At 48.6% G+C, this 55133-nt stretch carries 65 protein-coding genes and 1 tRNA gene (1 of these 66 running past the window's edge); 29 read left to right on the top strand and 37 right to left on the bottom strand.

All coding sequences use genetic code 11. From position 1 onward, the window contains the following. From ACN0IC_RS06285 to ACN0IC_RS06265, 5 genes are all read right to left on the bottom strand, one after another. Positions 1–297, bottom strand: the 5' portion of a protein-coding gene (locus ACN0IC_RS06285; RefSeq protein WP_416877918.1) for a MerR family transcriptional regulator. The gene continues 276 nt to the left of window position 1, outside the view; only the first 297 of its 573 coding nucleotides appear in the window; its start codon is at positions 295–297; the stop codon falls past the left edge of the window. 38 nt (positions 298–335) lie between these two features. Then, positions 336–653 carry an integration host factor subunit alpha gene (locus tag ACN0IC_RS06280; RefSeq protein WP_416877917.1) on the bottom strand — a complete coding sequence of 106 codons (318 nt, stop codon included), beginning with the start codon at positions 651–653 and terminating at the stop codon, positions 336–338. Positions 654–759: 106 nt separating this feature from the next. Then, positions 760–1722 carry a beta-ketoacyl-ACP synthase III gene (locus ACN0IC_RS06275; RefSeq protein ID WP_416877916.1) on the bottom strand — a complete coding sequence of 321 codons (963 nt, stop codon included), beginning with the start codon at positions 1720–1722 and terminating at the stop codon, positions 760–762. Continuing rightward, positions 1719–2771, bottom strand: coding sequence for a phosphate acyltransferase PlsX (gene plsX / locus ACN0IC_RS06270; RefSeq protein WP_416877915.1), 1053 nt, complete (start codon positions 2769–2771; stop codon positions 1719–1721). The genes ACN0IC_RS06275 and plsX overlap by 4 nt, the downstream gene beginning before the upstream one ends. A gap of 82 nt (positions 2772–2853) precedes the next feature. Then, a complete protein-coding gene (locus ACN0IC_RS06265) occupies positions 2854–3387 on the bottom strand; it encodes a ubiquinol-cytochrome C chaperone family protein (RefSeq protein WP_416877914.1) in 534 nt (177 codons plus the stop codon). 94 nt (positions 3388–3481) lie between these two features. Between ACN0IC_RS06265 and ACN0IC_RS06260 the strand changes: the two genes are divergently transcribed. Further along, positions 3482–3991, top strand: coding sequence for an outer membrane protein assembly factor BamE (locus ACN0IC_RS06260; RefSeq protein ID WP_416877913.1), 510 nt, complete (start codon positions 3482–3484; stop codon positions 3989–3991). Here ACN0IC_RS06260 and thiL read toward each other — a convergent pair. Genes thiL through nrdR form a run of 7 tightly spaced genes read right to left on the bottom strand, consistent with a single transcriptional unit; the run spans position 3988 to position 8854 of the window. Continuing rightward, positions 3988–4983, bottom strand: a complete 996-nt coding sequence (thiL, locus tag ACN0IC_RS06255; RefSeq protein ID WP_416877912.1) for a thiamine-phosphate kinase — start codon at positions 4981–4983, stop codon at positions 3988–3990. The genes ACN0IC_RS06260 and thiL overlap by 4 nt on opposite strands. Before the next feature lie 2 nt (positions 4984–4985). Beyond that, entirely contained in the window at positions 4986–5471 is a 486-nt protein-coding gene (gene nusB, locus ACN0IC_RS06250; protein ID WP_416877911.1) for a transcription antitermination factor NusB, read from the bottom strand. Then, complete coding sequence (locus tag ACN0IC_RS06245) at positions 5471–5905, bottom strand: 6,7-dimethyl-8-ribityllumazine synthase (protein WP_416877910.1); 435 nt, start codon at positions 5903–5905, stop codon at positions 5471–5473. The genes nusB and ACN0IC_RS06245 overlap by 1 nt, the downstream gene beginning before the upstream one ends. 5 nt (positions 5906–5910) lie before the next feature. Then, positions 5911–7053 (bottom strand): 3,4-dihydroxy-2-butanone-4-phosphate synthase, encoded by a 1143-nt coding sequence (ribB, locus tag ACN0IC_RS06240; protein ID WP_416877909.1) that lies wholly within the window; start codon positions 7051–7053, stop codon positions 5911–5913. Next, on the bottom strand, positions 7050–7685 hold the full coding sequence (locus tag ACN0IC_RS06235) for a riboflavin synthase (RefSeq protein WP_416877908.1): 636 nt from the start codon (positions 7683–7685) through the stop codon (positions 7050–7052). The genes ribB and ACN0IC_RS06235 overlap by 4 nt, the downstream gene beginning before the upstream one ends. A 17-nt stretch (positions 7686–7702) precedes the next feature. Beyond that, entirely contained in the window at positions 7703–8362 is a 660-nt protein-coding gene (locus ACN0IC_RS06230) for a RibD family protein (protein ID WP_416877907.1), read from the bottom strand. 6 nt (positions 8363–8368) lie between these two features. Beyond that, positions 8369–8854 (bottom strand): transcriptional regulator NrdR, encoded by a 486-nt coding sequence (gene nrdR / locus ACN0IC_RS06225; RefSeq protein WP_416877906.1) that lies wholly within the window; start codon positions 8852–8854, stop codon positions 8369–8371. 223 nt (positions 8855–9077) lie between these two features. On the opposite strand from nrdR, the gene ACN0IC_RS06220 reads away from it, so the two are divergent. The 8 genes from ACN0IC_RS06220 (at position 9078) to ACN0IC_RS06185 (ending at position 17836) form a co-directional block, all read left to right on the top strand. After that, positions 9078–11288, top strand: coding sequence for an exonuclease domain-containing protein (locus ACN0IC_RS06220; RefSeq protein WP_416877905.1), 2211 nt, complete (start codon positions 9078–9080; stop codon positions 11286–11288). Between the two features lie 26 nt (positions 11289–11314). Next, on the top strand, positions 11315–12238 hold the full coding sequence (locus ACN0IC_RS06215; RefSeq protein WP_416877904.1) for a polyprenyl synthetase family protein: 924 nt from the start codon (positions 11315–11317) through the stop codon (positions 12236–12238). A 2-nt stretch (positions 12239–12240) separates the two neighbouring features. Beyond that, positions 12241–13191, top strand: coding sequence for an ABC transporter ATP-binding protein (locus tag ACN0IC_RS06210; RefSeq protein ID WP_416877903.1), 951 nt, complete (start codon positions 12241–12243; stop codon positions 13189–13191). 20 nt (positions 13192–13211) lie between these two features. After that, the gene (locus ACN0IC_RS06205) at positions 13212–14276 is read left to right on the top strand and encodes an ABC transporter permease (RefSeq protein WP_416877902.1); all 1065 of its coding nucleotides are present in this window, start codon (positions 13212–13214) and stop codon (positions 14274–14276) included. Between the two features lie 11 nt (positions 14277–14287). Continuing rightward, positions 14288–15025 (top strand): fatty acid desaturase, encoded by a 738-nt coding sequence (locus ACN0IC_RS06200; protein ID WP_416877901.1) that lies wholly within the window; start codon positions 14288–14290, stop codon positions 15023–15025. Continuing rightward, complete coding sequence (locus ACN0IC_RS06195) at positions 15022–15504, top strand: sterol desaturase family protein (RefSeq protein WP_416877900.1); 483 nt, start codon at positions 15022–15024, stop codon at positions 15502–15504. The genes ACN0IC_RS06200 and ACN0IC_RS06195 overlap by 4 nt, the downstream gene beginning before the upstream one ends. After that, on the top strand, positions 15501–16127 hold the full coding sequence (aat, locus tag ACN0IC_RS06190; RefSeq protein WP_416877899.1) for a leucyl/phenylalanyl-tRNA--protein transferase: 627 nt from the start codon (positions 15501–15503) through the stop codon (positions 16125–16127). The genes ACN0IC_RS06195 and aat overlap by 4 nt, the downstream gene beginning before the upstream one ends. Before the next feature lie 107 nt (positions 16128–16234). After that, the gene (locus tag ACN0IC_RS06185) at positions 16235–17836 is read left to right on the top strand and encodes a DEAD/DEAH box helicase (protein WP_416877898.1); all 1602 of its coding nucleotides are present in this window, start codon (positions 16235–16237) and stop codon (positions 17834–17836) included. Between the two features lie 21 nt (positions 17837–17857). Here the strand turns inward: ACN0IC_RS06185 and ACN0IC_RS06180 are convergent, their stop codons facing one another. The 9 genes from ACN0IC_RS06180 to ACN0IC_RS06140 all read right to left on the bottom strand — a co-directional run bounded on the left by ACN0IC_RS06180 (position 17858) and on the right by ACN0IC_RS06140 (position 26067). Beyond that, complete coding sequence (locus ACN0IC_RS06180; RefSeq protein WP_416877897.1) at positions 17858–18931, bottom strand: alpha/beta fold hydrolase; 1074 nt, start codon at positions 18929–18931, stop codon at positions 17858–17860. Between the two features lie 24 nt (positions 18932–18955). Then, complete coding sequence (gene rfbA, locus ACN0IC_RS06175; protein ID WP_416877896.1) at positions 18956–19831, bottom strand: glucose-1-phosphate thymidylyltransferase RfbA; 876 nt, start codon at positions 19829–19831, stop codon at positions 18956–18958. Positions 19832–19836: 5 nt separating this feature from the next. Next, the gene (gene rfbD / locus ACN0IC_RS06170; protein WP_416877895.1) at positions 19837–20739 is read right to left on the bottom strand and encodes a dTDP-4-dehydrorhamnose reductase; all 903 of its coding nucleotides are present in this window, start codon (positions 20737–20739) and stop codon (positions 19837–19839) included. 3 nt (positions 20740–20742) lie between these two features. Beyond that, complete coding sequence (gene rfbB / locus ACN0IC_RS06165; protein ID WP_416877894.1) at positions 20743–21795, bottom strand: dTDP-glucose 4,6-dehydratase; 1053 nt, start codon at positions 21793–21795, stop codon at positions 20743–20745. A gap of 40 nt (positions 21796–21835) precedes the next feature. Further along, positions 21836–22390, bottom strand: coding sequence for a dTDP-4-dehydrorhamnose 3,5-epimerase (gene rfbC, locus ACN0IC_RS06160; protein ID WP_416877893.1), 555 nt, complete (start codon positions 22388–22390; stop codon positions 21836–21838). 185 nt (positions 22391–22575) lie between these two features. Further along, entirely contained in the window at positions 22576–23529 is a 954-nt protein-coding gene (locus ACN0IC_RS06155; protein WP_416877892.1) for a glycosyltransferase family 2 protein, read from the bottom strand. Further along, positions 23513–24214 carry a hypothetical protein gene (locus tag ACN0IC_RS06150; protein WP_416877891.1) on the bottom strand — a complete coding sequence of 234 codons (702 nt, stop codon included), beginning with the start codon at positions 24212–24214 and terminating at the stop codon, positions 23513–23515. The genes ACN0IC_RS06155 and ACN0IC_RS06150 overlap by 17 nt, the downstream gene beginning before the upstream one ends. A gap of 137 nt (positions 24215–24351) precedes the next feature. Continuing rightward, positions 24352–24813 (bottom strand): preQ(1) synthase, encoded by a 462-nt coding sequence (gene queF, locus ACN0IC_RS06145; RefSeq protein WP_416877890.1) that lies wholly within the window; start codon positions 24811–24813, stop codon positions 24352–24354. A 51-nt stretch (positions 24814–24864) separates the two neighbouring features. Then, positions 24865–26067, bottom strand: coding sequence for an acyltransferase family protein (locus ACN0IC_RS06140; protein WP_416877889.1), 1203 nt, complete (start codon positions 26065–26067; stop codon positions 24865–24867). Positions 26068–26162: 95 nt separating this feature from the next. Between ACN0IC_RS06140 and ACN0IC_RS06135 the strand changes: the two genes are divergently transcribed. Continuing rightward, complete coding sequence (locus tag ACN0IC_RS06135; RefSeq protein WP_416877888.1) at positions 26163–26342, top strand: CsbD family protein; 180 nt, start codon at positions 26163–26165, stop codon at positions 26340–26342. 3 nt (positions 26343–26345) lie between these two features. Then, the gene (locus ACN0IC_RS06130; protein WP_416877887.1) at positions 26346–26528 is read left to right on the top strand and encodes a CsbD family protein; all 183 of its coding nucleotides are present in this window, start codon (positions 26346–26348) and stop codon (positions 26526–26528) included. Positions 26529–26615: 87 nt separating this feature from the next. Here ACN0IC_RS06130 and ACN0IC_RS06125 read toward each other — a convergent pair whose 3' ends face one another. Genes ACN0IC_RS06125 through cysD form a run of 4 tightly spaced genes read right to left on the bottom strand, consistent with a single transcriptional unit; the run spans position 26616 to position 31421 of the window. Then, positions 26616–27383, bottom strand: coding sequence for an alpha/beta hydrolase family protein (locus tag ACN0IC_RS06125; RefSeq protein ID WP_416877886.1), 768 nt, complete (start codon positions 27381–27383; stop codon positions 26616–26618). A gap of 46 nt (positions 27384–27429) precedes the next feature. Further along, entirely contained in the window at positions 27430–28374 is a 945-nt protein-coding gene (locus tag ACN0IC_RS06120) for a DHH family phosphoesterase (protein WP_416877885.1), read from the bottom strand. 27 nt (positions 28375–28401) lie between these two features. Next, complete coding sequence (cysN, locus tag ACN0IC_RS06115) at positions 28402–30321, bottom strand: sulfate adenylyltransferase subunit CysN (RefSeq protein ID WP_416877884.1); 1920 nt, start codon at positions 30319–30321, stop codon at positions 28402–28404. Then, positions 30321–31421 (bottom strand): sulfate adenylyltransferase subunit CysD, encoded by a 1101-nt coding sequence (gene cysD / locus ACN0IC_RS06110; protein ID WP_416877883.1) that lies wholly within the window; start codon positions 31419–31421, stop codon positions 30321–30323. The genes cysN and cysD overlap by 1 nt, the downstream gene beginning before the upstream one ends. Before the next feature lie 176 nt (positions 31422–31597). On the opposite strand from cysD, the gene ACN0IC_RS06105 reads away from it, so the two are divergent. Continuing rightward, entirely contained in the window at positions 31598–32770 is a 1173-nt protein-coding gene (locus tag ACN0IC_RS06105) for a hydroxymethylglutaryl-CoA reductase (RefSeq protein ID WP_416877882.1), read from the top strand. 34 nt (positions 32771–32804) lie between these two features. Here ACN0IC_RS06105 and ACN0IC_RS06100 read toward each other — a convergent pair. The 3 genes from ACN0IC_RS06100 to ACN0IC_RS06090 form a co-directional block, all read right to left on the bottom strand. Beyond that, positions 32805–32892, bottom strand: a tRNA-Leu gene (locus ACN0IC_RS06100). 172 nt (positions 32893–33064) lie between these two features. Continuing rightward, positions 33065–33427 carry a pentapeptide MXKDX repeat protein gene (locus tag ACN0IC_RS06095; protein ID WP_416877881.1) on the bottom strand — a complete coding sequence of 121 codons (363 nt, stop codon included), beginning with the start codon at positions 33425–33427 and terminating at the stop codon, positions 33065–33067. Positions 33428–33545: 118 nt separating this feature from the next. After that, the gene (locus ACN0IC_RS06090) at positions 33546–34280 is read right to left on the bottom strand and encodes a competence/damage-inducible protein A (protein WP_416877880.1); all 735 of its coding nucleotides are present in this window, start codon (positions 34278–34280) and stop codon (positions 33546–33548) included. Between the two features lie 63 nt (positions 34281–34343). Here ACN0IC_RS06090 and map point away from each other — a divergent pair, with 63 nt between their 5' ends. The 6 genes from map (at position 34344) to ACN0IC_RS06060 (ending at position 40283) form a co-directional block, all read left to right on the top strand. Beyond that, entirely contained in the window at positions 34344–35165 is an 822-nt protein-coding gene (gene map, locus ACN0IC_RS06085; RefSeq protein WP_416877879.1) for a type I methionyl aminopeptidase, read from the top strand. An 8-nt stretch (positions 35166–35173) separates the two neighbouring features. Then, positions 35174–35863 carry a RadC family protein gene (gene radC, locus ACN0IC_RS06080; RefSeq protein ID WP_416877878.1) on the top strand — a complete coding sequence of 230 codons (690 nt, stop codon included), beginning with the start codon at positions 35174–35176 and terminating at the stop codon, positions 35861–35863. Positions 35864–35952: 89 nt separating this feature from the next. Continuing rightward, positions 35953–37443 (top strand): spinster family MFS transporter, encoded by a 1491-nt coding sequence (locus ACN0IC_RS06075; RefSeq protein ID WP_416877877.1) that lies wholly within the window; start codon positions 35953–35955, stop codon positions 37441–37443. A gap of 84 nt (positions 37444–37527) precedes the next feature. Then, entirely contained in the window at positions 37528–38853 is a 1326-nt protein-coding gene (purB, locus tag ACN0IC_RS06070) for an adenylosuccinate lyase (RefSeq protein WP_416877876.1), read from the top strand. A gap of 358 nt (positions 38854–39211) precedes the next feature. Next, a complete protein-coding gene (locus ACN0IC_RS06065; protein ID WP_416877875.1) occupies positions 39212–39694 on the top strand; it encodes a hypothetical protein in 483 nt (160 codons plus the stop codon). Between the two features lie 109 nt (positions 39695–39803). After that, complete coding sequence (locus tag ACN0IC_RS06060) at positions 39804–40283, top strand: thioredoxin domain-containing protein (protein ID WP_416877874.1); 480 nt, start codon at positions 39804–39806, stop codon at positions 40281–40283. A 33-nt stretch (positions 40284–40316) separates the two neighbouring features. On the opposite strand, the gene ACN0IC_RS06055 is transcribed toward ACN0IC_RS06060, so the two are convergent. Continuing rightward, complete coding sequence (locus ACN0IC_RS06055; RefSeq protein WP_416877873.1) at positions 40317–40637, bottom strand: DUF1476 domain-containing protein; 321 nt, start codon at positions 40635–40637, stop codon at positions 40317–40319. Positions 40638–40825: 188 nt separating this feature from the next. On the opposite strand from ACN0IC_RS06055, the gene purC reads away from it, so the two are divergent. The 7 genes from purC (at position 40826) to ACN0IC_RS06020 (ending at position 46078) form a co-directional block, all read left to right on the top strand. Further along, positions 40826–41617: a phosphoribosylaminoimidazolesuccinocarboxamide synthase gene (purC, locus tag ACN0IC_RS06050; RefSeq protein WP_416877872.1), complete on the top strand. Its 792-nt coding sequence runs from the start codon at positions 40826–40828 to the stop codon at positions 41615–41617. 12 nt (positions 41618–41629) lie between these two features. Then, positions 41630–41872, top strand: a complete 243-nt coding sequence (gene purS, locus ACN0IC_RS06045) for a phosphoribosylformylglycinamidine synthase subunit PurS (RefSeq protein ID WP_416877871.1) — start codon at positions 41630–41632, stop codon at positions 41870–41872. A gap of 4 nt (positions 41873–41876) precedes the next feature. After that, positions 41877–42539 carry a phosphoribosylformylglycinamidine synthase subunit PurQ gene (gene purQ / locus ACN0IC_RS06040; RefSeq protein ID WP_416877870.1) on the top strand — a complete coding sequence of 221 codons (663 nt, stop codon included), beginning with the start codon at positions 41877–41879 and terminating at the stop codon, positions 42537–42539. Continuing rightward, positions 42539–44752 (top strand): phosphoribosylformylglycinamidine synthase subunit PurL, encoded by a 2214-nt coding sequence (gene purL, locus ACN0IC_RS06035; RefSeq protein WP_416877869.1) that lies wholly within the window; start codon positions 42539–42541, stop codon positions 44750–44752. The genes purQ and purL overlap by 1 nt, the downstream gene beginning before the upstream one ends. Further along, on the top strand, positions 44752–44994 hold the full coding sequence (locus ACN0IC_RS06030; RefSeq protein ID WP_416877868.1) for a BolA family protein: 243 nt from the start codon (positions 44752–44754) through the stop codon (positions 44992–44994). The genes purL and ACN0IC_RS06030 overlap by 1 nt, the downstream gene beginning before the upstream one ends. A gap of 69 nt (positions 44995–45063) precedes the next feature. Further along, the gene (grxD, locus tag ACN0IC_RS06025) at positions 45064–45390 is read left to right on the top strand and encodes a Grx4 family monothiol glutaredoxin (protein ID WP_416877867.1); all 327 of its coding nucleotides are present in this window, start codon (positions 45064–45066) and stop codon (positions 45388–45390) included. A 97-nt stretch (positions 45391–45487) separates the two neighbouring features. Then, positions 45488–46078, top strand: coding sequence for a hypothetical protein (locus ACN0IC_RS06020; RefSeq protein WP_416877866.1), 591 nt, complete (start codon positions 45488–45490; stop codon positions 46076–46078). A gap of 72 nt (positions 46079–46150) precedes the next feature. On the opposite strand, the gene rpsD is transcribed toward ACN0IC_RS06020, so the two are convergent. After that, entirely contained in the window at positions 46151–46768 is a 618-nt protein-coding gene (gene rpsD, locus ACN0IC_RS06015) for a 30S ribosomal protein S4 (RefSeq protein ID WP_416877865.1), read from the bottom strand. Between the two features lie 218 nt (positions 46769–46986). On the opposite strand from rpsD, the gene rarD reads away from it, so the two are divergent. Then, a complete protein-coding gene (gene rarD / locus ACN0IC_RS06010) occupies positions 46987–47907 on the top strand; it encodes an EamA family transporter RarD (RefSeq protein WP_416877864.1) in 921 nt (306 codons plus the stop codon). Between the two features lie 9 nt (positions 47908–47916). Here the strand turns inward: rarD and ACN0IC_RS06005 are convergent, their stop codons facing one another. Together ACN0IC_RS06005 and ACN0IC_RS06000 are read right to left on the bottom strand one after the other, a co-directional pair. After that, entirely contained in the window at positions 47917–48207 is a 291-nt protein-coding gene (locus ACN0IC_RS06005) for a hypothetical protein (protein ID WP_415811904.1), read from the bottom strand. Beyond that, positions 48204–49010, bottom strand: coding sequence for an RNA methyltransferase (locus tag ACN0IC_RS06000; RefSeq protein WP_416877863.1), 807 nt, complete (start codon positions 49008–49010; stop codon positions 48204–48206). The genes ACN0IC_RS06005 and ACN0IC_RS06000 overlap by 4 nt, the downstream gene beginning before the upstream one ends. Positions 49011–49089: 79 nt before the next feature. Between ACN0IC_RS06000 and ACN0IC_RS05995 the strand changes: the two genes are divergently transcribed. Both ACN0IC_RS05995 and ACN0IC_RS05990 read left to right on the top strand, forming a co-directional pair. Next, complete coding sequence (locus ACN0IC_RS05995) at positions 49090–50301, top strand: NADP-dependent isocitrate dehydrogenase (protein WP_416877862.1); 1212 nt, start codon at positions 49090–49092, stop codon at positions 50299–50301. 162 nt (positions 50302–50463) lie between these two features. Next, positions 50464–51246 (top strand): MipA/OmpV family protein, encoded by a 783-nt coding sequence (locus ACN0IC_RS05990; RefSeq protein WP_416877861.1) that lies wholly within the window; start codon positions 50464–50466, stop codon positions 51244–51246. An 11-nt stretch (positions 51247–51257) separates the two neighbouring features. Here ACN0IC_RS05990 and ACN0IC_RS05985 read toward each other — a convergent pair whose 3' ends face one another. After that, positions 51258–52100 carry a DUF817 domain-containing protein gene (locus ACN0IC_RS05985; RefSeq protein ID WP_416877860.1) on the bottom strand — a complete coding sequence of 281 codons (843 nt, stop codon included), beginning with the start codon at positions 52098–52100 and terminating at the stop codon, positions 51258–51260. 78 nt (positions 52101–52178) lie between these two features. On the opposite strand from ACN0IC_RS05985, the gene ACN0IC_RS05980 reads away from it, so the two are divergent. After that, the gene (locus tag ACN0IC_RS05980) at positions 52179–52451 is read left to right on the top strand and encodes a hypothetical protein (RefSeq protein WP_416877859.1); all 273 of its coding nucleotides are present in this window, start codon (positions 52179–52181) and stop codon (positions 52449–52451) included. Here ACN0IC_RS05980 and ACN0IC_RS05975 read toward each other — a convergent pair. The 4 genes from ACN0IC_RS05975 to surE are packed head-to-tail and all read right to left on the bottom strand — an operon-like array spanning position 52439 to position 54685. Beyond that, positions 52439–52930 carry a peptide-methionine (S)-S-oxide reductase gene (locus ACN0IC_RS05975; RefSeq protein ID WP_416877858.1) on the bottom strand — a complete coding sequence of 164 codons (492 nt, stop codon included), beginning with the start codon at positions 52928–52930 and terminating at the stop codon, positions 52439–52441. The genes ACN0IC_RS05980 and ACN0IC_RS05975 overlap by 13 nt on opposite strands. Continuing rightward, positions 52915–53268, bottom strand: coding sequence for a VOC family protein (locus ACN0IC_RS05970; protein WP_416877857.1), 354 nt, complete (start codon positions 53266–53268; stop codon positions 52915–52917). Before ACN0IC_RS05970 ends, ACN0IC_RS05975 begins: the two co-directional genes overlap by 16 nt. Before the next feature lie 10 nt (positions 53269–53278). Beyond that, positions 53279–53902 (bottom strand): protein-L-isoaspartate(D-aspartate) O-methyltransferase, encoded by a 624-nt coding sequence (locus ACN0IC_RS05965; protein ID WP_416877856.1) that lies wholly within the window; start codon positions 53900–53902, stop codon positions 53279–53281. Between the two features lie 18 nt (positions 53903–53920). Beyond that, complete coding sequence (gene surE / locus ACN0IC_RS05960) at positions 53921–54685, bottom strand: 5'/3'-nucleotidase SurE (protein WP_416877855.1); 765 nt, start codon at positions 54683–54685, stop codon at positions 53921–53923. Positions 54686–55133 lie beyond the last annotated feature (448 nt).

Raw genomic sequence — 55133 nt, 5'->3', positions numbered from 1 at the left:
TTTCTGCCGTGATGCTTTTTGAACAGATTGACCTAATTCCAGAACTCGCCCGGGGCCTTTGAGCCGAATAAGTTTCTGAACATCTTTGATGGGATGACCTTCGTCATGAAGGAGAATCTTTATACCCCGCAAAAATTCGATATCCTCAGGGCGGTAGAAGCGACGTCCGCCCCCTCGTTTTATTGGCTTTATCTGAGAAAACTTGGATTCCCAGAAACGTAGGACATGAGGCTGAAGGTCGAGTTCTTCACCCGCTTCACTGATTGTTCTGAATGCCCTAGTGGTTTTGGCTTGCATTACTTATGACCGAATCGTTTGTATCGAAAGTCAGTCTATCACTTTTTTGGGCTCAATGACGAATCGACACGCTCTCGTAGAACTTGTGACGGTTTAAAAACCAATACACGGCGGGAAGTTATAGGCACTTCCTCACCTGTTTTGGGATTCCGTCCAATACGTTCTTTCTTATCTCTAAGAGAAAAAGTGCCAAATCCAGCCAGTTTTACATGTTCGCCCTTTAACAGGGCGTCACAAATATAATTTATAACAGATTCAACTAGTTCTGCACTTTCCGAACGGGACAGCCCAATTTCCCGATAGACCGCTTCGGCCAAATCGGCGCGCGTGACTGTTCCTGGATTTTGGGTGTCCATTACCATAACCCCTTAAAGCAAATCCGCCCCCCGCGGTGCAAGCAAAATATTGAAAAAGCCTTTATATTCAGACGGTTTATTCCATTTTAACTCTAGCTGGCCCCAATTAATAACGTAAAAGAGCTGCGCCCCAGGTAAATCCGCCGCCGAACGCCTCCAGCATAACCAAATCTCCGCGCTGGATACGACCGTCTTGAACGGCGCTCAGCATCGCCAGCGGAACCGAAGCCGCCGAGGTGTTCGCGTGAAGGGCAACTGTTGAAATAACCTGTGAAGGTTCAATCTTAAGTTTTTTGGCAACACCGTTCAGGATTCGTTGATTGGCTTGGTGCGGAACGAACCAGTCAATATCGGATATAGGCACGCCGGCTTTATCTGCGCAGGACTTCATCGCATCTGCAATTTCGGTCACCGCATGTTTGAAAACCTGGTTTCCCAGCATACGCAGCTTACCCACGGTCTGGGTTTTGGAGGGTCCGCCGTCAACGTAGAGCATATCGCGGTATCGACCATCCGAGCGGATAAAGTGATCGAGTATACCGTGATTAGTCCCCTCCTCTCCCTGAAAAATCATAGCGCCTGCTCCGTCTCCAAACAGAACACAGGTCGAGCGGTCTTCCCAATCCAAAATACGAGAGAAAGTTTCCGCCCCGATCAAAAGAACGGTATTTGCAGCCCCGGATCGTATCATCGCATCAACGACGCTCACTCCGTAAAGAAATCCGCTGCACACCGCCTGAAGGTCAAAGGCCGCGCCGTGATTCATTTCAAGTCGCTCTTGAATTATCGTCGCCGTCGAAGGAAAGGTATAGTCAGGTGTAGATGTTGCAACAACGATCAAATCCAAATCTGAAGCCCCAATGCCCGCATCTTCGAGAGCTTTGAGAGCGGCTTGATACCCTAGGTCAGAGGTCGTTTGTCCTTCCGCAGCGATATGTCTCTGCTGAATTCCAGTTCGTTCACGAATCCATTCATCACTTGTTTCCAGGGCCTCATCCAGATCCGCATTTTTGAGAACATGATCGGGAAGATACCCCCCAATCCCTTTAAGTACGGCACGCCGGGTCATTTAATAAATCCAATATTGTCGTCTTCGTCATGGAGGCGCTCGACCTCACGTTCGATTTCTTCCAAGAAGTTGCTTTCCGCCAATCCGATAGCCACATTCAGAGCATTCGCGTAACCAATTTTATCGGTACCGCCATGACTTTTGATCACGATACCGTTCAGTCCTAGAAAGACACCGCCATTCACGCTACGCGGGTCTATTTGTTTTTTTAGTTTGATCAGGGCTACAGCATTCAACATAGTTGTAAATTTTGACCAGGGATTACCCTGAAGGGCTTCATTGAACAACTTTCCGATGAGTTTAGCGGTTCCTTCAGCCGTTTTCAGAGCCACATTTCCGGTGAAGCCATCCGTCACAACGACGTCAGTATTTCCGAAAGAAATATCATTGCCCTCAACATAGCCCTGATAGTTCAGTCCAATATCACTTTCGGACAATCGGTCATGAGCAGCTTTTATTACGGCATGGCCTTTTTGATCTTCAGTACCGACATTCAAAAGGCCAATTGAAGGCTGCTCTTTTTTGAAAAGCGCCCTATAAAAAGCGTCGCCTAAAACCGCAAATTCAGCAAGCTGCGACGCAGTCGCTTCGACATTGGCGCCCACATCCAGAACGACGCTGATGCCCTCCGGTCGAGGCCAGTTTGCCGCCAGAGCCGGTCGTTGTATTCCGTGCATACGGCGCAATTGCAACATGGACATGGCCATTAAAGCCCCTGTGTTTCCTGCGGACAGGACGGTATTGGCTCGCCCTTCCTTGACAGCAAGTATGGCGTTCCACATGCTCGTACCTTTGCCTTTACGAAGGGCTTGCGAGGGTTTTTCATCCATAGAAATTTCGGTGGGGCTGTGGCAGATCTCTGATCGTTCACGGGTCAGTGCGTTTTTTTTGAGCAGCTTCTCCAGTCGCCGCTGATCCCCATGCAGCAGAAAACGCGCACGGCGACCTTTTCCCGCATGCTTCAAAAAATATTCGATGCCTTCGATGACTATCTCAGGGGCATCATCGCCTCCCATGGCATCAATTGAAACTATCAGACCGTCTAGCATAAAGTCCCTTTACTCTCTCACCCTGCTATAGCCAAGGCGATGGCTCATGCCTAATCTTTAATCCAAAATCACTTTGAACGGCTTAAAGGTCTGGAAAATTAAATTGAGAAGAGGCGATTTCTCCGAGCGTTTTATCGGACAAGGTTTGCCGAAAGGTCACACTGTATAGCTGCAACTCATCAAGAAATGTGCTGGACATCTTAAAGCCGTCTTTTTCGTGCAGATTGGCTGCTACCGATTTTATTCCGTCCATCGGTAGGGATTCGGTGTAGTCTTTCACCCGCGTATAAAAAAGTCGAATCATAGGCTTAATACGCTTTTTCACGCCTGCATCGGATATGCCTTCTTCTCTCAAGGCAATTTCAAAATCGTCTTTCATCTCATCGAATAGGGCCTGTGAAAGGCGCTGCCCTTGTTCGTCAAAAGAACGAAGCGCCTCCAAAACAATTGCAATATGGAGCGTCAGAACATCAATTCTCCCATCATAGCTATCTGGAAAGCGATTCTCTCCATAGAATTGAGGATTTCGAGATTGCTGCATAAGTTTGGCATAAAGAGAGGCTGCATCACGCTTTGCCGCGTCATCACGTCCAAACAACCGAGTGAAAAAGCCCATAATTCTAACCTTTGTTTAACACAGTATCTGTCTTGCCAGTCGGCAGCGCTTTGGTTAGGTCTTAGCGCGTTCAGATAGAAGTAAAAGTGACGATATGACCTCGAATCTTATTAAAGCAGCATGTTTCGGAGCTCTGATGCTCTCACTGAGTGCCTGCAACCCTATTTTGCGGACACATGGTTATGTGCCAACCGAAGCTAAGCCTCAGGAAGTGAATCCGGAAACGGATACGAAGGCGAGTGTCTTGGCCCGGCTGGGCAATCCCTCAGTGAAAAGCACTTTTGACGAAGATCTTGATGAAGACGTCTGGTTTTATATGAACAGCGTTCGTCAACGTTACGCCTATCTCCGACCTAAAATTGAAGACCGAAACATCACGGCTATTACTTTTAACGTTGATGGCAATGTCACCAAAGTGGCTGAATACGGCATCGAAGACGGTCAGTATGTCGATTATGTGAACCGCAAAACACCCACTCGGGGACGCGAATTATCAGTCCTTGAGCAAATCTTCGGTACGATTGGCCGCATTCCAACAGACCGCCTCGGAGGCGGCAATCAAGACGTTCCCGGCGGGCCTGGCGGCCCGGGCGGTGGACGCTAGTCATGAGAATAGCCTGATTTTTCTATACTCAGGCGTTTTTCATTTATATCTAAACACTCAACGCCCTGCCCTTCCGAAACAGTCCCAATCTTGCTGACACGCAAGTTTAACTTTTGCGCTCCTGTTTTCACCAAGTCTTCTTTGTCGGGATCTGCGGTGAATAATAACTCATAATCATCTCCGGCGGTCGCAAGTCTGATGAGCGCTTTTTCATAATTTTGGGCCTTACACCACTTTGAGGAAGCTTTGCTCAGAGGCATATCGTGCAAACTGATAGTCAGCCGCTTCTGACTGGCCTTGGCAATATGCCCGGCTTCTGACAACAAACCATCAGATATATCAGCACACGCCGTGGCGACATTTCGAAGAGTTTTCCGAAATAATAGCCGAGGGGTTGGATGTCGAAAGGCTTCTTCCCAAACCCAAAGGTCTTCCGGTTCAGAGTTATTTGCTAACATCCCAGATGCGTTCTCAGCTAACTGTAATCCCAAATAAGCATCACCAACATTTCCTGTCACCCAGATGTCGTCTCCGGCTTTCGCGCCAGAACGTAAAACAGCTTTGCCTTTCGGTACAACGCCCAGAAAGGTGGCGCTAATTGACATTGGGCCATCTGTTTTCACTGTATCGCCCCCAAACAAGGAGTATCCAAATCGGTCTTGCTCCGCCCTTAAGCCTTTGGAAAAAGCCCTCATCCAGTTTTGTAAATCAGTCCGCGTGAGATGTTTTGGCCAAGCAACAGACAAAAGATATCCAATCGGCCGGGCTCCCTTTGCGGCAAGATCGGACAGATTTACGGCCATCAAACGGCTGGCCGTTCCGGCGCCATACTCCCCTTTAAAGAAATGGACGCCTTCTATGAGCGTGTCTTGTGTCAGTACGAGGTCTTGGTTTTTACGCGGAGAGTAGATTGCCGCATCATCCAAAAGCTTGAGACCTTCAGGACCTGCGAGAGGCCTTAGAAAAGTTTCGATCCAGTCAAACTCGTTCAAAGTCAACTCTGTTTCGGCGCGTCGCCAATGAGCCCGAATTCAGTGGCCCGGACTTCTTTTCCGATTTTGTCGAGAATGCCGTTCACCATGCCCGGTTCCTTGCCATCAAAAAAGTCTGATGCGATTGAGACATACTCATTGATTATGACCAAAGCCGGAATGTCTGGCCGACGTATCATTTCATAAGCCGCCGCTCTTAAAAGGCTACGTAAAGTCAGATCCAAGCGCCGAAGCGGCCATTTCTCAGGGAGAAGCGAGCTCAGTTTTTTATCAATTGCCTCCTGTGAGACAACGACCCCTTCGATAATCTCTTCAAAGAACGGCTCGTCTGCCTGCACCATCCCTGGCTCATCACTATAGCCGAAGCGGTGATTCTGAAATTCTCTAACGACAGCTTTGGACGGCGCATTGGCAACGTCCATTTGATACAGAGCCTGAACGATGGCTATACGGGCGGCGCGACGATGCTTCGGGTTTGCTCCGGCCATTATTTTGCCGTCTCGGAAAGAGCGGTCCGAATACGAATCATTTTCAAAACGGCATTTGCGGCAAATCCGCCTTTGTCTTTTTTCGAAGACTTCGCCCTTGCCCAAGCCTGATCCTCATTTTCAACAGTTATAATCCCATTGCCTATGACCAAAGCCTTATCGACGGCTAGGTCCATCAATGCACGCGCAGATTCCTGACACACATAATCATAGTGGGTGGTCTCACCGCGAATAACGCATCCCAAAGCAACATAGCCATCGAATTTTTGAGGCCCGGCTTCCGCATAAGCAATAGCATGAGGAATTTCGAGCGCGCCGGGAACAGTGAGTTTTGTGATTGTGGCACCTGCCTTTTGCAAAACGGCCAAAGCCCCTTCCAGAAGTGAGTCGGATATACCCTCATAATATCGGGCTTCGATGACAAGAATATTCATCTTTTTTAGACCTTAGAGTTTTTTAGTGGGGTAATACCAACCAGCTCAAGATCATAGGCCTCAAGTCCGATGAGTTTTGGCATGGTATTTGTAATAAGACGCATCTTTTTTACGCCTTGGTCCACCAGAATTTGGGCGCCAACGCCATACTCACGAATGTTCTGCTCTTTTCGATCGATGGAAGACTTGTGAGCCCCAAGACGCTCTAAAAGAGTATTAATCGACCCTTCACGAATGAGAACGAGAACCGCGTGTCCCTCATAGGCCCCTAGGTCTTTCATAGCGTCCCAGATCAGACCTGAGCGCGGGCTGTCTTCATAAAGAATGTCTCCCGCAAAATCGACTTTGTGAACCCGAACCAAAGTCTCTTTGTTCGGATCTGGCTCACCTTTACTTAGGGCTACATGTTCCAATCCATCCAAAAAGTTTCTGTAAACATGAATTTGAAATGAATCATTGTTCTGAGAGGTGAATTCAGAAGACGCAATGTGTTTAACGAAATGATCTTTCTTCATCCGATATTTTACAAGATCTTCAATTGTTCCGATTTTTAAGCCATGAAATTGGGCAAATCCGACAAGATCCGGTAGACGGGCCATTGTTCCGTCGTCATTCATTATTTCGCAAATGACCGCTGACGGATTCAAACCCGCCATTCGAGAAATATCGACAGACGCTTCTGTATGGCCAGTCCGGACTAAAACGCCGCCGTCTCTGGCAATGATAGGAAACATATGCCCGGGAGAGACAATATCATCTTGGCGTGAATCAGGATCGATTGCGGTTTGTATCGTGTGTGAACGGTCGCCAGCGCTAATACCTGTCGTCACACCTTCGCGCGCTTCAATGGACTGGGTAAAGGCCGTCTCAAAACGGGATTGATTTTCTGCACTCATATTGCGCAGTCCCAAAGCCTGGGCTTTAGGCTCTTCCAATGCCAGACAAATCAAACCACGCCCAAACTTTGCCATGAAATTTACGGCATCGGGCGTCGCAAACTGCGCCGGAATGATAAGGTCGCCCTCATTTTCACGATCTTCAGCATCTACCAGAATATACATCCGGCCATTGCGAGCATCTTCGATGATTTCCTCGGGCGTGGCGAGATTATAAACTTCTTCAAATGTGGCAGTGTTCAGGTCAGTCACGATTTATCTTTCATTTGCGACAAGTAACGCGCCACATAGCGGGCTATCAGGTCTATTTCCAGATTTACTTTGTCGCCTGGCTGTAATTGGCCGAGGGTCGTTACCTCTGCGGTATGGGGAATAATGTTAACGCTGAAGGAAGTTTTATCAGACGTATTAACCGTCAGCGATACGCCATCAATGGTGATGGAGCCTTTCGGTGCAATCATGGCCATTAAATCCGGCGGCGCACTGAAAACCAGTTTGAGCGAGCCTGCGAGCGGTTCTCGGGTGAGTAAAGCACCTATCTGATCCACATGTCCCGTAACCAGATGTCCGCCTAGCTCATCCGCAGCCGTCATGGCGCGTTCAAGGTTCATTTCATGCCCGACGGTCCAGGATTTAAGAGTCGTTTTATCCAGACTCTCATCCGAGACATCAAATGCGTAGCGGCAGCCCTGTTTTGTCTTGTCTTTTTCCACGACGGTCATGCAGGCGCCGGCGTGAGAAATAGAAGCCCCTATCGCAATTGTGTCACAGTCATAATGGCTGTCTATAACCATGCGCGTATCACCCCATTCAGAGCGCGATCCACTCTGATCTCGGTCAATTGAAACAACGCGGCCAATATCTGTGACAATTCCTGTAAACATATCGGTTTATGTGACGCCTAATCGTGTGTTTTCAAGGCGTATCGCTCCCATATATCCGAACCGACTTCATTCAGCTCTGTGCGGTCAAACCTGTAAATCGCATTGATATTCGCCAGACCCAGATTACCGATCGCTGGCCTTGCTTCTGCTCCGAGTATCACGGGCGCCCGAAACCACTCAATTGTATCCACTAAGTTCCCTCGTAAAAAGCTAGCTGCCAGCGTTCCACCGCCTTCCAATAAAAGCGTTCGGATTCCGAGATTAAAGAGACTGTCCAGAGAATGCGTGAGACTTAACCCATCATTATAAGGTACACTGATCAACTGAGCTCCCAAGTCTTTGAGTGCTTGAGCCTCACCTCCCTCGTCCGAACGCGTCAAAATGTAAGTAGGAGTTGTCCGAGCCGTTTGAGCAAGATTGGAATTTGGTGATACTCTTAATTGTGAATCAAAAATCACGCGCACTGGATCCGGCTCGCCCGCAATTCGTGTTGTCAGTTGGGGATTATCCGTAATGGCCGTATTAGATCCGACTGCAATAGCGTCGTGTCGGGCGCGGAGTTTTCGTCCCTCTTTGCGAGCCGCGTCGCCAGTTATCCATTCGGATTGTCCATTTGCCAGAGCAATTTTGCCGTCCATGGAAGTGGCGAGTTTGAGGGTTACAAGGGGTCTATGCAAACCAGACTACTCCTTTTCAGAGTCAGGTTGATCTGTCTCGGGTTGGAGTTTCTCAGTTTCAATAAAGGTTTCAAAATCCTGAGTGGCGCGAAAGTCTTTGTAAACAGAGGCGTAGCGGACATAAGCTACATCATCTAGTCTCGCCAATCCTTCCATAACCAAGGTGCCAATCTGATCCGAGGTGATATCCGCCTGCCCTATACTTTCGAGCTGTCGAACGACGCCGCTTATCATTTGTTCCACCCGGTCAGTTTCCACAGGACGTTTTTGAAGCGCGATCATCACAGAACGAGCCAGTTTATCTCTATCGAAAGGCGTACGCCGCCCGGATTTTTTTATGACCGTTAATTCGCGAAGTTGAACGCGCTCGAAAGTAGTAAATCGCCCTCCGCATTGCGCGCAAAGACGACGACGCCGGACCGCAGAGTTATCTTCTGCTTGTCGGCTGTCTTTCACCTGCGTATTTTCAGAGGAGCAAAATGGGCATCGCATCGGCGGCAGGTATCACAGTTTCCAACAGGTCGCAATATTTAGGGGCCCCTTTAACACCTGCGCTTCACCGAAAGCCTATGCAATTTAATCTAAATGCGTCTTGATTTATATCATCCGTCAATACACAAGAAAGTTCCACATTTGTTCTTGGGGAGGCTGTAATTTTAGGGCTGTGGACAAGTAAGTTGATAAACCTTGTATGAATTTGAGGAGTAAACCAGGTTTGAAAGCGCATAGTTATATTCGCGCGGAGCAGAGGCGGTTTCGCCGTGCTTCCGAAGGGAAGGTTTGGACGGTTAAAGAACTCCCCCAATACTATTATCATAAAACCTTTTGCGATATGCTGACGCATGTAGGAACGCGTCATACGAATTTGATGAGCGTTGAACATACGGATTTTATCAGAGATTTCGAGGCACTGCCTTTTCAGGCACAATGCGCCTATGCGCGCATTGCCGGACGCAAAGGTACTGTTTTTAATTTTTACCACCTGCATTACTCAGAAATTCAAGATATTCCGGGTCAATTTAAACTTTTAGGGCAAAGGGGATTCGTCCGAGCTATTGAGAGGAGAGATACACGGTCTTATTTAAGCACTTTAACCAAGCCAGAGCTTACACATTTGATGTTAGACCGAGTTTGCAAAACGGAGTTCAAACGTTCTTGGAAAAAGGCGCGGTTAATAGACATTGCTTGTCATCAGACAGATTATGATCAACTCGACATTCCTGACGGCTATATTGTTCAATCGAGGTTAAAAGCTTTCAACTACCTCTTATTTCTATATTTCGGCCGGATAGAAACCAGCCTTCAAACCAAAACCTTAAAAGAGCTGGGCCTTGTCCGTCCTGCCCGGTCTGACGCCGCGAAACTCAAGTTCCGCGATCTGAAAGACGCCCAAACAGCCTATTTTTATGCGTCTGCCTTACAGAGTTTTCGAGATGGAAATGAGGACGAAATATATACCTTGATTGAAACAGTCGATAGCTGGCCGGAGGTTGTGGACGGGCCAGTCTCCATAAAACGGGGAAAACTCCTCCAAAAACTTGGAGGGTTATCCGAACGGCAAGGCGATATTGAAGCCGCACTCTCATTATATGAACGGTCCGACAGCGGGTTGTGTAACGAGCGTGTTGTGCGCATTCGATATTCCCGAAACGCTGATGGAGATAGGGATTGGGTTGACCAGCGGCTTGAGCAGATGATCGAAAATCCGGAAAGTGATGAGGAACACGCCTTTGCCGAAGATTTTTACGCCCGTAAATTTGAAAAGAAACGCACAAGCGTCGTAACAGACCTACTGCGAGATAGCGACACCCTGTTTTTGGATGAAGCCTTTCGCCACACGCCCGAACAAGCCGCGCTTAGGCATTTCAAAGAACAAGGAATAGAAGCTTACCGGACTGAAAATCGTCCTTGGCAAATGCTCTTTGGACTTTTGTTTTGGGACGAAATTCATTCACAGACGGAGGAGCGCAGCTGGAGACTTCCTGACAGCCTAAAAACAGGCAGTTTTTATGAGACCCACAAAGCGTCTATTGAGAAGAAACTCGCGGATTTGTCGAATGTATCGGCAAGCCTAGTTAAACTTCTGAAAACTCTTACTCGCCATTACAAAAAGGATAATGGTGTTTTCGTTTGGGGCGGAAGGTCATTGGATAGGATTAAAGCCCTAATGACCCATTCCCCGGAGGAATCTCTGGCAGCTATTTTACGGTTGATGGCGGAAGATTATGTGTCGACTAAAAGCGGATTCCCCGACCTTATGCTCATTGAACACGGAGAAGCGCGTTTTGTTGAAATCAAAGCAGAAGGCGATGTCTTGCGACAAAATCAACTCACGAGATTACGACAATTGAAATCTGCGGGGTATAAAGCCGAAATTCTTCGACTTGGCTGGCATATTGATCCCGATCAAACATATGTCGTTGTCGACGTTGAAACCACAGGCGGGCGGCCCGGGCTCCACCGACTGACCGAGATTGGCGCTGTTAAAATGCGCGGCGGAGAGGTTATTGATGAATGGCAGAGCCTCATTAACCCGCAACGTTCGATTCCTCCGAACATCACCCGCATCACAGGTATTGATGAGTCCATGGTCGCGCGAGCCCCATTATTTGCAGATATTGCTGATAGTTTCGCCGAATTCATGGGGGACGCCATTTTTGCGGCCCATAACGTAAATTTTGATTACGGGTTTATTTCCACCGAATATCAAATGATCGACCGAAAATTTCGCCATCCTAAAATTTGTACTTGCTCCTCAATGCGTAAACTTTATCCGGGATATCGCTCTTATAGCCTTAAAAACCTATGCCAAGAGTTTGAAATTGATTTGAAAAGTCATCATCGAGCCCTCTGTGATGCCCAAGCTGCGGCAGAATTACTCAAAATGGTCAATGAGAAGCGGATTGCCTTGCAAAACGGTGACTGATAAGCGTTGCGCAAAGGGAGACTCGGGTGAATAAACCGTCTACAAACGTTCTAGAAATCGCTGACCCACAAGATTTAAGCCCAATTCAGGCACAAATCGAAAACCGACTCTCCGACCTTATCCCTTCTGACCAAACGTGGCCCGTCAAACTTCATGCCGCCCAACGTCATGCGCTTTTATCTCCGGGGAAACGGTTTCGTCCTTTACTTTGTGTGTTGATTGCACAAGGCGCTACAAAGGACATCACAAAGCGTCAGGCTGCAATAGATGTCGGCTGCGCCGCCGAAATGGTACATGCCGCCTCTCTTATTTTAGATGATCTTCCATGCATGGATAACGCCGCCTTGCGCCGAAACAATCCCACGACCCATATTGCATTTGACGAGAGCACAGCGATTTTGAGCGCGACGTCACTTCTTAACCGTGCTTTTGGAGTTCTCGCCCGTTTAAGAGATATTGATCCTGCAATACGTATCGCTCTTGTAGATTTACTATCTTATTCAGTTGGCTCTACAGGGCTAATTGCGGGACAAATGGCGGACCTCGCAAATGACGACACCCAGACCAACCTTCAGGATGTCGAGAGATTAAACCGCCTTAAAACCGGGGCATTGTTTGAATTTACAATCTACAGCGCTGCAATCTTAACGGAGCTAACTGTTGGTCAAAAAGAGGAATTAAAGGATTTTTCTTATCACCTTGGCCAAGGGTTTCAGCTTTTGGACGATTTGAAAGACAGTCTCATGGATGACACGCAAGCGCAGAAATCTGTCGGGAAAGATGCGGGCAAGGCAACAATCCTGGCTTTGCTGGGCTCAGAGAAGTCCAAGCAAACTCTGAAAACCTACCTTTCCTCGGCAAAAGGCGCCCTACACCGCGCAGGCTTGCAGAACTCTGCTTTGCTAGAAGCTGTAATTGACCGCCAATTTGCATTCTTAAATGACGTCTAGTGATGTCTCATGCCGATACGCCCTCACTTGAGGTTAAAGACCTAAGTGTCACTTATGGAGAGTTTCAGGCTCTTAAAAGTTTGAACCTGTCAGTTAGAAAAGGCGAATTAATCGGCGTAATCGGCCCGAACGGCGCAGGAAAAACAAGCTTTATAAAAGCACTCTGCGGTCGTGTTGAATCGACAGGTCAGATCTCCATAATGGGACAAGCCATAAAGCGGGGACAAGATAGACGTCGCAAAATCGGTTTGGTGCCTCAGGACATCGGGCTGTACCCTAAACTTACCGTAAAAGAGAATCTTGATGTCATCGCTCGTTTGCTTGGCGTGAAATCATCTAAGCGTATTCAAGGCACAGAGAAAGCGCTAGATGCGGTCGGATTAACCCCCAAAGCCAACAGTCTCGTTCAAAACTTATCCGGCGGTATGAAGCGGCGCATCAATGTCGCCGCCGCCATCATGCACGACCCGGCTCTCGTTATTTTTGATGAACCTACGGCCGGAGTCGACATTCCGGCTAGAGACGAGTTACACAGACTAGCCCGCAGGCAGGCAGAGCAAGGGAAAGCGGTTATTCTTGTTACACATGAACTAGATCAAGCTGAAACGCTTTGTGATAAGATTTTACTGCTCTTTCAGGGGCAAAAACTAACTTTTGATACACCTTTAAACATTTTATCTCGACAATTTGAAGAAACTCGAAATGTTGTTCTTCGGTTTGGCGTACCTCCCACCTCAAAAACACTCGAAGTCTTGCGCCCGTTGGGGTTTAAACAACTAGTGTCACAAGAGATTTGGGCAGCATCCACACCTCTTGGTGAGGCTGCTTTTATGACTGAGTTTATGAAGGCTATGCAAGGACAGAACGATACCATCAGAGAAATATCCGTCTATAGGCCCGGGCTAACAGCGCTCATGCACCACATTGAGTTTCACAAAGGTCTGCTTAAGTGATTTATGCTGTTCTCAAGACCATGGGGCTCAGACTCTGGCGTGACAAAGGGGCTTTGGTTTTAGCCTTTGTCCTACCCGGGGTTATTTTTGCGATATTCGCCGCGATTTTTTCAACAGCGTCCGGAGGGTCGCTGGATTTGCGAGTGGCATTTGCAGCTATCGGAGATGATCCAGCCGTCACAGCCATTACGGAAACTCTTCGCGATGAAACCACTTTTGACATAGTTGAATATGAGAGCTGGTCAGGCGAGGACGTAAAGGAACAAGTCAAACTTGGCCAAGCGGATGTAGGTCTATTGATTTCTCCTCAAAGCGCTGCGCTGCCACTGTTGACGATTGTGGAAGACCCAAGCCGCAAGGTTGCCGCCACTGTAGTAAAAGGCCAAATTCGACAAATTCTGGCAGATAAAAGCGGGACAGGTCAGGATATTTTTACAACAATTTCGGCCCTTCCCGAAACATCCAATGTCGCCGGCCCTGCGGATAAATCCGTCACCTATTATATTGGTGCCACGGCCATTTTATTTCTTATGTTTGCGGCCATGCAAGGCGCCTCGATATCCATTGATGAAAGACGCTCCGGCATATCAGAACGCTTAATGGTGGGTCCGAGCGGGGCGCTGGCCATGCTGACCGGAAAGTTTTTGTTTCTAACGTCGATAGGGGTGTTGCAAGCCATTGTTATTATTGCAGTCGCCAATTTGTTCTTCGGCGTTCGAATTTTGCCTTTTCTTGAGGGACTTGTGGTGGCGTCTCTCGGCACAGCCATGTTAGCGGCTGGCCTTGCGCTTTTCACGGCAGCGCTTTGCGCAACTCAAACCCAAATGCACACAATCTCCACCTTTCTTGTTTTATTGTTCTCGGCTGTCGGCGGGTCCATGGTGCCGCGCTTCATGATGCCAGGCTGGTTACAAAGCCTCGGTATCGCCACGCCAAACTACTGGGTGATAGAAGCATATTACGGTCTGCTGGCACGCGGACAGTCGGTCTTGTCTCTCTGGCCTGTGTGGAGCGTTATATTTATCTCCGCATTTGTGTTATTAGGCTTATCATCAATATTGTCGCATAAAATGATGAGAGTGTAGTGAACGTAGGCGTGAAATCAGCTTCTGACAAGGCAAAGTCCCAGCGTCTGAATTGGGGGCTTCCTCTCGGGCTCCTAGTCGTTGCGTCATGGGCTGCAGTGCATGTTTACAGTGTTTTTTTCCACTCTCTAAGCGCTCCACTCTGGCAAACACTTGGTTTGATAGCCCTTCAATGTTGGCTCTACACAGGCATGTTTATTGTCGCACATGACACAATGCACGGCTCATTTGCGCCCAGCCGTCCAAAAGTGAACGCCGTACTTGGAACCGGTATTATGTTTATCTATGCGGGGTTTAACTGGAAGAAAATGCGGGCGGCCCATCACGCCCATCATGACAACTCCGGGCAAGACGGCGACCCGGATTTTAACCTTGAGAATCCTCATCAGTTTTGGCCTTGGTATACAAAATTCTTCACACAATATTTCGGATGGAGTCAGCTTCTCATTCTCGCTGGTTTTACATTCGCCTATATATTCATATTTGGGGCGACCTATCTCAACACGATTGTGATGTGGGCCATTCCAGCTATTTTATCTTCTATTCAACTCTTTTATTTTGGGACGTATCTTACTCACCGGCACGCGGATGAATTTGTAGATCATCATAACGCCCGGACGAACAACTATCCGCGTTGGCTTTCACTGCTCACCTGTTTTCACTTCGGCTATCATCATGAACATCACCTCTTTCCGCATGAGCCGTGGTGGCGTTTGCCGTCCCGAAAGTTTGAAAAGAATGCATCATGAGCTGGTATGCCGCGACTTTAATCGTGATTTCGAGCTTGGTCGGAATGGAAATTTTCGCCTGGTTCATTCATAAATACATTATGCATTCCCGATGGGGCTGGGGCTGGCACAAAAGCCATCACGTTGAAACCAAGGGCGTCTTTGAGAAAAACGATCTTTATGCCGTTTGTTTTAGTATTATTGCGGCCTCGTTATTCATTATCGGCTCTATGGGATATCCAGCCTTCTGGATGGTAGGTTTGGGACTAACCCTTTATGGCATTTTATATGGCTTGGTTCATGACGGCTTGGTGCATCAAAGGTGGCCTTTCTTTATTCATACCAAAGGCGGATATCTAAAACGTCTCGTACAGGCTCACCGCCTTCATCATGCAACGCATGAGAGAGACGGAGCGGTCTCGTTCGGATTTTTATACGCCGGAAATGTCCGCAAACTAAAAGCAGAGCTGAAATCTAATCAGCGCAATATAATTTCATGAACACTTTCGGACCCGCCGCTTTGCTGGAATGCTATCAGCGGGGCGTATTCCCTATGTCGGATTCCCGATCGGACACACAAGTCTTCCTAATGGATCCGGACCTGCGAGGTATTATTCCGCTAGACGGCCTACATGTAAGCCGCTCCTTAAAGAAATTCATGCGCAATTCTGATTGGACAGTAAGATACAATAACGACTTCGTCTCTGTTATTCGGGCCTGCGCTGCGCCCGATAAAGGCCGAGAAAGCACATGGATCAGTGAGGGGCTAGAGCATCTCTATGTTGCACTTCATCAAGCTGAGTGCGCTTTTTCAGTCGGAATCTATGAGGAAAAAGATCTTGTCGGCGGACTATACGGCGTTAGCTTGGGCGGCGCCTTTTTTGGCGAGAGCATGTTCTCCACTAAGACAAATGCAAGCAAAGTGGCATTAGTGGCTTTGGTGAAAGCTTTACGCGAAGCTGGATACACCCTCCTGGATACGCAATTCTTGACCCCGCACCTGGCTAGCTTGGGCGGCATTGAAATTCCGCGGGAAACTTATCATAGGCGCCTCAATGCAGCGCTAAAAAGAGACACAGATTTTCCAAGCATGTCTCTTTCGGTTCGCACTTTGACGGACTAAAATCCAAGCGGATGACTCGACTTGACGTAGGGCTTTCCCTGTATATGTTGCGCGCAGAAGAAACGGGCGGATATAGCCGCCATTATTTGTCGAAAAGTTGACACTGTTTGAGCGCCTCCGAAGATATTGAAGAAGTCCCAGCGGACGAAGAAATCACGATTACCTTTAAGGAGCTAGGCCTCGCGCCGAAAATCCTGAAGGCTCTCGATGATATGGGCTATGAAAAGCCGACTCCTATTCAGGCCCGCTCTATTCCGGCCGCGATGAAACAACGCGACGTTCTGGGGATTGCCCAGACGGGCACTGGTAAAACAGGTGCATTTGTTCTCCCTACTCTGCACAAGCTGGAGAAAGGCCGAGCGCGGGCTCGAATGCCTCGATGCCTCATAATTTGTCCGACGCGGGAACTCGCGGCGCAAGTTGCAGAAAATGTCGAGCAATATGGAAAATATTTGAAGCTTGAAATGGCGCTCTTAATCGGCGGCGTGAGCTTTGCCGAACAAGACCGCAAACTCTCAAAAGGCGTGGATATACTTATTGCGACGCCGGGGCGTCTCTTGGATCAATTCGAGCGCGGCAAAATTCTCATGACGGGCGTGCAAACGCTCGTAGTTGATGAAGCTGATCGTATGCTGGATATGGGCTTTATTCCGGACATTGAGAAAATTTTCAAAATGACGCCGTTTACGCGTCAGGTTCTATTTTTCTCGGCGACAATGCCGAATGAAATCAAGCGTTTGGTTGATCAGTTTCTCCACCAACCCGCGACAGTTCAAATTGCGCGTCAGTCGACGGCCGCAGAGACAGTACGTCAACGCATTATTCGTATGCCTTCTTCTGACCACAAGCAAAAGCGGACGGCGCTCCGCTGGATTATGGAACGAGAGGATGTTGATAACGGGATCATCTTTTGCAATCGCAAGCGTGATGTCGATATTGTTGCGAAATCACTTACAGTTCATGGCGAATCAGCCGCACCTATTCACGGTGATCTGTCCCAGTCCCTCAGAACTGAGACTCTGGACAAATTCAAAAATGGCGAAATTAAATACCTGGTTGCCAGTGATGTGGCAGCCCGTGGATTGGATGTTCCAAGTGTCAGCCACGTCTTTAATTATGACGTTCCTAATCACTCCGAGGACTATATCCACAGGATTGGCCGGACAGGCCGAGCAGGACGCGAGGGTGACACTATCATGCTTGTGGCCAGATTAGATGAAGGTAATTACCAGGATATTCTTAATCTCTTAAAAGTCGATGAAATCGAAGAAATTGATGTGCCGGGAATTGAAGATTTTCCGAAAGGCGGTGGGCGCAAAAAAGGCCGCGGGCGTAAGGGTGACCGTAAATCTCGCCATGGCGATAAGAGTTCGGGCCGAAAACGCAGTAGCTCCAAACATTCCGACCAAGAGAAGACTGGAAAAACTTCTGATTCTTCAAGTACAGCAAAAGAAGAAAAAAAGAAGAAGCCTTCTCGCCGTAAAGCCCCGAGTAAAAGTAAAGTGGCTCAGGAAGACTTTTCGTCTTCAAAGCAGGACAGCAAGAAGAAAAGCCCGAAATCAGGCGCCAAACCCTCTGAGAAGAAAACGTCCAATAAAAAGACTTCTTCAAAAGATAAGCCGTCTGGCAAAGGACGGGACCGCAACGGCCTCTCACAGAACAAAGATACGGGTTTTGCCGGCAATATGCCTGATTTCTTTAAAGTCTAATCTCTGGTGGTGACAGGCTTGTTATTGAAGTTCCAGTGCGAAAGATTCTATTTTCGTCAAAATATCGAAAACTACATTATCAGTTTCCTGAGGAAGACAATGTCCCGTCCCCGGATAACCAATATTTTTGCAATTCGCCAGAGCCTCCTCGCAAACGACTTCATTTGCAGCTGTTGAAACAAAATCATCTTGATCTGCTGAAAACATCAAAACTGGAATTTCTATAGTCTCTAAAATTCCGGACTGTCTTATAAACTGACTGCTCTCAAAAAATTCTGCGCCCCATTGGTTCGTGACGCCCCCGACTCGAAGTTCCGGATTATTTGTAAATATTGCATCTCGAAGAAACAGTCGTTTCACCTCGGAACTACACCATTCTATTCCTGCAACCGAATAATCTTGGCCAACAGGTTTCCAGTCACTTCCGCCTAATACATAACGTTTGGACAGACCCAATGCTCGCATCCCGTTCATTAACGTGAGCGCTTGATCAAATTCGTACTTGCCGGCCTTGGGCTCAATGGCAGGGGCCAGTAATACAAGTCCATCAACCATGCCGCTATATTCTGCAGCAAGACGAAGTGCTACATGGCCTCCGAAAGAAATTGCGACGGGTATCACCGTGCGTTCCGGTCCATAGTCATGCGATTGAATGAAAAGAGCCAGATCGTTCGAATATATTGAAAAATCTCCAACCCAAAGCTTTTCAGGCTGCTCCTTAAAATATCGTTCCGATCCACCCTGCCCGCGCAAGTCGATTCCCACGACATGGAATCCGCGTTCAGCGAGTAGATCAATATGTTCGCCATACATTTCCAAGGTAGCGGTGTAACCAGGAATAATGAGAAGGGTTACATCTGCCGTGCCGGAATTGCCTGTTTGGCCCCAACGAAGCTTAGTCTTGTCTTCGGCCATAAAACTCGACCAAACCCAATCGGCTGGCATCGGCGGAACCGTGAAGCTATCAGCCTGCTTCTGATAAGCGTCTGAAACTTGAAATGGTTGATAGGCTTTCTCTGGCCAATATAAAACAGCGCCTGCTCCGAAGAGGAGAACAAGAAATATGACGCTAAAGCCAGCAAAGAATTTCAGCATTACTGAGTGAACCTATCTCACTGATTACTTTTCCTTGGCAACTTTCAACAAATATTTACCGTAACCACTTTTCTCCAGGGGGGCAGCAAGGGATAAAAGTTCTTCTCGGCTTATCCAGCCCTGCTCATAAGCCGTCACTTCCGGACAACATATTCGCCGCCCTTGTCGTTCTTCAATCACGCTAACAAATTGGGCGGCTTGTAAAAGGGTTTTGTGGGTTCCCGTATCAAGCCAAGTTGTCCCATCATCAAGTAACTTGACCCGCAATTCGCCTCGGTCCAGATAAATCTGGTTAAGAGCCGTGATTTCTAATTCTCCACGAGCTGAAGGCGTAACTTGCTTTGCATATTCGCTGGCATGTTCATCATAAAAATAAAGTCCCGTCACAGCATAGTCAGAAGCGGGTTTCTCAGGCTTTTCAACAAGGGAAATTACGTTTTTCTTGTCATCGAAACCTACAACGCCATAAGCACTGGGATCTTTCACCCGATATCCAAAAACCGTCGCACCCGATAAGTGCCTAGATGCATCATCAATTGAAATATTGAAGGCGTCACCGAAAAACAGATTATCCCCCAGAACCAGCGCGCTTGGGGAACCGTCGAGAAAATCTTCAGCAATAATCAGGGCTTGCGCCAATCCGTCAGGACTAGGCTGGACGGCATATTGTATATCCATCCCCCATTGCTTGCCATCCTGCAGAAGATTCTTAAATGCGGGCTGATCGTGAGGTGTCGTGATGATCAAAACTTCTTGAATGCCCGCTTGGATAAGGATGTTGATCGGATAATAAATCATCGGTTTATCATAAACCGGCATGAGCTGCTTCGAGACTGAAATCGTGCTTGGATGCAAGCGAGTTCCGGTTCCGCCAGCGAGAATAATTCCCTTACGTTTCATGCTGCTTAGTCCTTCGCGTTGCTAACATATTCCTGAATGGCGCGGTTTAAGCCATCTGTCCAGTTAGGCATAACGACATTATGTATCTTTTCAAATTTCGAAGTGTCCATCACCGAATAGTCGGGACGCTTCGCTGTAGAGGGATATTCAGAAGACGGAATAGCATTTACGGTCATTTTATGCGAACGCATTGCCTCTGTTTGGTCAAATATGCGCTTTGCAAATTCAGCCCAATTTGTAACGTCCCCAGCCCCGCTGATATGAAAAACACCTTCAGCGCTTTTATTGCGATCAATCAACGCTTTCGCCGATAGATAGACAGCGTTTGCTAAATCGGCGGCATAAGTGGGACGACCATACTGATCTGCTACAACGTTTAAGTCGCTTCTTGTTTCGCCTAGTTTCATCATTGTGGTAAAAAAGTTTTTGCCTTGACCATCGAAAACCCAAGATGTCCGCAAGATCGCATGACGGCATCCTGACCCACTCACGCTCTCTTCCCCGGCCAATTTGCTGGCGCCGTAAACGTTTATCGGCGCAACCTTATCTGTTTCCAAATACGGTGAACTTTTTTCACCGTCGAAAACGTAATCTGTGGAGATAAAGACCATCGGAATATCATGCTTTTGACAATATTCAGAAATCACCTTGGACGCGCGTTGGTTAACGGCGTAGGCAGCCTCATGTTCTGTTTCAGCCAGATCAACAGCCGTATAGGCAGCTGCAATAATAATGGCCTCGGGACGCTCCTGCGCTTCTAAAAACAGTTTAAGAGTGGCCGGGGACTGTGCCAGATCACATTCCCCACGCGAAATAGAACTTAGCGAAACATCAAAACGATCGGCCTGATCAATCAGCGCGAGACCCAGCTGACCCGTCTTTCCGAATGCAAGAATATGATGCGACATAAATTAGGACTTTTGCCCAATTCTTTTCCCAAAAGCGCCCTCCTTAACGAGAGGTCGCCACCACCATTCATTCTCAATATACCAATCCAGAGTTTTCTGAAAACCTTCATCCCAAGTGATTTTTGGAACCCAGCCGAGTTCTGATTCGATCTTGCTGGCATTAATTGCATAACGCCGATCATGACCTGGACGGTCTGTTACAAACTCTATCAAGCCTTCATGTGTTTTCTTGGGTCTCGAAAGTTTTTCGTCCATCATCCCACACAACGTGGTGACGAGCTCCAGATTGGACCGTTCATTATTACCGCCAATATTATACGTCTCGCCCGGCGTTCCTCTCTGTAAGACTGCCAAAAGAGCGTCTGCATGGTCATCTACATAAAGCCAGTCCCGGATATTATCTCCTTTGCCGTAGACCGGAATTTGCTCGCCATGCAAAGCTTTCAAAATAACAACGGGAATGAGTTTTTCGGGAAACTGGTATGGACCATAATTATTCGAGCAATTTGTAATCAAGATAGGCAGACCAAAAGTGCGGGCCCAGGCTCTGACTAAGTGGTCTGAAGCTGCCTTTGAAGCAGAGTAAGGCGAACTCGGGTCATAAGAGGTCGTTTCTTCAAAAGCCGGATCAGTTTCACTCAAGTCCCCGTAGACCTCATCGGTTGAAACATGATGGAACCGAAAGCTATCGGCCGCCTCTGACGGCAACTGGTCCCGATATTTTCTGGCCGCTTGCAATAGGTTGAACGTCCCGATGATATTCGTTTGCATGAATGCATCCGGGCCATCAATAGAACGGTCAACATGCGATTCTGCCGCCAGATGCATGATTCCCTGTGGTTCGTATTCAGAGAAAACACGGTCGACCTCATCCTTATTGCAAATATCAACTTTTTCGAAATGATAGAGTGGAGAGTCTGTAATTTCTCTCAAACTGTTGAGATTTGCAGCATAGGTCAATTTGTCGACATTAACGACCTCATGCCCTTCCATGATAGCCTGCCTGATAACGGCAGAGCCAATAAAGCCAGCGCCGCCGGTGACGAGAAATTTCATATTGTCTCCAATGAATTTTAGTAAGAACCTCTATAGCCCTTTAGAAGGGCGAGGTGAACTCTTTGAAATAGGGCGCTGTCTTATCTTTTTCAGACACAACGGCCTTGTCGGTATCCAGGTCCCACTTTATATTCAGTGTTGGATCATCCCAACGAATGTTTGCATCGCATTCGGAAGAATAGTAATTGGTGCATTTGTAGGCAACATCGCAATTGTCTTCCAATGTACAGAACCCATGAAGAAATCCTTCCGGTATCCAGAGCTGATGCCCATTTCCTTCAGAAAGTTCAAAAGAGACAGACTGTCCGTAAGTTTTTGAATCTTTCCGGATATCAATTGCGACATCCTGAATTCGACCGCGCGTACACCGTATCAGCTTACCCTGCGCAAAGGGCGGATTCTGAAAATGCAGTCCCCGCAAAGTTCCTTTTTGGTTTGAGCGCGAGAAATTGTCCTGAACAAAATTGACTTTTTTACCTACAGCATCTTGAAACAAATCCTGTCTGAAAGTTTCGCTGAAATAGCCCCTGTCATCGGAAAACCGTCTAGGCTTAATGAGCCAAACATCAACAAGTTCAGTTGTTTCAAATTGCATGGTTAGATAATACCTGTCCGATCAAAATTTGGACTTTGTTATTATACAAAGATGCGAGGGTCTAGCTCTAACACTGAAGGCAAACATCTTGGCTTCAAGACGTATTTTCTCAACTTAATATTAAGAAGACCTTCTTGGCTTTGAACCGAATCCGCTTCTTGGACACATGAGATAAAACCAGACTTTTACAATTGTAGAGAGTTGATATATAAAGCAGCTTCAATCGTTTGCGTCCGCACAACTGGGGTTGCTCTCCCATAAACAAATGGAACCTCCTGAGGGACTTTATAGGGCTCGCCTCTGATACCTATATATTCTTCAGAATACAGCTCCCAAGTCGTTTTCTTCTTATTTTCCAGGCTTGGCAAGTTGACGGCCCGGGATGTCGTGACGCCTCCGTGATACTGATGAAAGCTCCCCTCTCCCAACAACATGATGTATTGACTGGTTTCATCCTCCACGGCTCTCTTGAAGAAGTCTAGATTTACAAGCCCGCCTCCAGGAGTATCGAAACTTTCATCATATCCACCGAGAGAAAGATAAAAATCTTTCTTGAGAATCAGCACATTGCTTTCTGCAATTTTTGAGAGCCACCCTCCTTTTGCAGAGCCTCCTAAGCTGGAAATTTTGAACAGATTATACGCATTATTCGGCCAGCCGATTGACTCCAGCAAAGCATCCTCTTTGGTCTGATCATACCCTTCCAAGATATTTTCCTGCTGCGTTTTATGCCCTAAATGATAGCCAATCGTTGCAATGACAGGGTTTTGATGCGCCTTCATAAGTGTATGAGACTGGTGCATCACGCCGGGGGTTATCATCCGCGCGCCGTCAATCACCGGGCAAACCCACTCCCCTTTTGCCATAGCTACGCCTTGGTTGAGTGCATTGGCGGGTGAAGGCTTCGGATTGTCCACTTGAATATATCGGACACATTCCGGCCAGCTTCGAACTATGTCTGGGTCAACAGGAGCGTTCGACCCATTTTCCATAACAATGATTTCTATATCATCATGTGAGATTCCCTTCTGATATGGAGGCAGAAAAGACTTTACCGTACGCGGGACCTCTCTCGCCATATTATAAGAAATGATTATAACGCTAATAAGAGGCTTGTCGGAGTTAGATGGCGATGTCATTTAGCGCCTCCCAAATAGACTTTAAATTTGACGGAACGATTTCTTCATCAACTTGCTGATTGTGCAATCGCTCATCCCGAAAATCATTCGAGGCTCCGTCATCCAGATTTAGATTGTCCATAATCATGGTGAGTTTTTTACGATAACTCACTAAATCAATATCATAACGAATAATATCAAATGGCTGGTCGTTGTGGATTTCTAGCAGTCTCGAATTGTAAGAAGCCCAAAGCCCATAAGCCTTGTCGATTTCCATCGGCTGAGCCCAAGACTTTGCTCTGTAAACCAATGAGTCCGCGACTTCTTTCGGATGCCTGAAAGTTCCTACAAACTTTGGCTCAGTCACCTTTTTCCAACCTTTTAAAGTGAACAGGCTTCTAGGGTCTTTGACGCCCCATTTTTCTTTGCCATCATAATCTTCGAGGAGAGTTTCCAAATTCGATATTTCTGAGGCAGTCCAGTCGGGCAAGTGATCTGGCGGATTATCCCATGATGCTCCTACTCGCTTCAGGATTTGATCATGAAGCGTCATGATATCTCTATTTTCTCGATTGCCTTTCTTGTTAAAGCCAGCCTCGGTATTAACATTCCCAAGATATAATCCGGCCTGTTCCAGGCAGCCTGTCAAGCAGGAAGTTCCTGAGCGATGCATTCCCATAATCATAACAGGGGGGTGAACCGGCATAAAATTTCCTCGGTGGTTATCTGCTCACATACTATATTGGGCGCAATTTACGGGTTAGCGGAGTAAAGGTCAGGCGTAAAGCACCTGCTTACGCCTGACTTTTCCAACCAAGTTTGTTATAAGTGACTGAAGAAGGTCTACCCGCGCCCTCGATAAGGCTGGACCCCTTGATCCGGGATCCAGACGCCTTCTGGCGCTTTGCCGTGTTGATAGAATACATCAATCGGGATGCCGCCGCGGGGATACCAATAGCCGCCGATACGCAGCCATGTCGGCTCAATTTCTTTGACAAGGCGGCGGCCGATACCCGTTGTGCAGGCTTCGTGGAAATCACCGTGATTACGAAAACTTCCCAGGAAAAGTTTGAAGGCCTTACTCTCCACAATCCATTCGTTTGGACAATAATCGACGACCAAGTGGGCAAAATCCGGTTGACCTGTCACAGGACAGATAGAGGTGAATTCAGGCGCGACCAAACGCACCATATAAGGCTCAGGGCAGGGATTTTTTACCCGCTCTAATACGGCCTCATCAGGCGATTGCGGGAGAGCATTATTTTGCCCTAGCTGATCCAAATCATTATAGCGGTTAGAGGCCATTGCGTCGTCCTTATGAAGTGCGCAAGCGGTTAGACCAGCCCGGCTTTAAACTCAAGTGCGGGCTGCGGTTCCCGCCGCTGTCTTTATGGGTTTGAGACAATTGCCAATCCACCTGCCCCCCGGCACTTCAATAAGGTGATAGGTGAAATGGGACATGACGACCACGGCTGCCAAGTAAGGTATCAGGTAGAGGTCGCCGACCAAGCCTGACCCGTCCCCTCCGCTAACAATTTCAGGAAACAGCCGCGTGCCGATTACACCGAATAGTATCGCCAGGAAAAAATGGTTCATGTAAACGGAATAGGAAATCTTCGCGAGATAGCGGAAAACGGGCAATCCCATAAATTTCGAAATATACCCCCCGTCGAAAGCGAACAAAACGACAAAGCCGAAAATTAGCGGCGCCGCGAAAAATTGAAGCGCTCCGCTGGAAAAATAGATGAAGACGGAGCAAATGACGAGATAAGCGACTTCCAATACAGACGTAGTCCTCGGGGTCATTGGTTTTTCTTTAACCTCTTGCCGGGCTTTGACCTTTGCATAAGCCCAAGCGCCGAGGACGCCCGTGAAAAAACCGCCAAGGCAACGCAGGAATCCATAGTCATAGGTAATGTCCATATTGGGTTTGAGATGGTACAAAACCATGTAAGCTCCGGTAACGCCCACCCCCATCAGTCCGAAATGCCAGAGCTTTTTCGGCGGCGCCCAGAGCATCATGCCTGCAAAAACAAAATAGGCAAAAAACTCGACACTGATTGTCCAGCTGGGCGCATTAAAACTTAACGAGTCATTCAGCCCCATTGAATGGGTCAATGTTAAATTCGTTAGAGCAGACCACCAATTATTGGCGGCCTCCGGCGAAAATGGCAAAACTTCCCCGGGATCATGAGTGGCCAGTCCCACCTCGTGAGCCCACAGTCTGAAAATAGCGAAAGCAAAAAAGAGCCCGAAGGTGAACAAATGCAACGGATAGAGACGCGCAAACCTTTTACCAATGAATGATTTTACCTGATACATGCTATGCAAGTTATTCCGGTACAAGGTAAACATCAAAAAACCGGAAAAAGCAAAAAACATGTCGAGCATGAAGAAGGCATCATTGATGAATGTGCGGTAATTCAGATAGGAAAACCAATTCGTGTGATGCACGGCAATCAATATAGCAAACACCCCTCTGAACCCGTCTAACGCGGCAAAATAGGGGCGAGAGGCCAGTTTGGCCTTCACTTTTGCGGGTTTGGCGGGCGAAATCATGCCCTCCCTTACACTTTGGACACAAAAATAGTCTTAACGGAACGAGAGCGGGGGCAAACACGTAGTATTTGTGTCTAATGAAAGGAGACATTTAAATGGAAAAAGAACATGTAAAATCCGCCGGAAATAAAGCTGCCGGCAAAGCGAAAGAAAAAGCTGGCGAAGCAATGGATGATAAAAGCCTAGAAGCCAAAGGCAAATATCAGCAGGCCAAAGGTGAAGCACAAGAAGCCGTTGGCGATACAAAAGATGCCATCAAAAAGGCTACGAAATAAGCCATGACCGACGACCATGAAAAAGCCAAAGCCAATAAACAAGATGGCAAAATAAAAGAAAAAATTGGTGAAGCCACTGATGATAAGTCATTGAAAGCGAAAGGTAAGATTCAAAAAGCCAAAGGAAATATTCAGGAGGCTATTGGAGATGCTAAAGATGCTTTAAAAGTTGATATTGGGTCTTAGCTTTTTCAGACACTTATGCAAAGCGTTCTCATACTAAATTATGAGGCGCTTTTTTTATATATAAAAATTCTCAAAACGCTTAAAGCTCTAATCAGAAATATAACGTGAGGACCAAGCGGCCAAAACCCGTCCGACATAGTCAGCATCCTTAGAGTTTCTCAGTAATAAATGATCTGCCCCGTCGAGACTGACAAAGCTTTTGGGGTGTTTTGCCATTTCATAAATATGCGCCGCATTTTCTATGCCGACAACCGCGTCTTGAGGTGAGTGAAAGATGAGAAGAGCCTGCGGCAGGTCGCCAATTTCCATGGCAATATCCTGATTTTCAATATCATCCAAAAATTGTTCTTTAATAATAAAAGGCCGGCCGCCGAGCAAAACTTTGGCCTCTCCCTCTTCTTCAATTTCTTCTAGCTGATCCGCAAATTGATGCACGATGTGTGTCGTGTCACAAGGAGCGCCAATTGTAGCAACGGCCTTGCATTCAGGAATTTCATCAGCGACTTTGAGCGCCGCTGTCCCGCCAAAACTATGACCAATCAGAATACAGGGCGGCATTTCGTTTTCGCGCAGGTATTTCGCAGCGGCTAATATATCAGCCACATTGGAAGAAAAATTCGTATCTGAAAAGTTTCCGTCCGACTGACCCAGCCCGGTAAAATCAAATCGCAACATACCGTAGCCCTCTTCCACCAGAGCTTTTGAGATCGTGCGGATTGGTTTTAGGTCTTTTCCAATGGAAAAACCATGCGCGAACAATACCCAGCCTTTGACCGCTCCCTCTTCAGGACGATCAAGCCGCGCAGAAAGCGCATCACCAAAGGCACCTTGGAAAGAAATCTTATCACTTTTCATAACTTACCCTCTCGTCTTAAAGAGTAAAGCGCAAGTCACATTCTGTTTAAAAAGCGTTTTGAAAAGCCTGCATAAATGCGCTCAACTCTGAAGGGGGTAAGAGGTTAATCCCTGCTGCAGCGGCTCTTCCCCCGCCTGTTTCAAATTGCATGGCAAGTTCATCAGCGCCTTGGCGTTTTGAAAGGGGCGCTCGGAGGCTGACCAGATATCCACCGGCGATTTGCGTCAATACGGCATGAGCTCTGTCTGGATAAGCTTGAGACAATGCATTGCCATGAAGTCCTGACATCCGACGAGAAGACGCGGCATCGGGAAGAATAACAGCGTAATGAGTTTCGGTATCCAGCTCAACTTGGCCGGCCTTCATAGCGGCAAGATCTGTTTCGTACCCCGCCTCTAGTTCTGAGTAAATCGATGTCCTGGTAGACAAAAAATCCATAGGAGTTTCGTATTTCACCAATTCGCGGAACAGAGCCTCGGGGTGAAAATGTAAGTCTGATAAATCAGCGCCATATCCATTATAATTTATAAGGAGACCTAATCTCTCCAAAGATTCTAACGGCAAATCAAGGTGCGACGCCTTTCTTCGGGCGAGTTCCGGAAAATTGTCCCCAAAAGCCGCCGTAACGGCCCAAGCGCGATAAGCTTCCCCTAAATAGTCATCGACTAATAACGCTGTGCAGACTTCAGATGACGTATCAATGAAGGTCTCCAGGTTTCGATGCAACGGAATTGGGTCTGCATGATGATGGTCAAAATAATATACCCCGGCTCCGGCTGTGAGTATGCGTTCAAGCGAATCCCGGTTCTTGGACAAAGAAATATCCAGCACTGTAACGCGGTCCCCCTCTCCCGCATCGACCCGTTTGAGTAGCTCAATATCTCGCTTTCTCCCCGTCACGAGCTGCGCCTCACGAGGATCAGCCAGTCGCAATTGCACAAGCGATAGGATGCCATCCGCATCACCGTTGAAAACATCAAAGTCAGCCATGGTAATTGCTCCGGCTATCTATTCGCTTTAGGGCTCATCGTTCTGGTTCTTGAGATATCCTTTTTCCAGAAGATAATTTACGATCATCTTAGCCGCCTCTTCCGCGCTCATATCGACAGTATTGACAGAAATTTCAGCATTCTCAGGGGACTGATATTCTGAATCAATGCCTGTGAAGTTCTTTATCTCTCCTGCCCGAGCGCGGGCATAGAGACCCTTTACGTCGCGTGCTTCAGCAACTTCCAGAGGCGTATCCACAAAGATTTCGATAAATTCATCGTCGGACAGCATTTCTCTAATAGATTGACGTTCAGCTCTATAAGGTGAAATAAACGCCGCCATTGTGATGAGGCCGGCATCGAGCATGAGCTTTGAAACTTCTCCGATGCGGCGAATGTTTTCAACCCGGTCCGCTTTGGTGAAGCCCAGATCTCGGTTCAGACCATGGCGTACATTATCTCCGTCCAGAGTATATGTATGCTTGCCAATCGCCTGTAATCGCTTGTCAACGAGATTTGCGATCGTCGACTTCCCGGATCCTGACAGGCCTGTGAACCAGAGCAGTGTAGGCTTCTGACCTTTTTGATCTGCGCGGGCCGCCTTGTCGGTCGCCATATGCTGCCAAACAACATTTTGTGCGCGGCGCAGCGCGAAATTCAACATACCCGCGCCAACCGTCGCATTTGTCTGACGGTCGATAAGGATAAAAGCGCCCGTGTGGCGGTTGTTCTTATACGGATCAAAAGCAATTGGTTTGGACAGGCTAATATTGACAACGCCAATTTCATTCAGCTCAAGGGTTTTTGCCGCGACTTCAGAAAAGTCATTGATATCAATGCGGTGCTTCAAAGTTGTAACACGTGCCGGCGTGTTCGAATTTGTTGTTTTCAATAAATATTGCCGTCCCGGATAGAGTTTGCTTTCATCCATCCAGATAATATTTGCCTGAAATTGATCTGCCTGTTCGGCGGGCGCATCTGTGCCGCAAATCATATCACCGCGGGAAATATCAATTTCATCCTCGAGCGTTAAAGTAACGGCCATATCTTCCCGTGCGGTTTTTTTATTGCCGTCAAAGGTCACAATGTCTTTAACGCGGGACCTTTTGCCAGATGGAGTAACAATTATGTCATCGCCCTGATTGATAACACCGCTCGCAATCGTCCCTGAAAACCCTCTGAAATCAAGATTAGGACGGTTTACCCATTGGACAGGTAAGCGAAACGGAGAATCGAGAGAGCGTTCTTCTACATCGACATCTTCAAGATAACTTAGAAGAGTTGGGCCCTGATACCAATTTGATCTCTCGGACCGTTGAATAACATTGTCGCCATCCAGGGCTGAAATAGGAACGCAAATGATTTCTTTAAAATCAAGGTCTTTTGCAAATTTCCGAAAGTCGACTTCGATCTTATTATAAATAGCCTGATCGAAATCATTCAGATCCATTTTATTGATCGCAACGACAACATGACGAATGCCAAGCAAAGAGGCTATAGAGGCATGACGCCGTGTTTGTTCTTGAACGCCGTATCGCGCGTCAATCAACAAAATCGCCACATTGGCTGTGGAGGCCCCTGTTGCCATATTCCGGGTATATTGAACATGACCGGGTGTATCCGCGACGATGAATTTACGTTTATCCGTCGAAAAGAACCGATAGGCGACATCAATGGTAATGCCCTGCTCCCGTTCAGCGGCAAGTCCGTCGACCAATAGGGCGAGATCCATTTTATCACCCTGAGTGCCGGACTTTTTCGAATCTTTCTCAATGCTTGCGAGCTGGTCTTCGTAAATCAGCTTGGAATCATATAGCAGCCGGCCAATCAGGGTGGATTTCCCGTCATCTACCGATCCGCAAGTGATAAAACGCAAGTAAGACTTGTTTTCCTGCGCCTGAAGGTAGGCTTGGATATCCGTGGCAATAAGGTCGTCGAGATGGGCCATTAGAAATACCCCTCTTCTTTTTTCTGTTCCATAGAGGCTCCGGCATCGGAGTCGATCACTCGGCCCTGGCGTTCTGATGTAGTCGTCAGTAACATTTCCTGAATAACTTCTGGAAGGGTGGCAGCTTCGCTTTCAACAGCGCCCGTTAAAGGATAACACCCCAATGTGCGGAACCTCACTGATTTCATGTCCGGCGTTTCACCCTCTTTCAAAGGCATTCGGTCATCATCTACCATAATCAGAACGCCGTCACGTTCGACCACAGGGCGCGGCTTCGACAAATACAAGTCGGGAATCGGGATCGCCTCACGGTGAATATATTGCCAGATGTCTAGCTCAGTCCAATTGGAGAGAGGAAAGACGCGCATGCTCTCGCCTTTATGGACGCGGGTATTGTAGATATTCCAAAGTTCCGGACGTTGGTTCTTGGCGTCCCAACGATGGTTTTCCGACCGGAAAGAGAAAATGCGTTCCTTCGCGCGAGATTTTTCTTCGTCGCGGCGCGCACCGCCAAAGGCGGCGTCAAATTTATACTTATCCAAGGCCTGTTTCAGGCCCTGGGTTTTCATAATGTCTGTATGCACAGCAGAGCCATGTGTGAACGGCCCCACACCCTGCTCTACACCATCCAAATTAATATGGACGATAAGTTCCATGCCGACATCTTTCGCGCGTTGATCGCGAAAGGCATACATATCCTTGAACTTCCAGCGCGTATCGACATGCATAAGCGGGAAAGGCGGAGGAGACGGATAAAACGCTTTCTGAGCCAAATGAAGCATCACTGAGCTATCCTTACCAACAGAGTAAAGCATGACAGGGTTTTCGCATTGAGACGCAACTTCGCGCATAATGTGCATGCTCTCAGCTTCCAGACGGTCAAGATGGGTTAAGGAGAGACCGGATTCAGCGGCGACCTCTCTTTCCATCACGGTAAGCTTCGATAGAGCCTGCTCATGGGTTTTGGTAGTGAGCGATCCGCCACTTTGCAGACGCGTCAGGGTCTTGCCGTCATTAAATATCTTTCGAGAAATCGTCGTCAAAGACTGCCCCGTCGCTTCGGCAAGGGCCTTTCCGCGTTTGATAATATCGTCGCTCATATTAAGCCTCTCATTGGTGTGGGAGATTTCCCACGCAGAATTCTGAGAACGCTATTTAGGCAGAATTAGCGAAAAGTAAACCCGTTATGGGAAATTTCCCACGATAGCGACATTTTGCATGGACGCCAATTTCAGACGTTAATTGCTTGCGCCCTTTCCTTGTGGAAGGATACCTTATGACATCTCCTTCTATCCCCAGAGACAAAAAAGCCGATTACACCGCCGAGATGATGGAGAAGCGGCGCGCCTTTCTTGAGGCTCAGCGCTCCGTTTTCCTTCCCCACACAGGTCAAAGTAGTTTCGATCCCGCCTCTCTTGCCGGAAATATTGAAAATGCCTTTGGCGCGACTCAGGTCCCCATCGGACTTGCCGGACCGCTTAAGGTCAACGGAGAGTACGCCACGGGCAATTTTTACGTCCCCCTCGCCACGACGGAAGGTACTTTGGTCGCCAGCTATTCTCGCGGCATGGGGGTTTTACGGGCAGCAGGCGGCGTAACCACAACCGTAATAGAGCGCTATATGCAACGCGCCCCTGTTTTTCATTTTGAGAATGCGCGCCAGGCAAGGGATTTTGGGAAATGGCTCTCTGACAATCTGGAGGAAGTAAAAAAAGCTGCAGATTCAACAAGCTCTATCGGCAAGCTAAGCCATATCGAACAATATGGCGTCTCCAAGATGCGCTATCTGCGGATGAATTTCACAACCGGAGATGCGGCCGGACAGAATATGTCGGGCAAGGCGGCTCAGGCAGCCTGTCAGTGGATTCTAAAGCATTGTGGTTTCAAGACGCGCTACACTCTGTCCGGCGCAATCGATACAGATAAAAAACATTCATATCTGAATACGTTACACTCACGCGGGGCGCGAGTTGTAGCCGAGGTCAACCTTCCCGCCGAATTGGTACGTGAAAAACTCCGGGTCGAGACAAAAGATATCTACCGCGCTCGGCAAGTCTCAACGCTTGGCGGCATGCTGGCTGGGACAAGCAATAATGGCCTCCATGCGGCGAATGCACTTGCCGCGCTCTTTATCGCAACAGGCCAAGACGCGGCCAATGTCGCTGAAAGCCAAGCTGGTCTAACCTATGTTGAGCTGAATGAGGACGACTCGCTCTATTGGTCGATCACTCTGCCCTCACTCATCGTCGCGACTTATGGCGGCGGGACAGGCTTAGCGACCCAGCGAGAGTGCCTAGAGGTTTTGGATTGCTATGGTGCGGGGAAAGCCCTGAAGTTTGTCGAGATTTGTGCGGCCACCGTGTTGGCGGGTGAGCTATCCCTCGCTTCGGCTGTGGTTGGCGGCGACTGGGTGGAAAGCCATGACTCCCTCGGGCGCAACAGGCCTTAACGTTTCATATTTCAAGAAAACCAGTGCGTTTAAGTGGTGCGGGCGGCCGGAATCGAACCGGCACTCCGAAATTCGGAACAAGATTTTAAGTCTTGCGTGTCTACCAATTCCACCACGCCCGCTGACTGAACGCTGATTTAGGCGGATGGCCGGAGTCGAGCAAGCTATTTATCAGTGAATTCAAAGGATTTTTTGAAAGTCGTTGTGATTATCTTTATGCTTAGGTCAAAACAAACAGGCCAACCCGGAAGGATTGACCTAAAACTTAAATAATATGATTGTTTGAATGAGGCGTTATGAGTTTTCAGGTGCCATATCATCTTCCCTCATTGAATCGCCCTTCATAGTATCTTCTTCCATCATAGACTCTTCCTTCATCATGGCGTCGTCTTTCATCATGGCATCCTTCTTCATGGAGTGTTCTTCCATTTTCATAGACTTATCTTTCATGGAATCTTTCTTCATCATTGAGTCCTCATCCATCATACGATCTTCCTTCACCATGGAATCATCTTTCATGTGATCCCCTGACATGGAGTCCTCTTTCATGGCGTCTTGCATTTCAGAGTCGTTTTGAGTGGTTTGAGCATAGGCTGGAACCGCCAGGCAAAGTGCTGCAGCAGCAGAAATAAGAGTAATTTTGGTAAAATTGGGCATTAAAGTCCTCCGTGATTAATATAACAAAATTACAATAGCAGGCTCATTCCAAATGTAATTTCACCATACACGCCACTTCACTCACTTCTATGTGAGGGCTTTGCGAGAAAAATGGCGTTTAAGGGGTTAGAGCAGAAATGAGATCGTGCAATTTTGACTCTACCTTCGCCAGCACGTCCTTGTCTCGCCCCCGCGCGACGAAATTTACGCCGCGTAGCTCGTCATTGAAAAAAGGATAGCTGCCAAGGCTGGCGCCGGGGTGGTCTTTCTCGATATCCGATAGCCCCTCGGCCGCATCGCCTTCGCCGATACCTTCGGCGGTCACGTTGATAGAGTAAATCTTAGCCCCGCCTTTGATGCGGTGGGGGATATCTTCGAGCATACCTCGCATAATTTGCGGCACGCCTGCCAAGGTAAAAACGTTTTTCGTCTGAAAGCCCGGCGCCTGGCTGACCGGATTCTTGATAAGACTCGCCCCGTCCGGAATACGCGCCATGCGCCGCCGGGCTTCGTTCAACTCTTCAAGGGAATAACGTTCGCGCAATGCCTCAATTGCATCATCGCGCTCACTAATACCAAGATCAAAAGCGGCAGCAATGCAATCGGCTGTGATATCGTCATGGGTTGGTCCAATTCCGCCTGTCGTAAACACATAGTCAAAACGGTCTGAAAACGCTTTTACTGTGTCTCGAATGATCTCTACCTTATCCGATATTATACGCGCTTCTCTAATACTTACGCCAAGTGGTTCCAGAAATTTCGCGATTGTGCCGAGATTTGTATCCTGGGTTCGCCCTGACAGTAATTCATCTCCGATGAGTATCACCCCGGCGGTTACAGTTTTGTCCATCATTCACTCCTTTGAAAGCCGCTATTAGGACTGGCCCGTTTGCGCGTCCACTGTTATACGGCGCAAATGAATTATGTAGATGCAAGTGATGCCGACGATCTCCGTGACGGCGCGATTAAACTCCACGGCCCGGAAGGATTTGAAGGCATGAGAAAGGCGGGGCAACTCTCCGCCAAATGTCTCGATATGCTCGCCCCGCTTGTTCAGCCAGGTGTCACAACGGCCGCATTGGATGCGAAAATATACGAATTTGCGATGGATCATGGCGCTCTGCCCGCCACGCTCGGTTATCGCGGTTATAAACACTCCGTCTGCACCTCTATCAATCACGTCGTCTGCCACGGCATACCTAATGATAAGCCACTCAAGGAGGGCGATAGCGTTAATTGCGATGTCACCTTGATTGTGGATGGCTGGCACGGCGATACGTCTCGCATGTATGTGGCCGGAGAACCGGACCGAAAAACCGAACGCCTCATCAACATTACCTATGACGCCCTCATGATGGGTATTGCAGCGGTCAAGCCCGGGAATACGACCGGTGATATTGGCCACGCTATTCAAAAATATGCCGAAGGTGAGCGCTGTTCTGTTGTCACGGATTTTTGCGGCCACGGCATTGGCAAGCTCTTCCACGACGCGCCCAACATTTTGCATTTCGGCCGCAAAGGCGAAGGCGAAGTCTTGCGCGAAGGCATGTTCTTTACGATTGAGCCCATGATAAATCTCGGCAAGCCCGATGTCAAAATACTGTCTGACGGCTGGACGGCCGTTACGCGTGATCGCAAGCTGACAGCGCAATTTGAACATTCCATCGGCGTCACGAAAGACGGCGCCGAAGTCTTTACCTCGTCACCAAAAGGTCTACACCGACCACCTTACGCCTAAGAGAAATAATGTCGGGGAGAGAAGATAAACCGCATTACCTGGCCCACCGTGATCGGCAAAGGGCCAAGTTCGCCGCCTCGGGTGGCGACAGCTTTGCGGATTACGAGCTGCTTGAGCTTTTCCTGTTCAACTCCATTCCTCGCCGCGACGTCAAACCTATTGCAAAGGACCTTCTCAAAACCTTTGGCAATCTTGGCGAAGTTTGCGCTGCGCCGCTGCACCGTCTGACGGAAATCAGAGGAATTGGTGAGAAGACAGCACTTGATTTGAAACTTCTTCACGCTGCCTCTGTTCGAATGGGGCGTGAAAGTGTGCTTGGACGACCTATCCTATCGTCCTGGACGGCGCTCCTCGACTATTGCCGCTCGGCCATGCAGTTCGAGCCCGTCGAGCAATTCCGCGTCTTATTTTTGGATAGAAAGAATCGCCTGATCGCAGACGAAGTTCTGGGTCGGGGCACTATTGACCGAGCTCCTGTTTACCCACGCGAAATCATCAAACGCGCCCTCGCTCTTGAGTCCACAGCGATCATCCTTGCTCACAACCACCCCAGCGGCGACCCAACGCCGAGCCAATCTGACATTACGATGACAAATGAAGTCATTGCGTCCGCCAAAGCGATGGGTGTTGTCGTTCATGATCACCTTATTATCGGGCGCGAGAATGTTGTGAGTTTTAAGACGCTTGGTTTGATGTGAGCCACGAAATTGAATAGCGGTTAAAACGCTTCTGACTTGACCGAAGCCCTGCTTTCCTTTCAGGTAAGAAAAACGACCAGGGGAAATATATGAGCGACTCAACCGAGGGGTATGTACCACCGAAAAAGCCGGGATATCGGACTGTGGTTCTTTTCCTGCTCACTATTGTTTACGGGTTCAATTTTATTGATCGGCAGATTGTCGGCATTCTTGCACCGTTCATTCAGGCTGATTTAGAGCTAACCAATACACAGCTCGGCTTGCTCATCGGTCTCGCCTTTGCCGCCTTTTATACTATTATGGGTATTCCCCTGGCCTTTCTTGCCGACAAGATGAATCGCGTTAACTTGCTTGCGATTGCATTGGCGGTCTGGAGCGGCTTCACGGCCCTGACAGGTATGTCACAGAACTTCCTGCATATCGCTTTGGCGCGGATTGGCGTTGGTATTGGTGAAGCAGGCGGTAGTCCGCCCTCACATTCGATGATTTCTGACTTTTATGGGAAAGAAGAAAGATCTGGCGCCTTGGGTATTTACTCCCTCGGCATCCCACTTGGCATCATGTCGGCTTATTTCTTTACAGCGGCCTTGTTAGGGACTGACCCAAATGTAGTCGATTGGCGGCGAATTTTCATTATTCTCGGCCTAACAGGTATAGTCCTGGCGGTCATTGTTCGGGTTGTCATCAGAGAGCCACGCCGCGGCGCGATGGAAACAAAAGTCACGCCCACCTCCGCCTATATTCCTTTAGGTGAGTCTTTTCGGAGATCGAACTTGCCGCCGCGCTTTGCTTTGGCAGGCCTATTCCTAGCGATAGTTCTTGCCGGTTTATTCGTCGGAAATCTAAGCTGGCTCTTTGTTGTCATCGCTATTTTATTAGCAATGTCCATTTTTCTTTTGAGCCTTCAACCCGGCGTTATAACGCTAGTCTCTATCCCTTCTTGGTGGTGGATGTGTCTCGGAATCGCTTTTGCCAGTTTCGCCAGCTATGCTTTGTCCGGCTTTCAAACCAAATATCTCCGCCTCTTGGATCCGGAGTTCAATTTTCGAACAATTGTTATCTGGATCGGGGTGATTAATGGGACATTTTATGTGGCCGGCACGTTTTTCGGAGCTAAACTGGTCGATATTTTAGCGAAGAAAGACATTCGCGCTTACGGATTTATACCCGCTTTTGCGACAGCGATTGCGCTTCCTCTAGCGATTGCTGCGTTCTGGGTGCCTTCGGTCGTCGCCCATCTTGCGATTGGCGCGGTCCTGCAACTTTTCCTAGGTGTGTATCTGGGCCCGAGCTTCGCTATCGCTCAGACTTTGGCTCCGATACGGTTGCGGGCTATGTCCACAGCGTTATTCTTTTTCGTCTTGAACATGATTGCTCTAGGCGGCGGACCAACTTTCGCAGGCGCCATGATTGACGTCTTCCTCAATCTGGAATTTAACGAGCTCATTTCGACGCGATATGCGATGTATTCTACATTCGGAGCCTTCATCTTAAGTATATTGGCCTATCTCTTTGTCACCCGAACTCTTCCGAAGGATTGGGCCGCCGCTGAAATCAGAAACTCTGTAGCTCCAAAATAAACATCAATCTTCACCCACGCTCTTGACCTAACGGCGCAGTGGGGGCAATCCGCGCGGCAGATATTCAGCTAAAGAGTCTGTCCCATGATTGAACGCTACGCCCGTAAGGAAATGACCGAAATTTGGTCTGCCGCGACTAAATACCGGATCTGGTTCGAGATTGAGGCGCACGGATGTGATGCGCTTGCGGAACTTGGTGTTATTCCAAAATCTGCCGCCAAGAATATCTGGGACCGGGGAGGCTCCGTCGAATTTGATGTCGCAAAAATCGACGAAATTGAACGCGAAGTAAAACATGACGTAATCGCCTTCCTCACTCACTTGGCCGAATTCATTGGCGAAGACGCGCGTTTTGTGCATCAGGGCTTCACGTCCTCCGATATCCTGGACACAACCCTCTCTGTCCAGCTCGCCCGCGCGACCGATATTCTCTTGGCCGGTCTGGATCGCGTTCTAGCGGCGCTGAAAAAGCGCGCCGAAGAGCATAAATATACCATCACAATCGGTCGCAGCCATGGCATTCACGCGGAGCCAACAACCTTTGGCGTCAAACTCGCGCGATTCCATGCAGAGTTTTTCCGCGCCAAAACCCGCCTCCTCCAAGCAAGGGAAGAGATTGCCGTCTGCGCGATTTCCGGCGCTATTGGAACTTTCGCCAATATCGACCCAAGCGTCGAAGAGCATGTCGCCAAGGAAATGGGATTGGCGATTGAACCTGTTTCCTCGCAAATCATACCGCGTGACCGCCATGCTGCTTATTTCGCAACACTCGGCGTGATTGCGTCATCAATTGAAAATATCGCGGTGGAGATCCGCCATTTGCAACGCACAGAGGTTTTGGAAGCCGAGGAGTTTTTCTCCAAAGGCCAAAAAGGCTCCTCTGCCATGCCGCATAAGCGTAATCCCGTTCTGACAGAAAACCTGACCGGACTTGCGCGCTTGGTGCGTATGGCTGTTGTTCCGGCCATGGAAAATGTCGCTCTTTGGCATGAACGTGATATCTCACACAGCTCCGTTGAACGCGGCACCGGACCTGATACGACTGTGCATCTGGATTTTGCCTTGCACCGCCTAGCGGGCGTTATTGAAAACCTCGTTGTTTACCCAGAGAAGATGAAGGGCAATATGGACCGCTTAGGCGGACTGCATAACAGCCAACGTTTTCTTCTCGCTCTGACTCAGGCCGGAGAACAGCGCGAGAGCGCCTACCATCTCGTACAACGTAATGCGATGAAAGTGTGGGAGATGTTCCGCACCCAAGGCAGCGCCGGTGAAGGATCTTTCCTAAACCTCATTTTGCAAGACAAGGACGTTATGGCCCTCCTCTCCGAAGACCAGGTCCGTGCGATGTTCGATGATGATTACCACCTCAAACATGTCGACACGATCTTTGCGCGAGTATTTAGATAGGCCCGCGTTCTTCTGCAATCTTCATTCAGCGCGACCCGACGGAATGAAGATAAGGATTATCATGTCCAAATCCGGTCCTTCCCGTAATGCCTAGGACAGATTCATGGTTAAAAGCGGCTTAATTTCATTTAATACTTCAGTTGTTTAGGTCAGTTTTAAGCCTCAATGCTACTTGACTGCATTTTTTTATAAAAATATTTTTATAGGAAAATCATTAGCTTACGCCAAAAATTAACGATTACAGAAACCATTGTAAACACCGCCCTAACGCGTGATTCGGCGTTCATTTACCAATGTTCGTTACACAGAGACCATAACAATAATAAAATTATCTCAGTGTGAAAAAAGGACCTAGGAAATGAAAAAGATCGTCTCTCTTTTAAGTGCAGCTCTTGTGACAACAGCTTTCGGCGCGACCGCTTATGCCGCGTCTCCAGATGTATATGTTGTTAACTTTAGAAACAATACTGACGTTCAAAGTCAGCGCCTCGACAGCGCCCTTGCCTCTGCCGTGCCAATGGCCGGTGTAAATGCCGAAGAAGTCGTTATCGACACCTCTAATGCGGCGAAGTGGGAAAAAGGCGCATATGATGCGTTTGACTATGACATTGTGCCAATTTTCAACAAGTGGGTCGGCCTGCCCGGTTTCGCCGCAGTCGTCGATGCGCGCACGAAACGCGTTATCGGCTGTGTAAACGCGTCATTTGCGCCGCAGGAAATTGCTCAGGAACTTCGTAAAATGACGGCACAAGCCAAAGGGCAAGCTTATATGTCCAGCGCCTCTGTCGGCGGAAAGACAACCCGTTGTCCTGCAGCTCATAATGAAATGCCGGCCGGTTAAAAATGACGAGCTAAACCGTGGGAACAGGCCCGGGCCTCTTAAATGGCTCGGGCTTTTTTATAGGATATGCTTGGGGACAAACCCTTCCGATATCTATAGAAAGACTTTCATGATCTCTTTATTTTCGAAAATCATTTCGGCAGTGGTTTTAGTTGTGATTCTCTCCTTGGGATTGTCGTCCGTTTCGGCTGCTTACTCGCCCGTTGTGAAGCCTGATATTTATGTCGTGATGTTTCGGGCTGATTGGTGCGCGCCTTGTAAGGTTGTTGAGCCACGTTTAGGGCAAGCATTAGCAGGATTACATGACCCAGCGATTGAATATGTGAATATTGATATTTCCGGAGGTCAAGGCGAATGGAATTCTCACGCAGTCTTCGATCGTCAGATCGTACCCCAATATAATATGTGGCTAGGTATTACCGGGTTTGCCGCCATTATCGATGCCGATACGAAACGTACTTTGGGCTGTGTGAACATGAACTATAATGCCGAGGCCATGCAGATACATATTCGCAACTTAAAAAGGCTGGCTCTCAAGAACCAGCCTAATATCGATTTAACCTGCCCCGACGCGAATAATCCAGTATAGGTTATCCCAACATCTATCTGTTATCTATAAGGTTTACGCCTCTAGACCATAAACTTCAGCGCGCGCCTCTTTGAGATAAAATGCCATTTTTTCTCGAATAGTTGCATCAGAAACATCTGCATTTGCTGTGTCAAAATCGCGTCTCAATTTCCGGAAGACGTCCTCTTCCCCTTTTTCTTCCATATCAGCCGCGATGACTTCCTGAGCGTATTTCTCCTTATCGGAGCGGCCCATAATCTCTGCTGCCCAATGGCCAAGCGCTTTATTGCGTTTTGCGGCAGCCCGGAATTCTTTGGCCGCCTCCAGAACGAATTTGGTTTCTTGTCCCCGCTCGCGATCTTCAAATTGTGTCATGTCTAAATCCTATTGCGTGAAAGCTTTTCTTCTATCATATTTATGGCGAGGCGTGGTGTACTGCAAGACGCAAAATCCTCATATTTATCCTGTCACACACATTGCGATTTACGACCCATCCGTCTATGAGGCGAGTTTATTAGTGCCGAGTCGTCTGACGACCCACTGCACCATCGGGAGAGCGACCCATGAGCCGCCGTAAACAAATATACGAAGGTAAAGCGAAAATCCTTTACGAAGGACCTGAACCGGGCACGCTTGTTCAGTATTTCAAGGATGATGCCACTGCCTTCAATGCCCAGAAAAAGGCAACGCTCGATGGCAAAGGTGTTTTGAACAATCGGATTAGTGAATTCGTGATGTTGCGTCTGGGTGAGATTGGTATCCCAACTCATTTTCTTAAACGCCTCAATATGCGCGAGCAATTGATCAAAAAGGTCGAGATTATTCCTCTCGAGGTTATTTGCCGGAACGTAGCCGCAGGAACGATGGCCAAGCGTCTTGGTATGGAAGAAGGCGAGAAGCTGCCGCGCTCAATTGTCGAATTCTGCTTGAAACGTGATGATCTGGGAGACCCTTTGATTGCCGAAGAGCATATCCACGCCTTTGGCTGGGCCAACGCTTCGGAACTGGACGAAATGATCGCCATGACCTTGCGCATTAATGACTATTTACAGGGGATGTTTGGCGGTATCGGTATTAACCTGATCGACTTTAAAATTGAATTTGGCCGTCTGCCCTTGTCCAATGAAGACGGCATTATAGGACATCAGGTTATTCTCGCCGATGAGATAAGCCCGGACAGTTGCCGCCTCTGGGATCGTGAAACAAATAAAAAACTCGATAAAGATCGCTTCCGACGCGATCTCGGGGAAGTTACCGAAGCTTATACTGAAGTTGCCACACGGCTTGGTATTTTAAAGCCGCAAAGCCAAAATAATGTGACCAATCTATCGGTCGTAAAAAATGATGAAGAGTAGTCAGGACGCCTTATGAAAGCCCTTGTTTATATTGGTTTAAAACCCGGCGTTCTGGACCCGCAAGGCCGCGCCATTGCCCGTTCGTTAAACGACCTCGGTTTTGATGAAGTCAAAAACGCCTTTCAAGGAAAGATCATAGAATTAGAACTTTCCACAGAGGACAAGACTGAAGCTAAAGCCCAAGTGGAGCAGATGTGTGAAAAGCTTCTCGCCAATACGGTGATCGAAAGCTACCGCATTGAGCTTCGGGATTAGAGCCGTGCAAACTGCTGTTATTGTCTTCCCTGCCTCTAATTGCGATCGCGACGCGGCGGTGGCTTTAGAGAAAGTCACAGGGCGCGCCCCAAAATTAATCTGGCACAGAGACAGCGAAATTCCGGCAGACGTCGATTTTGTCTGCGTGCCGGGCGGGTTTTCTTATGGAGATTACCTACGATCTGGCGCTATGGCGGCCCGCTCCCCAATTGTTTCAGATCTTATCAAAAAAGCCAATAACGGCCTACCCGTCGCCGGGTTTTGCAATGGTTTTCAAATTTTGACTGAGACAGGGCTCCTCCCCGGCGCGTTGATACGGAATAAGAATTTGAAATTCGTCTGCCGCCCTGAACGGCTGGTCGTAAGCAATGTGAATACACGCTACACTTCTTATTATAAGCCCAAGTCTGTCGTAACTTATCCTGTCGCTCATCATGACGGCAGCTATTTTGCGGATGACGCAACTTTGAACAAACTTGAAAAAGATGACCGCATCGTGTTTCGCTATGCGGATAACCCTAATGGGTCCATGCGTGATATTGCAGGCATCATAAACGAAGCTGGTAATGTGTTTGGCATGATGCCTCATCCGGAACGTGCGGTCGACGATCTGCATGGCGGTACAGACGGGCTCGGCCTATTCAAATCTATTATTGAGTCTATCTAATGACGACACTTCCCGCCATTACGCCGAAGATCGTGAAAGAACATGGTTTGTCCGAAGACGAATATCAGATCATTTTAGATAGATTGGGCCGCGTTCCTAACATCAATGAGCTCGGTATTTTTTCTGTCATGTGGTCAGAGCATTGCTCTTACAAATCCTCTCGCCGTCACCTTGGTAAATTTTTGACCAAAGGGGACCGCGTTATCCAAGGTCCTGGAGAAAACGCCGGGGTTATTGATATCGATGATGGCGATTGCATTATCTTTAAAATGGAAAGCCACAATCACCCATCTTATATCGAGCCTTACCAAGGCGCAGCGACGGGTGTTGGCGGCATCATGCGCGACGTATTTACAATGGGCGCGCGACCAATTGCGCTTATGAACGCCCTGCGTTTCGGCGAACCTACCCACCCTAAAACCAAATCATTGGTCAACGGCGTTGTAGCAGGCATCGGCGGGTATGGTAATTGCGTCGGCGTGCCAACAGTAGGCGGCGAAACCAATTTTCACAAAGGTTATAACGGAAACATCCTCGTCAACGCCATGTGTGTTGGCCTCGCTCGCACAGATAACGTTTTCTATTCAGCAGCCAAAGGTGTCGGAAATCCAATTTTCTACGTCGGCTCTAAAACCGGGCGCGACGGCATTCACGGCGCGACCATGGCGTCTGCCGAATTTGACGATGACAGCGATGAGAAGCGCCCGACCGTCCAAGTCGGTGACCCTTTTACTGAAAAACTCCTAATCGAAGCTTGCCTTGAGTTAATGGCTACCGACGCCATTATTGCCATCCAAGATATGGGCGCAGCTGGCCTGACTTCTTCTTCCATTGAAATGGCGGATAAAGGCGGCGTTGGAATTGAGTTAAATCTTGATAAAGTTCCTCAGCGTGAAGACGGCATGACTCCTTACGAGATGATGCTCTCTGAGTCCCAGGAACGTATGCTGATGGTTATTCAGCCGGGAAAAGAACAACTCGCTTTCGACGTCTTTGAAAAATGGGAGCTGGATGTCGCAAAAATAGGCATCACCACCGATACAGGTAACCTGGTCCTCAAACACAAGAAAAAAGTTGTCTGTGACATCCCTATTGCGCCTTTGGCCGATGACGCGCCGAATTATGATCGTCCGCATGTGAAATCAGAACCGCGTCCGATATTGTCGGCGGAAGACATTCACGAAACTCAGGATTACAACGACGCCCTTGTGAAAATCATTCAATCACCGAATATTGCTTCCAAGCGCTGGATTTGGGAACAATATGATCGTCACGTGATGACAGACACAATTGATTCCAGCCAATCTGGCGGAGATGCCGCTATTGTGCGCATCCACGGCACAAATAAAGCCGTCGCGATTACAACGGATTGTACGCCCCGTTACGTGCAAGCTGACCCTTATGAGGGCGGCAAGCAGTGTGTCGCGGAGACTTGGAGAAACCTATCCTGTGTAGGGGCGGATCCGATCGCAATTACGGACTGCCTCAATTTCGGTAACCCGGAACGCCCTGAAATTATGGGGCAGTTTGTTGGAGCTATAGATGGCATGAATGAAGCTTGTCGCGCTTTTGATTACCCGGTCGTCTCGGGCAATGTTTCACTCTACAACGAAACGAATGGTGAAGCCATTCCTCCCACACCTGCTGTTGGTGGTGTCGGCCTGATTCCGAATCTAGATTTTTTCTCAACTTTAAAAGGCGCAAAAGAAGGCGATACGCTCATCCTCATTGGTGAGACGACAGGCTGGCTTGGCGCCTCTGTTTACCTATCCGAAATTATGTCGCGTGAGGACGGTGCTCCACCGCCGATCGACCTGCATACAGAAAAGCTTAATGGTGATTATATTCGTAAACTCATCCGCAATCGCCGCGTAAATGCCGTACATGATTGCTCAGATGGTGGACTGGCAATTGCCGCCTGCGAAATGGCTTTCGCTTCCAATATTGGCGTAAGCCTTCAAGCGTCACCGGACGGACCAACTCACGGCTGGTTATTTGGTGAAGACCAGGCCCGTTATCTGGTCGCAGTAGAGAAAAACTCGGTCAATCCCGTTGTGTCGACGGCCCACGCAAAAGGAATCGCTGCGGAAATAGTGGGGAAAGTTGGCGGAGATAGAATTACCGCTGTCGGAGGCTTTGATGTGTCTCTTTCTGGTTTGCGTCAGAAACACGAGGAATGGCTACCCGGCCTAATGGCGGGGGCAGATAGCTAATGGCTATGAAAGGTGAAGACATTGCCGAAATGATCGTCGAAGCTCTCCCCGGGGCTGAAGTTGAGATGATAGACCTCGCCGGGGATAACAATCATTGGAAAGCCGTGATAGTCAGTTCGGCTTTTGAAGGTCTTAACCGGGTCAGGCAACACCAGCTGGTATATGCGGCACTAAAAGGTAAAATGGATGGGTCAGAAGGTGAGTTGCATGCGCTTGCTTTGGAAACACGGACACCTTCCTGACAATCCGATCTTGAAGTTTAGAAAGGTCTGCCTACATGCAAATCAGACCTTTTAGAAAGATATATCATCATGGATACTAAAGACCAGATCGCAAAAACTGTCTCTGAAAATGACGTCGTGCTTTATATGAAAGGCACGCCGATTTTTCCTCAATGCGGCTTTTCTTCAACTGTTGTTCAAATTTTAGATTATCTTGGCGTAGATTATGCCAGCGTCAACGTATTAGAAGATCCTGATATCCGCCAAGGTATAAAAGATTATAATAACTGGCCGACAATCCCCCAGCTTTTCGTAAAAGGCGAATTTACCGGCGGGTGCGATATTATCCGTGAGATGTTCGAAAGCGGAGAATTACGTACGCTTTTGGCTGATAAGGGGGTTAAAACAAACGCCTAGCTGGATAATATCTCGTTAACAGAGACTTAATTTTTCCGAAACAACTTTTGAGTAATCTTGCGAATGGTTTGTGGGAACCAAAAAAGCAGGATTTGCAATGTCAAAGTTCGGGATTGCCGAATTATCGGCGCGTAAAAAAAATAGAATTTCAGGATTCAATGCCGGCTATGCTGACAGGCCAGGGCCAAAGCAAAAGAAATCAATGGGCCTCGGGCGCACAATTGGTTCGGCCCTTTCCATTATTCTTGGCGGCACACTCTGTTATGTCAGCCTTCACTATATGCCGGCATTTGTCGACACCCGCAAAATCATAGCGGCTTCCAAGCTGGACCAATCCTCCACACGTTTACAAGATGAAAATAGTGGCTTTTTATTAAAAGCTTATTGGGACGCTTTTAGCATCAGACGGACTTATCTCAGAGACGGACAGAGTATACAGGCTCAATACGCCCTTCCTGCCGGGACAGAGTTGGAATTGGGAATCAAACGGTGCCGCCCAGCTTTCATACTTGAGGTTTTTAACTGCGAAGTCATTGGAGAAAAAAGTTTTAAAATCACCGACGACCAAACTGGAACGCAACGTTTCCAATTCCAAGGCAAAGGGTTCTACCTGTTTGAAGAAAAATTAAGCGGCGTGTCTGCTGATACCAAATCAATATCGTATCGTGTCGTCTGGAGCAGGGCCTGACAACTCCGCTTATTTAGACAAATAAAAAACCCGCCTCGGAGGCGGGTTTTCTTTTGAATTATCCCTCGCAGATTAGCGAGAGTAGAATTCCACAACGAGGTTTGGCTCCATTACAACCGGATAAGGCACTTCGTCAAAACTTGGAACACGTGCGAAAGTTGCCTGCATCGCTTTCGGATCTACACTGATATAATCAGGAAGTTCGCGCTCGGCACTTTCAAGAGCTTCCAGAACCAAAGCCATTGTGCGTGACTTTTCGCGGACTTCAATGACATCACCAACTTTGCAACGGTATGAAGGGATATTTACCTTCTTGCCGTTTACAAGAACATGACCGTGATTGACGAATTGACGGGCAGAAAAGACCGTTGGTACAAATTTCGCGCGATAAACAATCGCATCGAGACGGCATTCTAGCAGACCAATCAGATTTTCAGAGGCATCGCCCTTCATGCGTGTCGCTTGATCATAAGTCCGGCGGAACTGTTTTTCCAGAATATTGCCGTAATAGCCTTTGAGCTTTTGCTTGGCGCGGAGCTGCGTACCGAAGTCAGACATTTTACCGCGGCGGTTTTGGCCATGTTGACCCGGACCGTAGGCGCGCTTGTTGACTGGTGACTTGGGGCGACCCCAAATGTTTTCGCCCATACGGCGATCGATTTTATATTTAGCTGAATTACGCTTAGACATGCGTTTATACTCTTTCATTTAGTGTGGCTCGGCATATCCAACCAATTCGGATAGCGATTTCAACGGCGGCACCACACTCACCCGTGATAAGTCGGGGCTTTTAGCGTCTGATTTGATCAAGTCAACCAGCCTTTTCAGGCCGCCGCCTTGCAAAATCAAAGCTCTGACTTGCAAAGATAGAGATTGTTTTACCCCAGACCCTGTGACAATCGCAGTTTATGGTAAGTTCGCAAAACAATACAGCCTCAGATCTCGCGCGCCGGGGTTTATTCGCCGGCATCGCGGCCTACACGATGTGGGGTCTTTTTCCTTTCTATTTCAAGGCAACGCATACTGTCCCGCCGGCAGAGTTTGTAGCTTACCGTATTTTGTTTGCTGTGCCTTTCGGCTTGCTCATTATCTTGTTTCGTAAGCAGGTCGGAGACGTGGTCAGAGCTCTCAAGAGCCCGAAAACTATCTTGCTCCTACTTTTTGCGGCTGTCGCATTGGCCTTTAACTGGGGCGTCTATATATTTGCGATACAACAGGAACAGGTGTTCCAGGCAAGCCTCGGATATTACATCAACCCGCTCATGTATGTTCTCGTCGGGGTAATATTTTTTAGTGAGAAACTCTCGCGGCTTCAGGGTTTTGCGGTCATTCTGGCTTTAATCGGCGTTGCCATACTTACGGTTTACGGCGGCGTCTTCCCGGCAATTGCGTTGATATTGGCGACCAGCTTTACGATTTACGGCGTCATCCGCAAATATGTGGAAATCGGCGCGATGCCCGGTCTCTTTATTGAGACAATGTTGCTTCTGCTGCCCGCGCTCTTTTTCCTTTTATATTTGCGGCAAGCTTCGCCCCTGCAGCTGGAACTCGCGGCACCAAGTCTTCAAACCCTTATTCTATTTTCAGGACCGCTCACCGTCCTGCCCCTGCTCGCCTTCGCCTTTGCCGCGCGGCGCCTGCGTTTGTCGACGCTCGGATTTTTACAATTTATTGGACCCACGCTTCAGTTTTTCTGCGGACTTTATTTCGGAGAAATATTTACCTTTGCCCATGCGATCTGCTTTGCGTTCATCTGGGTAGGGGTCGCCATTTTCTCTTATGACGCCTGGAGCAATAATCGGCGCGTGAAGAAGACCCGGCCTCAATAAACTTGCGCGCTATCCTTGTCCGCTAATAAATTTCATAAATAGCTCACCGGTCGGCGCAGCGGCAAAAACGCCTAGCAAATAAGCCACGAGCATAATCAGAGTTTGGCCGAAGAACAAAAAAGCTCCGTCGAGAATCATATTCTGATCCGGCGCCATTGGCGTGTTCTTTAGAGCGTCGCGCCTGACCTTAGCGAAAGCAAAGGTCGACACAGCCGCAAACACAAAAATCAATATCCAGGGCCACTTTAAAAACCCGGCGACTGCCGTGAGGATAATCAATAAATAGCCTAGATATTTCATGACTTGTCTCTCTCTACGCGGGCCTTACCGCGTCCCTCTGCAAGAGCTTTTACAATCCCTCTGAAAGTGCGCACTTCTTGCACGGTCATCTTGGCCCGCGTCAACGGGGCGCGGATGTTTTGCGCCATCAAGGCGCGTTTAGACTCCGGGAAGAAAAAACCAGCGCGCTCCAATTCCTCTTCAAGGTGTTCAAACAAACCCGTGAGGTCCTGTTTCGGAGCCGCGTCGCTAATCGCACGATTGAACACTTCGGGAATATTCTGGTGAACGGAATTCGCCCAAATATAGGCGAAGATATTGACGGCCTGTGCCAGATTCAGGGACTGAAATGCCGGATTAACAGGATAGGTGAGAATCGCATCGGCTAGAACTGTATCGGCATTGGTCAGCCCGGCTTTCTCCGGCCCGAACAGAATACCCGTCGGCAAGCCAGATTCGCTGAGGCCCCGTAGCTTAGGTCCGATGTCATCAGTCCCGATGACGGGGATTTCTAATTCTCTGCGGCGCGCCGTGGCGGCCAGCACAAATTTGAGGTCAGCCACAGCTTCTTCGGTAGTTTCAAAGACAGACGCATTATTCAAGACATCAAACGCCCCTGCGGCCATTGGCTCGGCAGCGGGGTTCGGCCAGCCGTCTCGCGGTGCCACCAGACGCAAATCAGTTAAACCGAAATTCAGCATGCAGCGGCAAGCCGCGCCAATATTTTCGCCGAGCTGTGGCCGAACAAGGATAACCGAGGGCGGTGGACGGCTTTCATCCCGCTCAATCAAGTTCCCCAACTGGTCTTTGGTGGTTTTACCCATCTAATCACTTTAAACTTTAAGGCGCTGGTGCTAAACGCGGCGCAAATTCACACATTACGAACCGCTTACAGAGGTAATTATGGCTAAAATCAAGGTAAATAATCCCGTTGTCGACATGAATGGCGACGAGATGACACGCATCATCTGGGACATGATTAAAGAACGTCTCATTCATCCTTATCTGGATATCGAACTTCTTGACTATGATTTGTCCATCCAAAGCCGTGATGCCACGGATGACCAGATTACCGTAGATGCCGCCAATGCCATCAAAAAGTACAATGTCGGCGTCAAATGCGCGACGATTACACCAGACGAGCAACGCGTTGAAGAATTTGACCTGAAAAAGATGTGGGTCTCTCCAAACGGCACAATCCGTAACATTCTTGGCGGCGTAGTTTTCCGCGAGCCTATCATCTGTAGCAACGTCCCTCGCCTCGTCCCTGGATGGACTCAGCCTATCGTTATTGGCCGTCACGCTTTTGGTGATCAGTATAAAGCCACAGACTTCCTCGTCCCCGGCAAAGGTAAGTTGAAAATGACCTGGGAAGGTGAAGACGGCGACAAGATTGAAAAAGAAATCTATGACTTCCCGGAAGCCGGTGTTGCCATGGGAATGTATAACCTCGACGCCTCTATCCGTGATTTTGCCCGCGCCTGCTTTAACTATGGCGTGCAGCGCAAATGGCCTGTTTACATGTCCACAAAAAACACAATCCTGAAAAAATATGACGGACGTTTTAAAGATATCTTCCAGGAAATTTTCGACGCAGAATTTGCGGATAAGTTTGCCGAGTTTGGAGGCGAATATCAACATCGCCTCATCGATGACATGGTCGCGGCGGCTATGAAATGGTCCGGCGGTTATATCTGGGCCTGTAAAAATTATGACGGCGACGTACAATCCGATACGGTGGCGCAAGGCTTTGGTTCTCTTGGCCTGATGACGTCTTTCCTCCTGACTCCAGATGGAAAAACAATGGAAGCGGAAGCGGCTCACGGCACGGTGACCCGCCACTATCGTAATCACCAGAAAGGTGAAGCGACGTCAACGAACTCTACAGCGTCTATCTTTGCCTGGACACGGGGCCTCGCTCACCGCGGCAAACTAGACGACAACGAAGCGCTTGTGAAATTCGCGACCAACCTTGAAAAGACTGTTATAGAAACTGTCGAAGGCGGTCAGATGACGAAAGACCTCGCACTCCTCGTTGGGGATCAGCAAGGCTGGCTTACAACAGAAGGCTATCTCGAAGCCATCGCTGAAAACTTTGAACGGAAAATGACGTAAAGCAAAAAACCTTTTCCAAGACTTCAAGCCCACCTTTTGGTGGGCTTTTTTTGTAATCTCGCAACTTTGTCACTCGCCTGTGACACAACTCTCTTTTATCAGCTTCCCATGAAGTACCGTATTTCTCGCGCTCTATTTTCCTTTTCGCTCCCTTTAATCGGAATGAGTTTCGCAACTGCTCACGCCCAGACTCCTTCGGAGCTAGCCTCTTCGAACGACGGAACGGGCTATATTGGCGCATCTGTTTTTATTAATTCCGAATATCTTGGTTCGGCAGATGAGGAAACGCATTTACTCCCCTATCTCAGCTTTCAAAATGTCAAAGGTTTCGACCTCATTGGAACCAATCTATCCTACCGCTTAATCGAAACTGGCACGGGACAAGGGTTTGGAAAATGGTCTCTGCGGGCCGGGCCTAGCATAGCGTATCAGGGCGGAAGAGACTCGAATGATAGCCCAAACCTCAACGGCTTTGACGATGTCGACGGCAGCGCCGTTCTCGGCGGCTATGTTCGAAGTACAATCGGACCGATTGGTCTGCGTCTTGACGCAGGGCAGGATATACTCAGTGGCCATGATGGGTTCACCGCCGATGCGTCGGTTGGGACCTTCTACAGAGCGGGGAAATTTGCAATTCAGCCCTCTGCCACGGTCAGTTGGGCCGATAACACGCATAATGATAGTTTTTTCAGCGTCACAAATGCGCAGTCTGCAACCTCCGGCCTTAGTCCTTACGAGGCGGATGCCGGCTTTTATGCCTACTCCTTAAATATTCTTAGTTGGATTGAAATTCAGGATAGATATGCTGTCAGTTTCATTGGCGGCTATCGCTGGTTCGCAAATGATACGCTGGACAGCCCTATCCTGAACGCAAGTGATGGATCTGATAACGGCCTTTTCGCGGCTTTCAGTATCTCTCGAAAATTCGACACGAATAAATGGTAGTCATGGTGGTATCAATTTTTCCCATTATTTCCATGTATCGCCGCGACCAGAACAAAGCTGATGATCATCAGGAGATACCAGGAGCCGAGCTTGGCAAAGCTCACCATTTGCCAGCCCGCATCCTGATTGGGATATGTCCAGGCTTTGGCAAAGGTCCCCAGATTTTCGGCAAACCAGATAAAGAGCGCCACGAGGACGAGCCCTATCAAAAGCGGCATGGGACGGTGTTCTTCATCCGCTCGAAACCAGACCATGGCCGGACCGTATAGAATTGCTGAGCCTATGAACAAGGCGAGGCGGATATCCGGTCCGAAATGATGGGTGAAGAAATTCAGATAAATGAGGACGGCCAGCAAACCTTGCCATTTCAAGCTCGGGAACCGATCAAATTTAAAATCGAAAATGCGCCAGACCCGGGCGAGGTAACTTCCGACGCAAGCATACATGAAACCGGAAAAAAGCGGCACACCCGCAATGTTTAAAATGCTCGCCTCGGGATAAAGCCATGACCCCATATGGACTTTGAATATTTCCATGACCGTCCCGACGATATGGAATACGAAGATCACCCTCGCCTCTTCCCAGCTTTCCAATTTGAGGGCCAGCATGAGGACTTGAATGGCAATGGCTGACAGGGTGATAAAGTCATATCGCGAGAGCGCAGCCTCTGCCGGATAGAACAGGAATGTGCCGAGCAAGAGGGCCAGCATCAACCCGCCAAACAAACACGCCCAGGCCTGTTTTATTCCGAAGGTTATAAATTCGAACAGCGCCTGACTTTTCCACCCCGAGACAAATCTGGAATGAAGGGCGGCGCGCTGCTTATGAAGAAAGACTTTAGGCTGGAACGACATAGGGCTTTCTCATGCTTCTTGCCGTCTTAAACATGACGAAAGTTGGGTTTTCACAAGGCTTTGCTTAAGGTGTCTCTTATGATCCCTGACCTGGACAGTTTTTTGGCCCGATATGACGCCCTGCCCCTTGGCAGCTTTGAAGGTCTTTATCAAAATCTGCGCTACGGGGTGACGCGAACCGCCTCGCCTGACGGAAAACGCGGCTGGCTCTATGCCGAAGAACTTGGCGGGGCCGATCATATCAGTCTCAACCTTTATCGGCTGGAGAGCGGCGCGAAGTTAAACCCCTGTGAAATGCCGAAACAGAAAGTGATTGATTTCGTTCTGGGCTTGGACGTTCAAGACAAATAATTTGCATAATCTCTGCGGAGTTTGGTCAGCTTCGGATCGATATAGGCCTTGCAGAAAGGTCTCTCCGGATCTGTTTTATAGTAATCCTTGAAAACGTCAGGCGACGATTTGAACTCTTTGAGAGGCAAGACATGGGTCACGAGCGGATTGTCAAACTCCATCTGCTCGTCTTTCAAAATGGCGTCTACGGCCGTCTTTTGAGATTTGCTCACAACGTAAACCGCGCTCCGATATTTGCCTCGAAATGTATGATTGGACTGGCTGGAATGGGTGCGAAGATGAATAGCCACCAAGACGGGGAGCGGAATAATTTCAGGATCGAAATTTATGCGAACCGCTTCCGACCAGCTGTCATGGGGCGGATCGCTCTTGATAAAGCCCTGCTCTACCGATTTTACGCCGCGCAATGTCTGAAAGACAGCTTCGGTGCACCAATGGCACCCACCGCCAAATCCGATAATATTTACGCCGGTGTCCATACGGCCAATTCATTTCCGCTGGGGTCTTTAAAATGAAACCGCTGCCCGCCTGGAAAGCTATAGGTATCGACTGAAACATCCCCGCCCGCCGCTAGAACGGCGGATTTCGTGGCGCCCAAATCATTTGAAAATAAAATAACGAGTGGCCCGTCCGCAGAGGGGTTTCTATCACTGGCTTGGTCAAATCCGCCTTCAACCCCTGAACCATGAATAGCGACATAGGTGTCGCCCCAGTCCTGAAACGTCCACCCAAACACCGTGCCATAGAATTTTTTCATTGCCGCATTCGAGGTCGATGGGAGTTCAATATAATTAAAGCCGTGATGTAGGTTGGTCATTTTCTGTCTCTTATAAAGTTCTCGATTTCCCCGGCTCGATCATATCCAGCTTGAGCGGCATGAGCGTTTCTTCGCTGACCACAGACCGCGCTTTGGTATAGCGCATAAGCTGTTCATCCACCACAGCAATCATTTCTCCGCCGGGGGCAAGTTGCTCCAGGAGCATGGGCGGCGCGGCGCGGGTGGCGCAACCCAGAATGATACGTTCGAAAGGCGCCTGTCCGGCCCAGCCATAACGCCCGTCCCCATGTCGAATGACCGTGTTTCGAACGTCCAGATTTTTGAAACGTGTTTCGGCTTCGCTGATAAGTTGTTTATACCGCTCAACGGCATAGACCCGCCTGCAAAGCCGCGCGAGAATAGCCGTTTGATATCCGCTGCCGGAGCCAATTTCGAGAACCTTATGGCCTTTGCTGACCCGCAGCATCTGAATCATCAAGGCCGTTACCCAAGGCGCAGAAATCGTCTGACCGCAGGAAATCGGGAGCTTTTGTTCGTCGTAAGCTTTCTCGGCATTTCCCTCCCCGACAAAGCGAATGCGGGGCGTCTGCTCAACGGCGCGTAAGACGTTATTATCGGAAATGCCCTTGCCGCGCAGGCGCATGACCATATCTATCAAGCCCGGATCGAACATGCTCAGCCCTGCCCTCTCCTAATCGCCGAATTTACGGGACATATCATCCAAGGCTTCGAAATGGGTCAGGTCGGTATGTAGAGGCGTCACGGAAATATAACCGTCATAGATAGCGCGTAGATCCGTTCCGGATGGCGGGTTTGATTTCTTCGCGCCATAGGTCAACCAGAAATAATGTCCGCCGCGCGGATGATCTCTTTTATCAACGCCTGACATTTGAAAGTCCCGATGGCCCTGTCGCGTGATCTGAATGCCTTTGACACCGTCGACGGGCGTGTCGGGAAAATTGACATTGGGCACGACGGCTTTGGGCCAACCCGCGTCCAAAAGCTTTCGCACCACATCCGGGCCGTGGGCTTCAGCCGTGTCCCAAGGCAGGCTCGATGCGCCCTGAAACCCGCGCGCCAAAGACAAGGCGATAGACGGAATGCCCATTTGCATCCCCTGTAACGCCCCGGCCACCGTTCCGGAGAAGGTCACGTCTTCGGCCATATTCTGCCCCCGGTTTACGCCGGAGAGGAGAAGGTCAGGCGGGCTGTCGGGCATGAGATCTTTCATGGCCAGGATAACACTATCGGTCGGCGTGCCGCTCACGGAAAAGACGCGGTCTTCGAGTTTTCTCAGGCGGACAGGGTTATGGAGCGACACCCCGCGAGAGGCCGCAGACTGTTCTGTATCCGGCGCGCAAACCCACACATCGTCAGAGAGTTTGGCCGCTATTTTGCGAAGCACGGCCAGGCCTTCGGCATGTACGCCGTCATCATTTGTCAGAAGTATTTTCATAGGGCCGTCATAACGGGTTTGAAAGAAAACGGAAATGATTGTTGGTCAGTCGTGATAGAATTACTCTCTCTCTTTCATTGTCATTCCGGGGCGCGAAGCAAAGCGGCGTTGAGTTTGGATGCACTAACCTCTCCTATTCCTGTCATTCCGCACGTAGCGAAGCGAAGATGCGGAAGATCGAGAAATTGCGGACTGACTTAGAGAGGGCTCACAACCTCTCGACCTTCCGCATCTGCGGCCTATCGGCCTTGTGCGGAATGACAGGATAATGTGTTCATTTGTTTTTTACGCATGCGATTTCTCCCGCTCGCCATCAAGTGCTGAGCCTTTCTCACGGTTTCCAATTAAAGTGGACAGCCCGCGTGGTGATCTCCGCGATGGAGACCAAAGGGAAATATGTTTTACGCGGCTCTCACCACGCGGCGGCGGTTTATATCGCAGCGGCCTT

Origin of the sequence: Litorimonas sp., assembly GCA_029936425.1 — a bacterium.
GTDB lineage: Bacteria > Pseudomonadota > Alphaproteobacteria > Caulobacterales > Maricaulaceae > Litorimonas.
Note: the sequence above shows the minus strand (reverse complement) of the source record. Positions and strands in the feature narration are given on the sequence as shown.

Bases quoted from the DNA above. Each gene is read 5' to 3' on its own strand.
- ACN0IC_RS06280 (WP_416877917.1), bottom strand. From the start codon at position 653: ATGGACACCCAAAATCCAGGAACAGTCACGCGCGCCGATTTGGCCGAA.
- ACN0IC_RS06275 (WP_416877916.1), bottom strand. From the start codon at position 1,722: ATGACCCGGCGTGCCGTACTTAAAGGGATTGGGGGGTATCTTCCCGAT.
- plsX (WP_416877915.1), bottom strand. From the start codon at position 2,771: ATGCTAGACGGTCTGATAGTTTCAATTGATGCCATGGGAGGCGATGAT.
- ACN0IC_RS06265 (WP_416877914.1), bottom strand. From the start codon at position 3,387: ATGGGCTTTTTCACTCGGTTGTTTGGACGTGATGACGCGGCAAAGCGT.
- ACN0IC_RS06260 (WP_416877913.1), top strand. From the start codon at position 3,482: ATGACCTCGAATCTTATTAAAGCAGCATGTTTCGGAGCTCTGATGCTC.
- nusB (WP_416877911.1), bottom strand. From the start codon at position 5,471: ATGGCCGGAGCAAACCCGAAGCATCGTCGCGCCGCCCGTATAGCCATC.
- ACN0IC_RS06245 (WP_416877910.1), bottom strand. From the start codon at position 5,905: ATGAATATTCTTGTCATCGAAGCCCGATATTATGAGGGTATATCCGAC.
- ACN0IC_RS06235 (WP_416877908.1), bottom strand. From the start codon at position 7,685: ATGTTTACAGGAATTGTCACAGATATTGGCCGCGTTGTTTCAATTGAC.
- nrdR (WP_416877906.1), bottom strand. From the start codon at position 8,854: ATGCGATGCCCATTTTGCTCCTCTGAAAATACGCAGGTGAAAGACAGC.
- ACN0IC_RS06210 (WP_416877903.1), top strand. From the start codon at position 12,241: ATGTCTCATGCCGATACGCCCTCACTTGAGGTTAAAGACCTAAGTGTC.
- ACN0IC_RS06205 (WP_416877902.1), top strand. From the start codon at position 13,212: ATGGGGCTCAGACTCTGGCGTGACAAAGGGGCTTTGGTTTTAGCCTTT.
- ACN0IC_RS06195 (WP_416877900.1), top strand. From the start codon at position 15,022: ATGAGCTGGTATGCCGCGACTTTAATCGTGATTTCGAGCTTGGTCGGA.
- aat (WP_416877899.1), top strand. From the start codon at position 15,501: ATGAACACTTTCGGACCCGCCGCTTTGCTGGAATGCTATCAGCGGGGC.
- ACN0IC_RS06180 (WP_416877897.1), bottom strand. From the start codon at position 18,931: ATGCTGAAATTCTTTGCTGGCTTTAGCGTCATATTTCTTGTTCTCCTC.
- rfbA (WP_416877896.1), bottom strand. From the start codon at position 19,831: ATGAAACGTAAGGGAATTATTCTCGCTGGCGGAACCGGAACTCGCTTG.
- rfbD (WP_416877895.1), bottom strand. From the start codon at position 20,739: ATGTCGCATCATATTCTTGCATTCGGAAAGACGGGTCAGCTGGGTCTC.
- rfbB (WP_416877894.1), bottom strand. From the start codon at position 21,795: ATGAAATTTCTCGTCACCGGCGGCGCTGGCTTTATTGGCTCTGCCGTT.
- rfbC (WP_416877893.1), bottom strand. From the start codon at position 22,390: ATGCAATTTGAAACAACTGAACTTGTTGATGTTTGGCTCATTAAGCCT.
- ACN0IC_RS06155 (WP_416877892.1), bottom strand. From the start codon at position 23,529: ATGACATCGCCATCTAACTCCGACAAGCCTCTTATTAGCGTTATAATC.
- ACN0IC_RS06150 (WP_416877891.1), bottom strand. From the start codon at position 24,214: ATGCCGGTTCACCCCCCTGTTATGATTATGGGAATGCATCGCTCAGGA.
- queF (WP_416877890.1), bottom strand. From the start codon at position 24,813: ATGGCCTCTAACCGCTATAATGATTTGGATCAGCTAGGGCAAAATAAT.
- ACN0IC_RS06140 (WP_416877889.1), bottom strand. From the start codon at position 26,067: ATGATTTCGCCCGCCAAACCCGCAAAAGTGAAGGCCAAACTGGCCTCT.
- ACN0IC_RS06135 (WP_416877888.1), top strand. From the start codon at position 26,163: ATGGAAAAAGAACATGTAAAATCCGCCGGAAATAAAGCTGCCGGCAAA.
- ACN0IC_RS06130 (WP_416877887.1), top strand. From the start codon at position 26,346: ATGACCGACGACCATGAAAAAGCCAAAGCCAATAAACAAGATGGCAAA.
- ACN0IC_RS06125 (WP_416877886.1), bottom strand. From the start codon at position 27,383: ATGAAAAGTGATAAGATTTCTTTCCAAGGTGCCTTTGGTGATGCGCTT.
- ACN0IC_RS06120 (WP_416877885.1), bottom strand. From the start codon at position 28,374: ATGGCTGACTTTGATGTTTTCAACGGTGATGCGGATGGCATCCTATCG.
- cysN (WP_416877884.1), bottom strand. From the start codon at position 30,321: ATGGCCCATCTCGACGACCTTATTGCCACGGATATCCAAGCCTACCTT.
- cysD (WP_416877883.1), bottom strand. From the start codon at position 31,421: ATGAGCGACGATATTATCAAACGCGGAAAGGCCCTTGCCGAAGCGACG.
- ACN0IC_RS06105 (WP_416877882.1), top strand. From the start codon at position 31,598: ATGACATCTCCTTCTATCCCCAGAGACAAAAAAGCCGATTACACCGCC.
- ACN0IC_RS06095 (WP_416877881.1), bottom strand. From the start codon at position 33,427: ATGCCCAATTTTACCAAAATTACTCTTATTTCTGCTGCTGCAGCACTT.
- ACN0IC_RS06090 (WP_416877880.1), bottom strand. From the start codon at position 34,280: ATGATGGACAAAACTGTAACCGCCGGGGTGATACTCATCGGAGATGAA.
- map (WP_416877879.1), top strand. From the start codon at position 34,344: ATGAATTATGTAGATGCAAGTGATGCCGACGATCTCCGTGACGGCGCG.
- radC (WP_416877878.1), top strand. From the start codon at position 35,174: ATGTCGGGGAGAGAAGATAAACCGCATTACCTGGCCCACCGTGATCGG.
- ACN0IC_RS06075 (WP_416877877.1), top strand. From the start codon at position 35,953: ATGAGCGACTCAACCGAGGGGTATGTACCACCGAAAAAGCCGGGATAT.
- purB (WP_416877876.1), top strand. From the start codon at position 37,528: ATGATTGAACGCTACGCCCGTAAGGAAATGACCGAAATTTGGTCTGCC.
- ACN0IC_RS06065 (WP_416877875.1), top strand. From the start codon at position 39,212: ATGAAAAAGATCGTCTCTCTTTTAAGTGCAGCTCTTGTGACAACAGCT.
- ACN0IC_RS06060 (WP_416877874.1), top strand. From the start codon at position 39,804: ATGATCTCTTTATTTTCGAAAATCATTTCGGCAGTGGTTTTAGTTGTG.
- ACN0IC_RS06055 (WP_416877873.1), bottom strand. From the start codon at position 40,637: ATGACACAATTTGAAGATCGCGAGCGGGGACAAGAAACCAAATTCGTT.
- purC (WP_416877872.1), top strand. From the start codon at position 40,826: ATGAGCCGCCGTAAACAAATATACGAAGGTAAAGCGAAAATCCTTTAC.
- purS (WP_416877871.1), top strand. From the start codon at position 41,630: ATGAAAGCCCTTGTTTATATTGGTTTAAAACCCGGCGTTCTGGACCCG.
- purL (WP_416877869.1), top strand. From the start codon at position 42,539: ATGACGACACTTCCCGCCATTACGCCGAAGATCGTGAAAGAACATGGT.
- ACN0IC_RS06030 (WP_416877868.1), top strand. From the start codon at position 44,752: ATGGCTATGAAAGGTGAAGACATTGCCGAAATGATCGTCGAAGCTCTC.
- grxD (WP_416877867.1), top strand. From the start codon at position 45,064: ATGGATACTAAAGACCAGATCGCAAAAACTGTCTCTGAAAATGACGTC.
- ACN0IC_RS06020 (WP_416877866.1), top strand. From the start codon at position 45,488: ATGTCAAAGTTCGGGATTGCCGAATTATCGGCGCGTAAAAAAAATAGA.
- rpsD (WP_416877865.1), bottom strand. From the start codon at position 46,768: ATGTCTAAGCGTAATTCAGCTAAATATAAAATCGATCGCCGTATGGGC.
- rarD (WP_416877864.1), top strand. From the start codon at position 46,987: ATGGTAAGTTCGCAAAACAATACAGCCTCAGATCTCGCGCGCCGGGGT.
- ACN0IC_RS06005 (WP_415811904.1), bottom strand. From the start codon at position 48,207: ATGAAATATCTAGGCTATTTATTGATTATCCTCACGGCAGTCGCCGGG.
- ACN0IC_RS06000 (WP_416877863.1), bottom strand. From the start codon at position 49,010: ATGGGTAAAACCACCAAAGACCAGTTGGGGAACTTGATTGAGCGGGAT.
- ACN0IC_RS05995 (WP_416877862.1), top strand. From the start codon at position 49,090: ATGGCTAAAATCAAGGTAAATAATCCCGTTGTCGACATGAATGGCGAC.
- ACN0IC_RS05990 (WP_416877861.1), top strand. From the start codon at position 50,464: ATGAGTTTCGCAACTGCTCACGCCCAGACTCCTTCGGAGCTAGCCTCT.
- ACN0IC_RS05985 (WP_416877860.1), bottom strand. From the start codon at position 52,100: ATGTCGTTCCAGCCTAAAGTCTTTCTTCATAAGCAGCGCGCCGCCCTT.
- ACN0IC_RS05980 (WP_416877859.1), top strand. From the start codon at position 52,179: ATGATCCCTGACCTGGACAGTTTTTTGGCCCGATATGACGCCCTGCCC.
- ACN0IC_RS05975 (WP_416877858.1), bottom strand. From the start codon at position 52,930: ATGGACACCGGCGTAAATATTATCGGATTTGGCGGTGGGTGCCATTGG.
- ACN0IC_RS05970 (WP_416877857.1), bottom strand. From the start codon at position 53,268: ATGACCAACCTACATCACGGCTTTAATTATATTGAACTCCCATCGACC.
- ACN0IC_RS05965 (WP_416877856.1), bottom strand. From the start codon at position 53,902: ATGTTCGATCCGGGCTTGATAGATATGGTCATGCGCCTGCGCGGCAAG.
- surE (WP_416877855.1), bottom strand. From the start codon at position 54,685: ATGAAAATACTTCTGACAAATGATGACGGCGTACATGCCGAAGGCCTG.